Below are 57,671 nucleotides of genomic sequence, written 5' to 3' on the forward strand. Positions count from 1 at the left end.
GCCGAGACATTGACAAAGATTTCCCGAAACCGCGCCTCGCTTTCGCGCAGGGCATTTTCGGTATCACGCACCCGCAGCAAGGTGCGCAAGGTCGCGAGCAGTACATCCGGATCTATCGGGTGGATCAGGTAGGCATCGGCACCCGCGTCCAGGCCGGTAATGATGTCGCCGGTCTGGATCGAGGCCGCCGAGACGTGAATCACCGGTAGCAGGGCAGTGGCGGGTTCGGCGCGCAATTTACGCACGATGTCGAAGCCGCTCATGTCTGGCAGATTGACGTCGAGGATCAGCGCGTCGATCGTCACGCTGTCGATCAGCTCCAGGCCGTCGGTGCCGGTGCCGGCTTCGAGCACTTCATAGCCGTGGCGCTCCAGGCGTCGGCGCAGGGCGTAGCGCGTGGCGACGTTGTCGTCGACGATCAGCAAACGGATGTCACGCTTCATCGACGGGCTCCAAGGCGATGGCCAGAGGGATGATCACGAAAAAGGTCGAGCCTGTGCCCGGCGTGCTCTGAACCCCGACGTCGCCACCCAGCAGCTGCGCGAAGCGTTTGCACAAGGACAGTCCGAGCCCGGTGCCGCGAAGGCGCTTTTGCAACGGTGAGTCGACCTGAGAGAAGTCCTCGAACAATCCGTCATGTAGCTGCGGGGCGATGCCTATTCCGGTATCGCTGACGGCGAAGCGCACGTGGTCGCAGCCCTCCAGCCGGGCCGAGACCCGGACTTCCCCGCGGGTGGTGAACTTCAACGAGTTGGAAATGAAGTTGCGCAGGATCTGCGCGAGTTTCTTGTCATCGGTGTACAGCTTGGGCAGGCCCACCGGTTCTTCGAAAATCAGGTCCACGGCGCTGGCGTCGACAATCGGTCGAAACATGCCGCGCAGGGCGGCGAACAGGTCGAGCATGTCGAACCAGGCGGGTGAAATGGTGATGCGCCCGGCTTCGATTTTCGCCAGGTCCAGCAGGTCGTCGACCATGTCGCTCAACTCGCGCGCGGCAACGCTGACGAAGGCCACCTGTTTATGCTGTTCGGGGCTCAGGGGACCGTCGAGCTCATCGGTCAGCAGGCTGGTGATGCTCAGAATCGAGCCCAGTGGCGTGCGGAATTCATGGCTCATGTACGACAGAAAACGGCTTTTGAGGTCCGAGGCCTGACGCAACTGTTCGGCCTGGGTGTCGAGCTCGGCGTACAGCGCCAGAACGCCCTGGTTGGTCTCATCCAGTTCTTCGCGCAAGGCACAGGCTTCGGCCTGCAACTGCGCAACCAGCGCCGCTTGTTCGTCAATCTGACTCATGGGTGACTCAGCCATGGACGGCCTCCAGAGCAATGACCAACACCGTGACATCGTCTCGTCCACGGCAGAAATCGCGGTGCAGAATGGCGGCAATCACCGCGGGATGGCGGTGCACCAGGCCGGGGTAATCTTGCAGGTTCCAACGGGACTGCAGGCCATCGCTGTACATGATCAACAAATGTCCGTTCACTTGAGCATAGTCAAAGGGTTGCGCCTTTCGGTATTGGCCGCCGACGATGCCGGGGTGGGAGGCCAGGCCGCGGGTTTTGTCGGGTGCGATCAGGCAGGCGCCAATGTTGCCGATCCCGACGAATTTCAGATGGTCACCGTCGAACTGCGCGATCGCCAGGGCACCTCCGCGGGTGCCGGTCATGGCTTGATGAATGTCCTCAAGCAACAGCATGGGTGAGGCGAAGGGCGACAGGGCGAAAGTCTTTTCGCCGGCGCGGGCGGCACGTTCGGCTTCTTCGCCATGCCCCAGGCCATCGATCACCAAGGCGCTGATGCGTGTCCCATCGAATGCCAGGTGCCAGACATCACCGCAGGCAGGATCGTTGCGCAGCGAATGCTGGCTGACGCCGACTCGCCGGTCCGGGGCCTTGTCGCTGCGCGGATACAGCCGCGTCAGCAGCACGGCACCCCGTGAGTCGGCATAGACGTCGAACACTTCCGTCTGGCGCGACACGGCTCCAAGTCCGATGCCCTGGGTGCCGCGGGTGGAAAATCCGTCGGTCAGGCATGCGTGCAAATCAAAGCCTTGGGCGCGGTCCACGGCGAGCATTTCGATCCCCGCGCCTGACGCTCGAGGCAAGATCCGAAGGTGCAGTTCACCGCGAGCGGCGTGCTTGAGAATGTTGCTGGCCAGCTCGGTAGCCACCAGCGCCACACGTCCGGCATCGGTGGCGTCGAAGCCATGTTCTTCTGCAAGTTTCTGCGCCGTGCGCCGCGCATGGCCGACTTGGCTGCTGTCTTCGATGGGCAGCACTTGCGTCATTGAACCTGCCATATTCATGTCCATCGGGTGATCGTGATGCGAGTGCCTTTGCCGGGCGTGGTCTCGAGTTCGAACTCTTCCACCAGCCGCTTGGCGCCGGTCAGGCCCAGCCCCAAGCCGTTGCCGGAGGTCCAGCCGTCGGTCATCGCCAGTTTGACGTCGGCAATGCCCGGCCCTTCGTCGCGGAAGGTCAGGCGCAGGCCGGTACGTGTGTTTTCGTCAAGGATTTGCCAGTCCATCTCGCCACCACCGCCATAGACCATGGTGTTGCGTGCCAGCTCACTGACTGCCGTCACCAGTTTGGTCAGGTCGATCAGGCGCATGCCGCACTCGGTGGCCAACTTGCGCGCCGTCTGCCGAGCCAGCACCACGTCCTGTTCGATGTGAATCGGCTGAGTGCCGCTGCTGCGCACGGTCATTGCTCACGTACTCGTTCCTGTAGCAGTTTCATGCCGCGCTCGACATTCAGCGCAGTACTGACGCCGGGCAGGGTCAGGCCAAGCTCAACCAGGGTGATGGCAACGGCAGGTTGCATGCCGACCAGTACGGTCTGGGCATCCATGATTTTCGACAGGCCGGAGATGGTGCCGATCATCCGGCCAATGAAAGAGTCGACCATGTCCAGCGCAGAGATATCGATCAGCACGCCGTGGGCCGACGTCTTGCTGATGCGCTCCGACAGGTCGTCCTGAAGGGTCAGGGCCAACTGGTCATGCATGTCGACCTGGATGGTCACCAGCAGGAAGTCGCCCATTTGCAAAATCGGAATGCGCTCCATCGGCTCAGTCCGCCTTGCTGACAGTCAACCCCAGCCGGGTCAGGGCCAGTTTCAGGGCATCGGCCAGGTTGGCCTTGGTGACCACGCCTTGCAGGTCCAGCCCCAGGTGCACGATGGTCTGGGCGATCTGCGGACGCACGCCGCTGATGATGCAATCGGCGCCCATCAGGCGAATGGCGGTCACCGTTTTGAGCAGGTGCTGAGCCACCAACGTATCGACAGTCGGCACGCCGGTGATGTCGATAATGGCGATTTCCGAACCGGTATCGACGATCCGCTGCAACAGCGATTCCATCACCACCTGAGTCCGTTGTGAGTCGAGGGTGCCAATCATCGGCAGCGCCAGCACGCCATCCCAGAGCTTGACCACCGGGGTCGACAGTTCCAGCAGCTCTTCCTGTTGGCGCTTGATCACCGCTTCACGGGACTTCTGGAAGGTGCGGATGGTGTGCATGCCCAGGGCATCGAGCAGTTCGGAGACTTCCCAGAGTTGCTCGGCCAGCAGTGCCGGATTGTCCTGGTAGTGATTCTGCAGGAGCGCAAACAGCGGGCCTTTCAGCGCAAAGATGAAGCTGGCGGTCTGGTACGAGTCCTGGCCAAGCAGGGCGCGACTGTGGGAGAGTTTTTCGAGGAACTGGCGGATCTCGTCCCAGCCCGGTGCCGCAACATTCTGGCTGTTGCCTCGTTCAAGTCCCGAGACGATCAGTTGCAGGAACTCCGATGTCTGTTGCCGCAGATCCTGCTCTTTGAGGTTGCGCGCGGCACCGCTGGCTTCAAGGCCGTTGGTCCATTCGGCCAACAGTTGCGTCTGGTTTTTTGTCATCGCATCGAGTGTGCTGGTTTGCAATGCCGCCATGTGCCTTGTCTCCCTGGAAGTGTTTGCCGGTTCCCGAATATTGACCGGCGTAAAGTCAGTGACATTTGCCGTGCCAGATAGTTGTTCGCTCCGGCAGGTATATTTGATCTGGTGCACATGGACTCTAGTAGATCGGCGATCCGTTCGAGGGAACGTTGCTTGCCGAGGGGCTTCAAATCTTCAAGGCCCGACTGTTTCAGCCGCGCACGTGCAGTGATGAACGAGGTACTTATGAAAGGTGAAAGTGGTCTTGAGGAAAACGCGAAAACAGCGGAACCGGAAAGCGCAGACAAAGCGGTCGACCAGAAGCAACTTCACACCGATAACGACAATGAGTTCAGCCCGGGTTTCAAGCCCAATCCCGACCGGCCCAAACCCGGGGATGACACCGATGCCGACATCGACACCGATGGCGGCTAGTCAGGTCTCGTTAACGTGTGGCGGCCGACGAGCGGACAGAGGTTTTATTGCGATTGCGGCATGGCGACGAACGGGCGCCGCTGGTCTGATAGGCGGTCGACAGAACCGGCTAACCGAGGCCATTCTGATAGTTGGTGAACGCAATTGATCGCGTTTGCCTCCGATCAACAAACGGAGGTGTTCCATGCCGGTGCCACACGACCTTTATCAGGATCTCAAGCTCTCAAAGGAAGATATCCAGCAAAAACGCACCAAGGATCCGTTACTGGATTCACTGATCAACAAGTATTCGCAGGCGGACGCCGAGGTGGTCAAGGCTGAAACTGCCCAATCGGATGCGCCCAGTGATGACGCATTGAAGAAGCTCAAGGCGAAGCGCGTGGAGGTTAAGCAAAAGATCGTTGATCGACTCCAGACGCCGTCCTGACGCGCCCTGTCCGGTCACCGAAGATCGGTGACTGAAAATCTGGGACGGCGATAAATACCGGCACCTCGAATGTTCAGAGTCCGATTTTACGGCTCCATGCGAGGTGCCCCATCACCGAACTCCCCATCCCCCCGGTAAATAAAAGTTCCCCAGCGAAGAACAGGGTGGCGATGGATCCACGGTGTCTATTGCAGCGCGGTACTCAACGGCAATCGCGCCATGTTTTTCGCCTTCAACGACCCGAAATACAACCAATCCCCATATTCGCGAACGGTAGTGATCGGCGAGTAGTTGTCGCGGCTGCCGTCCTGCAAGTTGGCGATCACTTTACCGTCCAGGTCCAGCCCCAGCGCAAAGGCGCGCTTCTCCACTGGTTTGGGCAGGAAAGTCATGGCTCGCACGATCATCTTGCGCACGAAGGGATGCGGTGCGGTGGCGTCGAGCAATGCGTTGCGCGGCGCATAGAGCGCCACCCAGAAGCGGTCGCGACCATTGAACGCGAGGTTGTCCGGCAACCCTGGCAAGTTGTCGATGAATAGATCGTGGGTGCCGGCTTTCGGCCCGCTCAGCCAGTAACGACTGATGCGATAAGCGCCCGTTTCGTTGACCAACACAAAGGCATCGTCCGGACCCAGGGTCACGCCGTTGGCGAATTCCAGCTTATCCAGCAGGACCGCGGTCTTTCCGGTCTGGAAGTCATAACGCAGCAAGCGGCCATCGCCGCCGTGCTCGATGATCGCGTCGCCGTCACTGCCGTAGCCAAAACGGCTGGAGGCATCGCTGAAATAGGCGTAGTGCCCGGACTTGTCGATCGCCACGTCGTCGGTGAAACCGAAGGGCACGCCGTTGGCTTCCGTGGTCAATGGAATCAGGCGGCCCTGGGCATCTAGTGACAGCAAGCCTTTGATCCCGTCGGCAATCACCAGCAGACCGCTGGGATGACGTGCCAGGCCCAAGGGTCTGCCGCCCGTATCGGCCAGGACCTTGGTGACCTTGCCGTCGAGGCTGGTACGGATCAATCGGCCGTCATGCAAACCGGTGATGAGAGCGTCTTCCTCCAGCAGCAACGCTTCCGGGCCGTCGATATCAGCGACGCCGACGCGCTTCATGCCTTTGAGGCGCTGATTGTCGGCGTAGATGCCGCTGGTGAGGGAGGGCGCCGGTGGCGGTGTCCAGGCCACCGGTTGAACCTTGGTTGGCATCAGCAGCAGGAAGGCGCCGATGGCGACGATTACCAGCAACAGCACATGGCGAAACTTGATGGTTCGACTCACGCGCTGACTCCTGCCGGGGCTAACTGTTTTTGCGCCATCTCGCGCAATGCCAACATCGAAGCTGCCGACTCACGATCGATGCGGCGCTTGAACAGCAATCGATTGGCAATGCGCATCGCCAGGCCGCTGAACCGATACTCCAGGGTGCGGACAAAGTGTGTGCCAGCACCCTGGGCCTCGCACTCGTAAGTCACCACTAAAGACAGCCCGTGATCGTCATGGGCCCAGGCACTCCAACGGCGACCTGGCAGGTATTCGTTAACCTCCCAGTGCAAGTGCCCCTCACGCCCGCCCGCCTTGATGTCTTCCTCGAACCGCCCCCCGGCATGCAGCGGACCGCTCTGGCCATCAACCTTGAGGGACGAAGGATGCCACTCCGGCCAACGGGTCACGGTGCTGGCGTAGGCGAGCACGTCAATCGGGTTTCCAGCAATGGCGATCTGATGCTGCATGCGGGTCATGGTTGTTCTCGTCGGGTGCAGGTCAGTCGGTTCTGGTTCCCAATAGAGGGTGCCGAACAGGTAGTCCATCAGCGGAAAAACGATATTGAAATTGCGTTCCTGCATCAGCTCACGACGGTGATGCAGTTCATGCAGGCGGCGCATCTGGCGGATCCACGGCAACCGTGTGACGGGGTTCTCCGGCGGCAGGTGCTCGCAGGCATGGAACACTTCATAGGTCAGGTAGCCGAGGACCAGACAGCCGCCGAACATCCCGGCGACGTTGGCATCGAACTGCTCAAGCAGCCACCAGACGGGCAGGGTGATGACGACCGTGTGCAACACGATCAGCCAGGCTGGAAACAGAATCACCCGCCAGTCCCGGGCACTGTCGTAGGTCATGTGGCCGGGGGCGAAAAAGCTGTGATGGTCGCCGGCATGGCGTGCATAGAACATTCGCGCGAAGTTTTTTTTATGGTGCCCCAAGTGCCGATGGAGCATGTACACGCCGAAGTTGAAGAACAACAACGTCAACGGAATCGCCAGCCATTCCAGTGGTTGAACCTGGTGCACGGTGCTCCAGAATGCGCCGATGGCCAGCAACCCGAACAGCAGCACAAAAGCGCCGTGCAGCCATGGGTTGTAGAGGGGATGGATAGCAGCGCGGTAGCGGGCGCGGAATGCTTCGGTGGTCTGCCTCACTGCAATCACCTGTAGTTATTGTTATCTCCAGCAGATTAGACGATCCCGGCGTTTTGGCTGGACCAACCTTGAGGACGCAACCGCCATGCTCCGGTGCAAACCGGATTCAGGTCAGCGGGTTCCAGCGTTGCGACCAGTCATCGTCGGATTTGATCACTTCGCGCAGCAAGTCGAAGGCGCGTTGCAAGGTCGCGGAGTCGCGGTCGCGGGAGTAAACCAGATAGGTCGGGTAGCTGAATTCGGGGGCTTTGGGCACTTGTTCCAGCACACCGCTTTCCAGATAGCTCTGGACCACCCGGGTGCGGAAGTAACCACTGCCGCCGTTTTCCAGAATGTACTGCAACCCCAGTGGGCCGAGGTTGAAGCTCAGCGCGGCTTTGGCTTTTTCCGGCAGGGCCGCATCGTGCTGACGCCGGAAGTCCGGGCCCCAGTCGATATACACATAGGGATCGGGTCTTGCGGCCAGGCGGATGAGGACCAGTTTTTCTTCCAGCACCTGTTCGACTTGCAGGCGTGGCCAATACTCGGGCTGGTAAACCAGCGCCGCATCCAGAACCCCGAGTTCCAGTTGGCGCAGCAGGTTTTCACCGTCACGGATTTCCATGCGCAGGGCGTGGCTGGGGATCTTCTCGCGCAGCGCGCCGGCCCAGCTGAGCATCAGCGGGTTGCACAAACTGACCTCGCCACCGATGTGCAATACGTCGCGGTAACCCTCGGGCAACGGCAAGTCCCGTCGCGCCGCTTCCCAGGTTTCGACCAGTTGATTGGCGTAGACCACGAAGGCTTCACCGTTAGGTGTCAGGCGCGCACCGGCGCGGTTGCGCACGAACAGGGTGCTGCCCAGCTGACTCTCGAGTTTCTGCACGCGCGCGGTGATTGCGGTCTGGGTAACGTGGAGTTTTTCGGCGGCTGCGGCAAGGCTGCCGTGGCGGACGATTTCCAGAAAGGTGCGGGCGAGATCGATGTCCATGGGGCGGCCGGTGTCGGAGGTGCAGGCATTGTAAGAGCAGGGGCTGGTAACGGATACCTCGCAGGCCGGTCTTCGAGTTTGAACGACGTCATTGGTTTATAAGAAGCAGGGTGTTACTGGAAGTGATTCTGTCACGTTGAGCATAGGGGTATTCGTTGATAGGTCGATGAAGTTTCGCTGAGTTCGATACTTAATGATGTGTGTTAGGTAGTCCATTGCTGCGTGTTCTGTAGGGGGTTTTCCGGAGTTACGGTTGATGTTTTTCTGAAATATTTTGCAAGATCTTCTCGGTTGTCCGGTGTAACAAAACTGCTTTAGCTTGAGTTGTCTTTTGAATGGCTTCGACGATTGTCAATAACTTTTGCTATGTCGAAGTTCGGATTATTTAAAGGACTTATTTCAACTGAAAAGGAATTTCAGCACGTGTCGAATAAATATGCTTATACGAAGCAGGATGTAGAAAAAGTTTTCCATGAAATGGAAGAAGGGTTGTTCGCGTCCAGAACGCCAGGTGCGGACGACGAATCTGTGCCAAAGATGCTGGTGGTCGTTGGCGTGGAGGGGGCGGGTAAAACGCATTTGCTCAATGAGCTGCTCAATACTTCCCGCTATTCAAATTACGTCCCGCTGTACGAGCCTGAATATCGCACCCGTCATCCGCACTACGACGAGATCGAGAAGCAGGGCGTGGTCTATGCCTACAAGCAGACCGAAGCGTTTGTCAGGGATCTGGGGGCGATGATCTTTGAGAAGTCCCTTGAAGACAAGTACAGCATTATCATGGAGGCTGGCCTTGAAACCCATGAGTTTGCTGGTTTTCAATCGGGTGAGCATGCTTGTCTCTATGAATATGAGGTTCATGTCATCGCGAGCAAAAAAGATTTTGCGCACGTGTCGACCATCGTTCGGGCACTGGACAGTGTGAAGGAGAATAAGCTGGAACGCTTCGTTTCGCTTCGGGACATAGACGCGGGCATGGCGAATGCCAATGCGGTGTTGAATGCCTTCGAAGAAGCCTGTTCCAAGGTGCCAGGTTCGGAAATTACGTTGTATGAACGTAACTTTGGTACCGATAAAAAAAGCAGGATGATTTGCCGCAGTCAGTGCACAAAAGTCGGGGAGTTGAGGCCGCAGCCGATAAGCAACGGGAGTGTTTCGGTGCCGGTGGCCATGAATCAGGTGCGTATTGAATACGAGTCTGGTGCTGTCCTGTTCGGGGTATACAAGGCATTTTCCGATATTGCCGATGGAGCGATCTTTCACCGATATGGTCGAGAAAAGATGGTGCTTGAATGTCACGCGGCTCTGGCGGGTACTCTTCATCTGGATCGGAAGGATGCGGAGTTGGCAGTGAACAATCTTTATTCTTATATTCTTAAATACGCCATTCGTTAATAAACAGGAAAATCATCGTATAAAAATAAACGGTTCGTTTTGAGCGCCGTACTCGTTGATGATTGAACTGTCGAAGGTGATTGCCGGAACTGCAAATCAGTTCCGGCTTTTTTATGCGTTTTTTCTAAAAGGCGAAACATGAACAGCCAAACGCCCCCCAAAAACCTTGAAAGTCACTGACCGGCGTGGATGACAGTCTCGCTCTCTCGTGGCTGTGCGCATGCACCGCACAAGCCCCGACGCATTGATGAACCTGCGCCGTTAGCGGCGCCAGGGGTTTCCAATGGCCCGGTACTTTGGCGACGGGCGACCATTCAGGCACCACGGGGACGGGAGGCGGCCCGAGTTTTTCAAACTCGACGCTGCCATAGACGATCTTGCCGTCGACGATGGTCAGTACCGATTCGATCCATTTGACCGCTTCATCCTCGATGTGGAAATAGTCCGCCGACAACGCAATCAAGTCGGCCAGTTGCCCGACCTTGATCTGGCCTTTTTTGCCTTGCTCGGAGGAAAACCAGGCACTGCCGTGGGTGAAGAGTTCCAGCGCGGTGTCGCGGCTCAAGCCTTGCGGGTACAGCGCCAGACCACCGACGGTGCGGCCGCTGATCAGCCAATACAGCGAAGTCCAGGGGTTGTAGCTGGACACGCGCGTGGCATCGGTGCCGGCGCCGACCGGAATGCCTTCGGCCAGCATACGAGCAATGGGCGGCGTGGCTTCGGCAGCCTTGGCGCCGTAACGGTCGACGAAATATTCGCCCTGGAATGCCATGCGGTCCTGGATCGCGATGCCGCCACCCAAGGCTTTGACCCGTTCGATGTTCTGCGGGGTGATGGTTTCCGCATGGTCGAAGAACCACGGCAAACCGTCGAACGGAATGTCGCGATTAACCTTCTCGAACACGTCGAGCATGCGGCTGATGGATTCGTTGTACGTGGCGTGCAAACGGAACGGCCAGCGCTGTTCCACCAGATGGCGGACCACCGGTTCCAGTTCCTGCTCCATGGTTTGCGGCAGGTCGGGGCGAGGCTCGAGGAAGTCTTCGAAGTCGGCCGCCGAGAACACCAGCATTTCCCCGGCACCGTTGTGCCGGAGAAAATCGTCGCCCTGACCGTAGTGGGAGGTGCTGGTCCAGTTTTTGAAGTCGGTCAACTCTTCCTTGGGTTTTTGCGTGAACAGGTTGTAGGCAATGCGCACCGTGAGCTGCTGGTCTTTGGCCAGTTGCTGGATGACTTGATAGTCGTCCGGATAATTCTGGTAACCGCCGCCAGCATCAATGGCGCTGGTGACACCCAGGCGATTGAGTTCGCGCATGAATTGGCGGGTAGAGTTGACCTGATATTCCAGCGGCAGTTTTGGCCCCTTGGCCAGGGTCGAGTAGAGAATCATCGCGTTGGGGCGGGCGATCAGCATGCCCGTCGGGTCGCCATTGGCATCGCGCTGGATTTCGCCACCCGGCGGGTTCGGCGTGTCACGGGTATAACCGACCACTTTCAATGCCGCTCGGTTGAGCAGGGCACGGTCGTAGAGGTGCAGGACGAACACCGGTGTATCCGGCGCGGCCTTGTTCAATTCATCAATCGTCGGCAGGCGTTTTTCGGCGAACTGGAACTCGTTCCAGCCACCGACCACTCGCACCCATTGCGGCGTGGGTGTGCGGTCGGCCTGATCCTTGAGCATGCGCAGCGCATCGGCCAGCGAGGGGACGCCTTCCCAGCGCAGTTCAAGGTTGTAGTTGAGGCCACCACGGATCAGGTGCAGGTGCGAGTCGTTGAGACCGGGAATCACCGTGCGGCCGTGCAGGTCGATAATGTGTGTGCCGGGGCCTTGCAGGGCCATGGCCTGGGCATCGCTGCCGACCACCACGAAGTGTCCGTCCTTGATCGCGACGGCGCTGGCTTGAGGTTTTTTGCGATCGACGGTGTGCAGGCGTCCGTTGTACAGGATGAGGTCGGCGGGGGCGTCGGGCATGGTTTTACTCCCTGCGAGTAGCGGGCTGATCCAGGCACCGACGGCGCCTGCCGAAAGGCCTTGCAGTACACGTCGGCGGTTAAATCCGTCGTGGTCGTCAGGTGGGCTCATGGGCAGTGCTCCGCGCAAGGTTCTTCATAAAAAAGCGAGGGCAAACAGCCGATGTCTGACGCATGCGGCCAGAAGGAATATAGACGGCAAATCCACAGGTAGCCGTTTTCCGATGGCGAAAAACGACGAATCCCGCCACGAGGGGCGGGATTCGTTTGCAGCCAGGCGTGCTCCCGAAGGTCGGGAGCGGCGCGCTTAGGCCGGGAACAGCTCGGACAGTTTCATGGCCAGCATCATGTCGCCTTCGGCGCGCAGTTTGCCGCCCATGAAGGCTTGCATGCCGTCAGTTTCGCCGCTGACGATGCCTTCCAGGGTTTCGCCGTCCATGACCAGAGTCACCTGGGCGTCCGGGTTTTCGCCTTCCTGGAGCTCGCAGGTGCTGTCTTTGACGATCAGCGAGAAGTTCTTGGTGTCGTCGATGCGGAAACCGAATACCAGGTCCAGACCGGCAGCAGCGGCTGGGTTGAACTTGGCTTTCATTGCTTGTACGGCATCAGCTACGGAGGTCATGGTTCGATCCTTTCTTGGGTAATAAGAGCTGGGTGAATACAGCCAGGGTCACACTAGTCCGGACTCAGCGAAACGTGATGAGTTCCGGGGTCTTCAACAGCTGCAGGTGCGCATGACTGTTGAAAGAAGACAGAGCCACCTCGCGACCGCGAAACTTCAGCAGGTTGAGCGAGGTGTTGACGATTTGCCAGTTCAGTTCAAACGCCTGCTTTGCCGGCATTTGCGTAATGAGGTGGAGCAGGGCCGTGATGGTGCCGCCGGAGGTGAACACGGCGATTTTCTGGGTGTTGTCGGCGCTTTCGAGGATTCGCTGCAGACCGGCCTGCACCCGTTCGACAAACCCCAGCCAGCTTTCCAGCCCCGGTGTGTCATAGGTGCCGGCGAGCCAGCGTTCGATAATCAGGGCGAAGATGCGCTGGAACTCACCGCGGTTTTGCGCGGCGTTACGCAGGATGTGCAGCGCTTCGGGTTCGTCCGGTAGCATGGCCGGCAGCAGCGCGCGGATCACCGCGTCGGCGTCGAACTCATTGAAAGCGGAATCGATTTCCAGCGCGGGAACCGGCAGGCCTGCCGCAGCGAACTGTTCCAGAGCGCTGTTGGCCGTGTGTTGCTGGCGGCGCAGATCGCCCGAGAGGCAGCGATCGAAGCTGATACCCAGCTCAGCGAGGTGCTGGCCGAGGACTTCTGCCTGGCGAATACCGGTCGGCGACAGGACGTCATAGTCGTCTGCACCAAAGGAGGCCTGGCCATGTCGAATCAAATAGATACTGCCCACGTCCGCGTCATCCCGGTACGTTGAAGGTTCGGCGAGGTTATGAGGATGAAGGTGAGCTGTCAATGAAAAAACATACGCTTGTTTGAAATGCCCGTTACAGGGCTGTTGCCAGAGGTTACACGGCTGGCCGCCGGGGCGGCGCATGGGTATGCTGGAGGTATCCCGCGCCCGTTTTTGCAGCGCATCGTATTAAAGGAGTCCCTGTGGAGTTTTTTGCCGAGTACGCCGTTTTTCTGGCTAAGACCGTGACACTGGTGATCGCCATTCTGGTGGTCCTGGCCAGTTTCGCGGCGTTGCGCAGCAAAGGTCGACGCAAGTCGGTCGGCCAGTTGCAAGTCAGCAAACTCAACGATTTCTACAAAGGGCTGCGCGAACGCCTGGAGCAAACCCTGCTCGACAAGGACCAGCTCAAGGCCTTGCGCAAGGTCGAAGCTAAAACCGAGAAAAAGCAAAAGAAAAAACCGGAGACAGCCAAATCTCGGGTGTTCGTGCTGGATTTCGACGGCGACATCAAGGCGTCGGCCACCGAAAGCCTGCGCCATGAAATCACCGCGCTGCTGACCCTCGCCACGCCCAAGGATGAAGTGGTGCTGCGTCTGGAAAGCGGCGGCGGCATGGTTCACAGCTACGGCCTGGCGTCCTCGCAACTGGCGCGTATCCGTGATGCCGGTGTGCCGTTGACCGTGTGCATCGACAAGGTCGCGGCCAGCGGCGGCTACATGATGGCGTGCATCGGCGAGAAGATCATCAGTGCGCCGTTCGCGATTCTCGGCTCGATCGGCGTCGTGGCCCAGTTGCCTAACGTCAACCGCCTGCTGAAAAAGCACGACATCGACTTCGAAGTGCTGACCGCGGGCGAGTACAAGCGCACCCTGACGGTGTTTGGCGAAAACACCGAGAAGGGCCGCGAGAAGTTCCAGGAAGACCTGGACGTCACTCACCAGTTGTTCAAGAACTTCGTTTCCCGCTATCGCCCGCAACTGGCTATCGATGAAGTGGCCACCGGTGAAATCTGGCTCGGCGTCGCGGCGCTGGACAAGCAACTGGTGGACGAACTCAAGACCAGCGATGAATACCTCGCCGAACGGGCGAAGAAGTCCGAGCTGTACCACTTGCACTACGCCGAACGTAAAAGTCTGCAGGAACGCATCGGCATGGCGGCCAGCGGCTCAGTCGATCGTGTGCTGCTGAGCTGGTGGAGCCGGTTGACCCAGCAACGCTTCTGGTAATACTCAAAAAGCATCGTCGTTCAAAAATGAAACCGTGGATACTTCCCCGGTTTCATTTTTTTTTGCGGGTTTTAAGCCCAAACGTTTTCCTTCCGGCGATTGCGAATTTTCCTGAGGTCATTGTCGATCGTTCCCGCTTCCGGTTGATCCGTGGTCAGTTAGGGTGGTGTTCCTGAAATGCTTGCAATGGAATGCACCATGCCTGACCACCCTCATAAAGACGACAATGCACCGACCTTGCCCGGCATGCGCGAGGCGCTGAAGTCCGTCGTGGATGCTGCGCTGCCGCAGACTCCCGGCCAATTTGGCGAACACCTGATCAAAGAAAAGTGGGGGCATGAAATAGCCCCGACAACCGCACAGCTGGTGACACTCGATTACGACTACGCCGGGCGTTCTGCGCAGAACGGCATCCATCAGGGGCGGGTGGCGAGTGCCATGTCCCTGGTACAGGTGCTGATTTCCAACTATCAAACTGTGGGTGACGGGCGCTTCGGCGAAACCGCGTTTGGCTTGTACACGCCACCCGATGTCGGACCGTCCATCGTTGTTACGGAGCGCGCCGATGAGTTGGCCGACCCCGGTAACGACTTTCACTACACCTACGAAGGAATTTATCGCCGAACCGTTCCGCAGCGCTACGGACCGCTGACCCAGATCGCCGTGAGGCCCGCTGACTTCAAGAAGTGGGTCTGGGAACTGGACCTCCAGGACCGATATCAGGCTTACCTCGATCAAACCTGGCCATCGGACGAAGTGATCGTCGCACCCAGCCCCCACGCACTGAAAACCTCGGCCAAATCCGCCTTTGTCATGGCTGCTTTTCTGCAGCGCTATGAGAACAGTCTGACCCCAAAGGGGTTCGAACTGGTCATGCAGGCGGCAGGGTTGCCAGCGGATCAGGCATGGTCAACGCTGACGATCGAACAATTGCAGGTGCCCACCAGGGTGCCCGCGATGCTCAAGATGGGGCGTTTGAAGCTCTATCGCTACACCGCGCAAGATATCTGGGGCTACCGTGATCCTGGCGGCAGGATTGTGGTGTACATCCCTGGTAATTCTTCGCCTCTGCACGCATTTGACGATTCCGGGCAATTGCACCAATGGGTTGTGAATCAGGGTAGGGATGACGATACGAAACGGGCCTTGGCCGCCCATTTTTCCGAGGATGATCGCAAGGACGGTACTTTCCATGCCGGTGTATTGACGGCGCTGGAAGGCATGGCGGTCTATCCGAAGGAACACCGGCTGACCAAAGAGGCGGGGTTCTTCAACGATGACGGCTTATGGGAACCAGCCCGATACATCGGTTTCGATGACTCGCCATCAGGCACCGATCTGTTTGCCCAGCTGGTACTGAGCATGAAAGAAGCCTCCCGGGCCAGTGTCAAAACCATTCGTGACGATGCGCAGGTCAACCGGGATAACTTGAGTGCGGTCGTTGAACCGGTCGTGCAGTGGATCAATCGATTTGGGCCTTTGGCGTTATTTGTGCCCGGTGGTGAAGGGTTACTGGTGCTGGCAGGCATCATCGACGCCGGGTATGGCCTTGATCAGGCCGTCAACGGTGAAAGCTCAAGTGATCGATCGGCGGGTGTGACGCGCACGGTGTTTGGCTTGCTCAATGCGCTGCCGCTGGCAGGCGCAGGGGCGGCCCTCAGGAGTGAAACTGCCGAGGCCCGCGTCATTGCCGAAAGAGTGCGTGAACCTGGCGCAGCACCGGGGGAGGAGGTTGCCAGTCCGGCACCGGATCAGATTGTTGCCCCGACTTCCGGACCACCGAACCTGGCGCTGCCGAGTCGCGTGGAGCATATCCGCGGAATCGGCCCGTCGGTGGCGTCTTTCAGCGATGAAGTGCTGGCGCAAATCGGCAAGGTCAGTGCAGTCGATGACGACATGCTGCGACTGTTGCAGGTCAGGCGCCCGCCGACACCTTTGCTGGCCGATACCATCAGCCGCTTCAGGATTGATCAGGAGCTCGGGCAAGCCACCGTGTCGCAGGGCGAGCGAGTCGTACTGTTCAACAGCCGTTACGAAGCGCTTCAGCACTCGGAACATGAATGGGGCCGGCTGTTTCAGCGCCAATACCCAGGCCTCCCCAAAAGCGCCATTGAGCAGATGCTCGACCGCTATGGCGTGGACATCCAGAGTCCACCCGACCCGGTTCAGGTCCGGCAAGTGTTCAACCGTCTCGACAGCAAGGCCCGCCAGTATCAACAACATGTGCGGCTCAATCGTGCCTATGAAGGCTTGTACCTTCGGTCGGTGGTTAGCCCGGAGTCGGACATACTGGCCCTGCATTCCCTCAAAAATCTCCCCGGATGGCCAAAAAGCCTTCGAGTTGAGGTGCACGACAGTTCCCTCGCAGGCCGGGTTCTGGACCGTAGCGGTGCGTTTGACGCCGCCAGTGTTCGACGGCTGATAAAGGTGGGAAACCGTTACCAGAGTCGCGATGTGCCAACGGACTTTTATGAAGCGGTCCTTGAAATCCTGTCCGGGGACGAACGTGAGGCGCTGCAACTTTCATCGCTTGATCCGGCCCGCGAGTTGCAGCTGAAAGTCGGCGACCGGGCAATGCCTCGCTCCGAACTCGTGCTCGGTCTGGACAGGATGGATTCCGGTCTGCCCTTCGAGGCGCAAGGGCTACGCGGCGGCTTCCCCGGTGCGCCACAGGGCGAAGGGTTGACGCACGAGATAATGAGGTTGCAGCTCAAGGAGCTTTATCCGGACTTCTCGAATGCTGAGGCCGATGAACTGCTACAGCGTGCGGGCGGCGGCGCTCAGGCACACATCGATCAGTTGAGACAACAATTTCAACAACTCCACATCGACTTGAGTAGCTGGATCGATCAGGTGACGGAAGACATTCAGGACATGGACATTCCCTTCCTGAACGAAGCTGACAACGAGGCACAGGGGCTGACTGATGAGCAGATTGAAGAACATAACGCTGACATGGTTCAGAACGCCATGCACTACGAGCGTGAAACCAGGATCGAGCTGGCTGAGGAGCTGATCGCTCTCTGGCAAAAGCGGGCATCGCAAGATCAACGCGTCTATTCAGGCGAACAGCTTGTGGGGTTCAAAGTCGACCTGGCGGGCGAGGACTATCATCGATTGCCGGTCATGAACATCCGGTTCAACGAGATCATCGAGTTGTCGATGCCACACTTCCATGTGACCGAGCGTGAAACCTTGAATGGGTTCCTCGAGTGTTTTCCGAATCTGCAGACCTTGAATCTTGAGAGTGCCGAGCTGACTCAATTCGACGCCCAGGGCAGGGCGCAGACCGTTCTGCCGACGGCCATGTTCAGCCTGACTCATCTCACGTCGCTGAATCTTAGGGCCACGGGCCTGGTGTTCACCGAAGAGACGGCGTCGCAGTTGGCCGGGTTGGTCAGGCTTCACACGCTGGACCTGAGTGAAAACCCATTGAGCGTCCCCCCCGTGCTGCTCGGGATGAATGACTTGCGTCAGCTGAACCTGAGCGACACTCAGATTACCCGATGCCCGATCGGCATCAGGGATGAGCCCTACATGATCTCACTGGATTTGCGTGATAACCGCATTACCCGGGTTCCACCCGCGGTGATGAATCAGGCCGTCTCGGTGGATCGTGTGCTGCTGTGGGGTAATCCACTGACGGACGAGGACACGCTACACCGACTGATCAGTCATCGTGAGCAAACGGGAATCAATTTATGGCTGAGCGCGCCAGGCGCTGACTATGGACAGCCGACTGTGTGGCTACGAGATTGCGACGAACCGCTGCAACAGTCCCGACAAGCCCTTTGGCAGCGGCTGGCAGGCAACCCCTCGGGTACGCGGTTTTTAAGCGCAATCGACAGGCTGAGTCTGACCGCCGACTTTCAGGTCAGCTATCAGTCGCTTCAGGCACGGGTCTGGCGACTCTTGGAAGAGGCAGATGTTTCAAACGAAGTATGGAGTCGATTGAGCGCGGTGCGTGGGCGGTTTGAAAACCCATTGGTGGCTTTCAGGGCGCTGGAGCAGCGCGCAGGTCTTTAAATGGATTTATCCGTGGGTTGTACAAGGAGGAAGCCTTGAACCCCGCGAAGGGGTTCAAGGTTTGACGATCAGCGGCGACGGAACAGCGGCAGCGGTTCGTCAGTAGCAGCCTGATAGGTCACCGAGAAGTCCTTGAGACCTTCCAGGGCTTCGTACGGGTCTTTATCGGCACGGATCGCAAAGGCGTCGAAACCGCAGCGGTGCAGGTAGAACAGCTGGTCGCGCAGAATATCGCCAATCGCCCGCAATTCGCCTTTGAAACCATAACGGTCACGCAGCAGGCGGGCGTTGGAGTAGTTGCGGCCGTCGGTGAAGGCAGGGAAGTTCAAGGCGATGACCTGGAAATTTTCCACGTCGTCACCGATTTCTTCCGCTTCTTCATCGGCATCCAGCCATACGCCCAGGCCGCCATCGCGGGCCTTGAGCATGCGGCTGTGTTCGCGCCACAGCTGCAACGGGACGATCAGGTCGTCGCAGTTGCTGATCTCGTCGATGTTGAAATCTTTCGGCAGCAAGTGCCAGGTTTCGTCGACGACTTCGTTGTTCTTAATTATTCGCTGCATAGACGCGCTCCTTGAAGAGGTCGATGCCAATACGCTGATAGGTGTCGATGAAACGCTCGTCTTCGGTACGTTGTTCGATGTACACGTCGATCAGCTTTTCGATCACGTCAGGCATGGCTTCCTGGGCGAAAGACGGGCCGAGGATCTTGCCCAGGCTGGCGTCACGGCTGGCGCTGCCACCCAGGGAGACCTGGTAGAACTCTTCGCCTTTCTTGTCCACCCCGAGGATGCCGATGTGGCCGACGTGGTGGTGACCACAGGCGTTCATGCAGCCGGAGATGTTCAGGTCCAGTTCGCCGATATCGAACAGGTAATCCAGGTCTTCGAAACGACGCTGGATCGACTCGGCGATCGGGATCGACTTGGCGTTGGCCAGGGAGCAGAAGTCGCCGCCCGGGCAGCAGATGATGTCGGTCAGCAAACCGATGTTCGGCGTGGCGAAGCCCTGCTCACGCAACTCGCCCCACATCGCGAACAACTGACTTTGTTCAACGTCGGCCAGAATGATGTTCTGCTCGTGGGAGGTGCGCAGCTGACCGAAGCTGTAGCGATCGGCCAGGTCGGCAACGGCATCGAGCTGCTTGTCGGTGATGTCGCCCGGTGCAACACCGGTCGGCTTCAGGGACAGGGTCACGGCCACATAACCTGGCTTTTTGTGGGCCAGGGTATTGCGGGTGCGCCAGCGCGCGAAGCCCGGGTGTTCTTTATCGAGTTCGGCAAGCGCCAAGGTCTGGTTGTCCAGCGCCTTGTACTCCGGGTCAACGAAGTGTTTGGCCACGCGATGCACTTCGGCATCGGTCAGCGTGGTCTGGCCACCGCGAAGGTGTTCCATTTCCGCATCGACTTTTTGCGCGAAGACTTCAGGGGTCAAGGCCTTGACCAGAATCTTGATCCGCGCCTTGTACTTGTTGTCACGACGGCCGTAGCGGTTGTAGACCCGCAGGATGGCGTCGAGGTAGCTCAACAGGTCTTGCCACGGCAGGAATTCATTGATGAACGCGCCGACCACCGGGGTACGGCCGAGACCGCCACCCACCAGCACACGGAAGCCCAGCTCGCCTGCGGCGTTGTGCACCGGCTCAAGGCCGATGTCATGGACTTCGATGGCCGCACGGTCGGAAGTCGAACCGTTGATGGCGATCTTGAACTTGCGCGGCAAGTAAGCGAATTCAGGGTGGAACGTAGTCCATTGGCGGACGATCTCGCACCACGGGCGCGGATCGATCAGCTCGTCGGCAGCGACACCGGCGAACTGGTCGGTGGTGACGTTGCGCAAGCAGTTGCCGCTGGTCTGGATCGCGTGCATCTGCACGGTCGCCAGTTCGGCAAGGATGTCCGGGATGTCTTCCAGCGCCGGCCAGTTGAACTGTACGTTCTGCCGGGTGCTGATGTGGGCATAGCCCTTGTCATAGTCGCGGGCAATCTTCGCCATCATTCGCGTCTGGCGCGAAGTCAGTTGGCCGTAAGGCACCGCCACCCGCAACATCGGCGCGAAGCGCTGGATGTAAAGGCCATTTTGCAGGCGCAGGGGGCGGAATTCTTCTTCGCTCAGCTCGCCTGCCAGATAGCGTCGGGTCTGATCACGGAACTGCTTGACGCGGTCCTCGATGATCCGCTGATCGTACTCGTCGTATACGTACATATAAGTCCTGTTCTCAGGCTTGGGCCGGTCGGATCCAGTTGCGTTTTTCGCTTGGAAGTCTCCGATACTGCCTCGGCAATTCTGCGCGCACGGCCGCGCACTCCCAACGGAGCCGGGGCAAGATACCAGTTTGCAGTTATGCGCAAAAGTGATGTTTGAGTATATGTAAAGAACCAAAACGACTAATGAGATCCAATGAGGCAAAACCCACATTTGTGGTGCGGGCAATCATCGTCTTAACTGTGCTCGAGTCTTTATGCAATCACCGATAAAACCGACAAGAGGCGATGCAATGAGCAACCCTACCAAAACGTCAAAACCCGATAGCACGGTCGATGCTTGGGCCATTCTGTTCCTGATCATCCTGGTCGTGGGCACCGCGGTATTTTGGGTCAGCCATCAATAACCGACCCCGTCCGGGTCCCATTCCGACGATTGTCGGACAATAACCGGAATAAACGCCGTTTTCCGGGACTTCGCTGGCTATAATGCGCGGCGAATTGCCGGGGGGCTCGGACGATCAATGTTGAAGTTTTTCTACTCATTCCTGCTCATGTGCGGCGCGGTTTACGGACCCGGTGCGCGCGCGGAATCAGTACTGTTCCTGAGTCCCGGGAAAACTGACGAAGCCTTCTGGATCAGCTATTCGCAATTCATGCAGGCGGCAGCCACGGATCTGGGCATTGATCTGCGAATTCTCTATTCCCGACGCATGCCGGAGCTCACGCTGGCGCAGGCCCGTCAGGCGCTGCAAGGCCCTGATCGTCCGGACTATCTGATGTTCGCCAACGAACAGTACGTCGCCCCGCAGATCATTCGCCTGGCCCAGGACAGTGGGGTAAAGCTGTTTATGGTCAATGCGTCCCTGACGGCCAATCAAATGAGCCTGCTGGGTGAGCGCCCCGAGCGCTTGGGCAGCCTGGTGCCCAACGACGAGGAGGGTGGCTACCTGATGATCAAGGAACTGATTCGCCAGCATCCGCCCGTGGCGCCCGGTCAGGTCATCGAGTTGCTGGCGTTTTCCGGTCTGAAGATCACCCCTTCGGCGCAACTGCGCGAGCAAGGCATGATGCGGGCCTTGGCCGAACACCCTGAAGTACGTTTGCGCCAACTGGTTTATAGCGGCTGGACCCGGGAGCGGGCGTATGAACAGGCCAAACTGCTGTTCAAGCGTTACCCGAAGGTCTCGCTGGTGTGGTCAGCCAATGACGAAATGGCGTTTGGCGCCATGCAGGCGTTTTCGGAGACGGGTGGGATACCCGGCAAGGATGCGTTGTTCAGCGCGGTCAACACCTCGCCGGCGGCGTTACAGGCGACGGTCGACGGACGCATCAACGTGCTGTTGGGCGGGCACTTCACGTTGGGCGGCTGGGCGCTGGTGGAGTTGCATGATCTTGAGCTGGGCGTGGATCTCACCCATTACGGCGGCCGAGACCGGCGAATCCCGTTGCTGCAACTGATCGACAAGGCACAGGCCAGGCGATTGCTGGCCATGGGGGAATCACCGGATTACGGTGTGAACTTCCGCCGTCTTTCAGCCAAGGGCCGGCCCACGTCGTATCGCTATCCGTTCAGCCTGCAAACCTTGATGCGCTAAACCCCGGCCAGATGCACCACCAGTTGCACGATGCCATACAGCGTCAATGCGAACACCGCGGTGAACAAAATCCCCAAAATCACGAAATGACTGGGCTTGCCGTGAGTGAAGTCCCGCGCCCGGTTCTTCCCGCTCTGCACCCCGAACGCCGCCGCCACGACGCTGTGCAGCATCTGCCAGAAAGTGGGCGGCTTGTTGTCGCCTGGATCGTCCATAAACCCCTCGTCTCCCGTTTGAGTAAGACAAGCATAGACAACCCACGCAAAGAAGATCGCCCCCAGCGCTGCCCGGTATAAATATGTACCGCCCTGGACGACAAGCCGACTGATTGACTGGTGCTTCATTTAACCGCATCAGGTATTGCCACATGAGTGGAATCCCACCGGCCCGGGAAAAGGGCCTTCACAACCATTTCATCAAAAAAAAGCTGCACGATCGGATACGCCACCTGACCCCGGCAAACATCCGGGCTCTGGATCGGGCGAGAACCCCGGGAAACCTGGCCGAAAATGTCATGCCGGACTGGTTTCAGAACGCCTCCAGCGACCTACGACAAACTGTACGGGACGACCAGAAGCGCAGTCGAACCTCCAACGAAACCTTGGCAAAAACACTCGCCGGGCTCAAAGGGGTCACCGGATTCGCGCAACCGTTGCTCGAAGCGGCGCTGCAAAAAAAGTTCGGATTGAAAGTTGATGTTGCGCAGACCTGGCTCTATGAGCCCTTTGCAGGCTCGCTGATCACTCACCAGACACTGCTGCAACTGGCACTGCGCAATTTTGAACAAGACCAGGTGTTTGATGAGCGTGACGTCATTGCTGAACGAGGTATACGGGCTGCCAATCTGGAAACCCAAGGAGGACCTTACGGTTGGGACTATCCGGAAAAGGGCCCTTCAACGCGCTACAGGATCAAGAAGGTACCGATAAAACCCGCCGATTTCGCCTTGCTATGCCGTGAACTGGATATCGGCAAGCAGTATCAGGAACACCTGACGGCGATGTTTGACGCCGCGGACAGGGCGGCCACCGTGCGCACCCAAACGGTCGACGCGTGGAAGGACAGCCTGCGGGTGCATGCCCATATCGCCCACCTCAAATCGCTGATCACGCCATCGGCCTATCGCACATTGCTCGCGGTACTCAACGGCGACAAATCGCCAACACTGGACGGTGAGCGCGTCACTTGCAGTCAGTTGCATGTGCTCGGGTCGCCTGTCAGTGAGCTGTTTGTCATTGGCGCAAGCCGGCGCAAAAGTAAAAAGGTCGACTTCAGCTGGACCCATCCCGGTGTAAACCTGTTTGACGTACTGGGTTACCGGGACTCGCGGATCATCGTCTGTATTCCAGGTGATCCGGTGGCGCCGGTCATGGAATATGCCTCGCTCAAGTCCTTTGAAAATGACCTGAGCTTCCGGCTGCGCGACGTGAATTACCAGCGCTCTTTCCTCAGGCTCATCCCCCACGGTGATGCGGGCAAGTTCCTCGGCAAGACCAGGACTGCTCTGCAAACACTCAAATGGAACCCGGATTTCCCTTACCGTAAACAGACCCTCTTGGGGCACATAGACGGTATTTACGAAAATGTTTACCGGGACGCGCCGACTCTCGATATCAGCGAAGAATTTTTTGACACGCCGCTGTTCGGCGAGCTGTACATTCGGCACCAGACGCGCCTCAAGGAGACTGCCGAGCAACTGGCGGTGCCGACGGCCAAGGTCGATCATGACGCCTGGTATGAACGACTCGCCCACTATGCCGAGTGGGGACTGAGCATACTCAACGTGGCCGCATTTTTTGTGCCCGGCCTGGGCGAGGTAATGATGGCCGTGATGGCTGTGCAACTGACCACAGACATTTATCACGGGGTTGAAGCCTGGAGCATCGGGGACACGGATCAGGCCTGGAGTTATTTGAAGTCAGTGGCCGTGAACGTCGCATTCATGGCGGCTGTAGGCGCGGTTGCCAGTAAAGCGCCGAAGATGCTGTCCACACCCATTATCGATGGCCTGGTCAAGGTCAAATTGCCGTTTGGCAGCGAACAGTTGTGGCGGCCTGGCCTGAGGCCCTACCTGAGCGACAGGGTCTTGCCGGCGGGGCTCAAGCCCAACACGCTTGGGCAGTATGAAGTGGGCGGCAAGACCTGTATCAGGCTCGACGGTAACGTCTACGAACAAACCTTCGACCCCACGCTGAACAAATGGCGTCTCAAACACCCGACGGACTCGAACGCTTACTCCCCCGTTCTTGAGCACAATGGAGAGGGCGCGTGGCGTCATCGTTTCGAGCGCCCGCTGGAGTGGGATCGTGCCACCTTGTTACGACGTCTTGGCCCGGTCACCGACGGTATTGACGCGGCGACGCTGGAGAAAATCGCCGATATCAGCGGTGTTGACGATGGCGTGCTGCGCAAGATCCATACGGATAACCTGCGCATGCCATCAGCGTTAGCCGACACGTTGCGGCAGTTTCAAATCGACCGTCAGCTCAATGAAATGATTGAACAGATTCGTCTCGGTCAGCCGGTGCCGGACAGCCGCTACAACGACGTCTTGCCGCAAGTCATCAATATGCCGCGTTGGCCGCAGGGGCGGGTGATCGACGTGTTCGACAACGCGAGCCTGAGCGGTGCTTCATCCCGCTACGGTAAGGCGTCGACGCTCGTGAAGCCGAGCATCAGGATTTCCCGTGAGGAGGTGTCTGCCGGGAAATTGCCCGAACGCGTGCTTGCGACACTGGATGAGGAAGAAATCGTTCGCTTGCTGGGGGGCGAAGGTGCGCGGGTCGATGCGGAGCGTGAATCGGTTTTTCGACAACAGCTTGGCGATCAGCTTTCGGCCAACAAAACTTCGTTGTTCGACAAACTCAGTCAGGACTCCACGGCAACAACGCGTGAAATTCAGGCGCTGCAACGTATTTTCCCCAGTCTATCGACGGACGCGGCGCAAGAAGTCCTGGCCAATGCCACCGCCAAGGAACGGCTGCACATCAAACACGCCGGGCGACTTCCCACCAGTCTGTTGCTCAAGGGGCGTGCGCGCGCCCGGGTGACTCGGCTGAACAAGGCCCTGGCCGGATTGCAGCTGGAGAGCATGGCGTCATCCGACAGCCAGCGCCTGGCGCTGCACAGCCTGGAAAAACTCCCCGGCTGGTCGAAAAACCTGCGCCTGGAAGTTCGTCAGGGCGATTGCGATGGAAAACTGCTCGACAGCATCGGTAGCGAGACGGCCGAGCACGTCAAATACCTGGTCAAGGACGGCTATCAACATCATCAAGCCAACCAGTTCCAGGCCTTCGACCAGCAAAAAAACGCGTTGAACAGCGTGCCGAAAGCAGGCGACAACTTTTTCTCTTCTGTCATGCATGCGTTGCCGGACAACGTCCGCGCGCAGTTGGGCATGCCCAATGTGGCGCAGGGTGCCAAGTTACAAAAGACATTGGCCACCTATGCCATGGGCCACCGTGACCAGATGATGGCAACCCTCGTGCCCAATGCCGCCACGCCACGATTCCGTCCGCCGGTGCGACTGGTCGACGGCAGGGTCGGCTACCCGTTGAGCGGGCGAGGTGCCGGCGCAACGGTGAATCCCTCGTTGGTCTCCAGGTTGCGGGATGTTTATCCGAACTTCTCCGATGAGTTGGCGGAATCGATGGTCATCCAGCTTGCGCTGGATGGCATGACCGAAACGCAGATCGCCCATTTTCTGAGCATGCGGGGCCGGGAATACGAGGCACTGACGGCGCAGCTCGAACAATGGGTGCACAGCGGTGGCCAGAATACTGTCCGCCATCAAGTCGCACAGAACATTAAGAGCGTCTGGCAGCAGCGGGGTATTTACGATGGCGATGCCAGTGTTTCTCTGGACGTGGGTGCTGCAGACAGCCTGCCGGAACTGGCTGGCAATTTTCCTCACGTCAGTCGTCTGAACATGAGCGTTGGTGGCGTATTGAGTCAGACACCGGAAGCCTTTGTGCGCCAGTTCCCCAACGCCCGGTCGCTAACGTTGGGGATCCCGGATGGCGCCGATAGGGTTCAACTGGCCGAGAGGCTAAAGGCACTGCTGAGTATTCGTGAACTGCGGATGGCAGGGCCGCTGGGTCCGCAATTCACCGAAGCTGCCCAATCGGTGATAGACGCCATGCCACACCTGCAACGATTGGACGTGATCGGCATGGCGGACGAGCTGGATGTCAGTCGCCTGACTCAACTGCATTCGTTGAGTGTGAACGGGACGACAGAGGCCTGGCCGAAGGGCGCTCTGCAATTGCCACAGCTCAGGTCGCTGGATCTCACTCGCTCAAGCGTCAAGACACTTCCCCCGGAATGGCTCTCCGGGCATGAATCACTGTGGCCTGGCATGAAACTCAACTGGGCCGGGCTGGGCCCTGAGGACTTCGTGAGGGCTTACGAGTATGTGCACGACAATCCTGCGCATTTGCTGGATACCGGGCAAATGCTGGATCGTTATTGCCAAGGCACGCTACAGAAGGCTTTGGACACAAGTGACGAACTTTCGAAGATTGCCCTTGGGCGAATGAAGGCTGAGGGCTTGGCAGGGCGGGCGTTGCTGGCACGGGTCAATGCACTGCGCCAGGATGGACAGGCCTTGCGACAGCAACTGGAGGCGTGGCAGCAGCGAACAACAATAGCCAATGGCCGGCAAGTCAATATTCGGGAACGAGAATCCGTTGCCCGGCGAATCCGTGAGTGCTGGCGTGATGGTCTGCGTAAACGCTATGGCGGTACGCAGGAGGCACAGTCTTCGCAACCGCAGGCCGGGTCTTCAACGGTGCGGCCACGGCCTGTCATGCCGCGACAAATCATTTCATCGACGCTTGATTTGTCCGGCTGGGCGCTAGGCGATCTGCCTGAACTGCCGGCGTTGTCAGCAACGAATTTTGCTCATGTGCACACCCTGAAAATGTCGGGTGTGGTGGTCTCATCCGAGGATTTCAGTCGATTTTTGAGCGGTTTCACGGACATTCGCGAGTTGGATCTGAGTAGCAATCAACTGCAGGATCTTCCGTCGGCATTGGGCAACTTCGCGAAACTCACTGATCTGGAGCTGAGCCGAAATCACCTGACCATTACCCCGAGTGTGCAGCGACGCTTGAACCGGTTGTCAGCCCTTGAAAGCCTGGACTTGCGCTATAACCGGCTCGATTCGCTGGATGTCAGCGCCATGACCCGCTTGAAGACCTTGCGTGTGGGTCATACCGCTATTAAAGACTGGCCCGAAGGTGCGCTGGACTTGTCCGGCCTCGGCAAGCTCGAGTTGAACAACAGCGCGATCACGACGATTCCCGAGGCTGCCCTGACCGGCCATGACGCTTTATGGATTGATATGACTGGCTGTCGGTTGACGGCCAAGGCCCGCTCCGATTTGCTGGCGAGTACACCTTCCGAAACACCCATGGGTATTCCCAGAACCGCCTTGCAGGTGGGCTTTACCATGGGTGAACCCGAGTATTTTCCGGTTCTGGTCGCGCAAAATCCGGACTTGTTATTGTCGCTGCCCGTTGTACCGGGCAATGACCTGACACGCTTGACCCCGCAAGCCCGCTTGCAAAGGCTTGACCCGGATCTGCCAGGCGCCGAGGCGATACAGGTGATTGATGAGTTGACGTTACGTCATGGCGGCGCTGGCCCCCTGTATGAGCAATTGGCGAAATGGGACAGCCAGCATCAGGCATTGACGAAGGTCCTGAACACATGGATCGAAACCCCACCCCAGCGGATGGGCGAATCCTCGCCTCCTGTGTGGATCGCAGCCACCGCGCGTCGTCAGGCAGCTGACCGGATAATGGCGTGCTGGAGGCAGAACCTTCGCGGGGCGCAGGCCGTGGAGAACGCATCGGGAGGTTATCCCCTTGATCTGTCCGAAAGCCCCTTGGGCACTCTCCCGGCGCTACCCGCCGATTTCGCTCATGTCGGTGCATTGAACCTGAACAACGTGTATCTGAGAGAGGAGGGGCTAAGCGATTTCCTCGGTGCGTTTACCCATGTTCATACCCTGGCGCTGAATGCCAACGCGCTGTATGCCTTGCCGGAGTCAGTGACCTCGTTGAACAGCCTCAAGCGACTTTCGGCAGTCAATAACCGTTTTTCCAATGCGCTTCAGCTCCAGCGTCAGCTTGCAGGATTGAGCCACCTGGAGTCATTGAATCTGGCGGAAAACTGGCTTGAGTCGCTGGATGTCAGCCCTCTTGCCCGTTTGCAGGCCCTCGATTTGAGTGGCAATCGCCTGATCCTTTGGCCGCAGGGAGCGCTTCAGCTCCCTTCGCTCAGCGCACTGGATTTGCGCGACAACATGATCGAGTCCATTCCGCCGGTCCTGATGGCTGACGAGCACAGGGTATTGCGTGCAGGCACGAATCTGGCGAGCAACGAAACTCTGGATGATGCGAGCCTGCTAATGCTGCGTAATGAGGTGCAGGCGGGCGAGCAGATAGTGGGATGGACGCCAGAAGAGATTGACGAGGCGTTGGAGCAGTTTAACCGCAGCAGCGACGGTGGCAGCTCTAGCGACAGCGTTAGCGATGACTCGATCGCAAGTGACGTAGACGTGGATATGGATGAGGTGACAGGTACTGACGCCCGTGAGCGTTGGATCGCTCCGTCAGCAGCCGACTCAGAGGAATTGACACAGATATGGAACAACTTCGAGCAAGCGCACAACAGTAAGTTCTTCTTCAATCTGCTGACCAAAATGGAAGGTACGAATGACTTCCTCACGGGACGTGCTGATCTTGTGCGGCGGGTCCATACCGTATTGAGGGTGGCCCATAGCGACGCAGGTCTGAGGGATACGATATTCGAAATGGCGAGGTCTGGCGCCACCTGCGTTGATGGTCAAATCCTGTTGTTCAGCGATATAGAAGTGAAGGCTTTCGAATTTGAGACCGCGAAGTCAGTTTCCCCGGGCCAACAAGGCAGCGTCTTGTTCAGGCTTGGCAGGAGCCTGTTTCGCCTTGGCGAAGTCGAGAAAATCGCTAACCGCGACATTGTCCAGCGCCAGGCACAGCGCCGTTCAACTGATCCGGCGGAAGTGCGGCTGGCCTATCGTATCGGCCTTGCCGAGCGACTTGAGTTGCCGGGGCAACCAAGAGGCATGCGCTACAGCGGCAACGTTTCGTCTGCCATGCTGGATGCGGCCCATGCTGAAGTGATCGCCGCAGAAGAATCGTCGGCATTTATTGATGATTTGGTCGGCCACAAGTACTGGAGCGACTATTTGAAGGGAAAATACCCTGAACGGTTTGTCCAGGTGCGAGAGGGTTTCGCAGGCAGAGAGGATGAGGTAGACGAGGCGTATCCAAACTACGGCGAAGGCGCGCCGGAGCAGTACAAAACCGCCATGCGGGCGATAGAAGCAGACCTTCTTTTCGAGCAAGGAAAGTTGGTGCGCGAATTGTCTGAAAAAGAACGGACGCTGGTGGGGCTTTAACGTTTACTTGCAGCTTTGATAAGAACCCCGGGAGTCGCACCAGTCGACTCCCGGGACCACCATCAGTTGTCGTAACCCAGGTTCGGCGCCAACCAGCGCTCGGTCACGCTCAATTCCTGACCCTTGCGCGACGTGTAGCTCTGGACCTGATCCTTGTCGATCTTGCCCACGGCAAAATACTGCGCCTGCGGGTGAGCGAAGTACCAACCGCTGACCGCTGCCGCCGGGAACATGGCGTAGTGCTCGGTGAGGAACACGCCGCTGCGGCCGGCTTTCATTTCCGAGGCCTCAGGGTCCAGCAACTTGAACAGCGTGGATTTCTCGGTGTGATCCGGGCAGGCCGGGTAGCCCGGGGCAGGGCGGATACCGGTGTATAGCTCTTTGATCAGCGCCTCGTTGTCGAGCGTCTCGTCCTTGGCATAACCCCAGTAGTCTTTACGGACCTGCTGGTGCAGCCACTCGGCGCACGCCTCGGCCAAACGGTCGGCCAGTGCCTTGACCATGATCGAGTTGTAGTCGTCGCCGGCATCCTGATAGGCCTTGGCCACTTCTTCGGCACCGATACCGGCGGTAGTGATGAAACCACCCACGTAGTCGGTCACTTCGCTGTCCTTCGGTGCAACGAAGTCAGCCAGGGAGAAGTTCGGTTTGCCGTCGGTCTTGATGATCTGCTGACGCAGGTGATGCAGCTTGGCAATCGGCTTGCCGTCATCGCCGTAGACTTCAATGTCATCCTCACGCACCTGGTTGGCCGGCCAGAAGCCGAACACCGCACGGGCGCTGATGAGTTTCTCGTCGATCAGCTTGGCGAGCATTTCCTGAGCATCGGCGAACAGCGCGGTGGCGGCTTCACCGACCACTTCATCCGTGAGGATGCGCGGGTACTTGCCGGCCAGGTCCCAGGAGATAAAGAACGGCGTCCAGTCGATGTATTCGGCCAGGACTTTCAGGTCGATGTTGTCCAGCACCTTGGCACCGGTGAACGTCGGTTTGACCGGCTCATAAGTGCTCCAGTCGAACTGCGGCTTCTTGGCGATGGCCGCCGGATAGCTCAGGCGTTCGGTACGGGCGCTGCGGTTGGCGGTGCGCTCGCGGACTTCGATGTATTCCAGGCGAGTCTTCTCGATGAACGCCGGCTTCAATTCCTTGGACAGCAACTGCGTCGCCACGCCCACGGCGCGGGAAGCGTCGGTGACGTAGATCACTGCGTCGTTGCTGTATTTCGGCTCGATCTTCACCGCCGTGTGCGCTTTCGAGGTGGTCGCGCCACCGATCATCAGCGGCAGGTGGAAGTCCTGACGCTGCATCTCGCGGGCGACGTGGACCATTTCATCCAGCGAAGGCGTGATCAGGCCGGAGAGGCCGATGATGTCGCACTTCTGCTCCTTGGCCACCTGCAGGATTTTCTCCGCCGGCACCATCACGCCGAGGTCGACGATGTCATAGCCGTTACAGCCCAGCACCACGCCAACGATGTTCTTGCCGATGTCGTGCACGTCGCCTTTTACCGTGGCCATGAGGATCTTGCCCTTGGCTTCCGGTTTGTCGCCTTTTTCCAGTTCGATGAACGGGATCAAGTGAGCCACGGCCTGCTTCATTACGCGGGCGGATTTCACCACTTGTGGCAGGAACATTTTGCCGGCGCCGAACAGGTCGCCGACGATGTTCATGCCGGACATCAGCGGGCCTTCGATCACTTCGATCGGGCGAGCGAACGACTGACGGGATTCTTCGGTGTCTTCAACGATGTGCGTGGTGATGCCTTTGACCAGCGCATGTTCCAGACGCTTGTTGACGTCCCAGCCGCGCCATTCTTCGGTCTCGGCTTCCTTGACGCTGCCGTCACCCTTGTACTTGTCGGCAATGGCGAGGAGGGCGTCGGTGCCTTCCGGGGTGCGGTTGAGCACTACGTCTTCCACGGCATCACGCAGCTCGGCCGGGATCTGGTCGTAGATCTCCAGCTGGCCAGCGTTGACGATACCCATGGTCAGGCCGTTGCGGATCGCATACAGCAGGAACACCGAGTGAATCGCCTCGCGCACCGGGTTGTTGCCGCGGAACGAGAACGACACGTTGGACACGCCACCGGAGGTCAGCGCGTACGGCAGTTCGTCACGGATGTAGGCACAGGCGTTGATGAAGTCGACAGCGTAGTTGTTGTGTTCTTCGATGCCGGTGGCGATGGCGAAGATGTTCGGGTCGAAGATGATGTCTTCCGGCGGGAAGCCGACTTCGTTGACCAGAATGTCGTAGGAGCGTTTGCAGATTTCTTTCTTGCGCGCTTCGGTGTCGGCCTGGCCGGCTTCGTCGAAGGCCATCACGACGACTGCGGCGCCGTAGCGTTTGCACAGTTTGGCGTGATGAATGAACTGCTCGACGCCTTCCTTCATGCTGATGGAGTTGACGATGCCCTTGCCCTGGATGCACTTGAGGCCGGCTTCGATCACTTCCCACTTGGAGGAGTCGATCATGATCGGTACGCGGGAAATGTCCGGCTCACCGGCAATCAGGTTGAGGAAGGTCACCATGGCCTTCTTCGAATCGAGCATCCCTTCGTCCATGTTGATGTCGATCACCTGGGCGCCGGCTTCGACCTGTTGCAGGGCGACTTCCAGGGCTTCGGTGTAGTTGTCTTCACGGATCAGGCGGGCGAACTTGGCGGAACCGGTGATGTTGGTCCGCTCGCCGACGTTGATGAACAACGAGTTGCGATCGATGGTGAACGGTTCCAGGCCCGACAGGCGGCAGGCCTTTGGAATGTCCGGGATTGCACGCGGCGCATAACCGGCCACCGCTTTGGCGATGGCTTCGATGTGACCCGGCGTGGTACCGCAGCAGCCGCCGACGATGTTGAGGAAGCCGCTTTGGGCAAACTCTTCGATGACCTTGGCCGTTTCCGCCGGCAGTTCGTCGTACTCGCCGAATTCGTTCGGCAGGCCGGCGTTCGGGTGCGCGGAAACGTGGGTGCTGGCCTTGTTCGACAGCTCTTCCAGGTACGGACGCAATTCGCTGGCGCCGAGGGCGCAGTTCAGGCCGACCGAAATCGGTTTGGCGTGGGCCACGGAGTTCCAGAACGCTTCGGTGGTCTGGCCCGAAAGCGTGCGGCCGGAGGCATCGGTGATGGTGCCGGAAATCATGATCGGCAGTTCGACGCCGAGTTCTTCGTACACACCTTGCACGGCGAAGATCGCCGCTTTGGCGTTCAGGGTGTCGAAAATGGTTTCGATCAGGATCAGGTCGGCGCCGCCTTCGATCAGGCCTTTGGTGGCCTCGGTGTAGTTTTCCACCAGTTCATCGAAGGTCACGTTGCGGTAGCCGGGGTTGTTCACGTCAGGCGACAGCGAGCAAGTGCGACTTGTCGGACCGAGCACGCCAGCGACGAAGCGCGGCTTGTCCGGGGTTTCCAGGGTCTTGGCGTCTGCAACCTTGCGCGCCAGACGTGCGCCTTCTACGTTTAGCTCATACGCCAGGCCCTGCATGCCGTAGTCAGCCTGGGACACCTGGGTGGCATTGAAGGTGTTGGTTTCCAGAATGTCGGCGCCGGCATCCAGGTAGGCTTTCTCGATGGCGCCAATCACGTCCGGGCGCGTCAGGATCAACAGGTCGTTGTTACCCTTGACGTCACTTGGCCAGTCGGCGAAGCGTTTGCCGCGGTAATCCTGCTCCTCGAGCTTGTAGCTCTGGATCATCGTGCCCATGCCGCCATCGAGAATCAGGATGCGCTCTTTGAGGGCGTGCTTGAGAGCTTGAAGGCGAACACTGCGATCGGACATTTGGACTACTCGGAAAGACCATGACGAAGGGGCGGGATAATAGCAAACCTGTGCGGTTTTAGAGCATGTCCCGGTTTTGCATGAATATCGCTCATGTTGGAGTGGGGTGCAGATCGGTAGAATCGCGGCGTTTTTTCATGATCGGGACCAGGGATATGTCTTATCGCGTCATCAGCATGGTGTTGCTGTTTTTAAGCTGGGGCGCTGCCGCGCAGGATCCGGCGATTTCCTCTGCCATTTCCTACAGCCGCGATATACAACCGATCTTCACCGAAAAGTGTGTGGCCTGCCATGCCTGCTACGACGCCGCCTGTCAGCTCAATCTGGGCAGTGGCGAAGGGGCTGCTCGTGGCGCCACCAAGATCCCGGTCTACGACGGCGATCGCCGCCAGGCTGCCGCGCCAACCCGGCTGTTTTATGACGCCTTCGGTAAACGCGCCTGGCAGCAAAAGGACTTCTATTCGGTGCTCGACACTCAGGGCAGTCAGGCCGCGTTGATGGCGCGGATGCTTGAGTTGGGCCACAAAACTCCCTTGCAACCCAACGCCAGGTTGCCGGAGGACATCGTCCTTGGTCTGAACCGGGAAAACATGTGCGCCTTGCCGGCCGAATTCGACGGTTACGCCAAATCACATCCCCAAGAGGGCATGCCGCTGGCGGTCACCGGCCTGACCGACCAGCAGTACCAGACGCTGCAACGCTGGCTGGCGTCCGGCGCGCCGATTGACGAGCAAGGTCTGGTGCCGAGCGCCAAGGAAGCGATGCAGGTGGTGCAGTGGGAGAACCTGCTCAATGCACCGGGCGCACGGCAAAGCCTGGTGGGACGCTGGTTATTCGAGCATTGGTTTCTCGCTCATCTCTATTTCAAGGACGGCGAGCCGGGGCATTTCTTTCAGTGGGTGCGTTCGCGCACGCCGACCGGTCAGCCTATCGATCTGATCAACACACGCCGCCCGAATGACGACCCGGGCACTCAGGTGTATTACCGCTTGTGGCCGGTGCAAGGCGTGATTGTGCAGAAGACCCACATCACCTACCCGCTGAGCGCGGCGAAGATGGCACGGATCAAAAGCCTCTTCTATAACGGCAACTGGCAGGTTCACGCCTTGCCGGGCTACGGGCCGGAGCGTCGGGCCAATCCGTTCACTACGTTCGAGGCGATCCCGGCCCAGGCGCGTTATCAATTCATGCTCGATAACGCCGAATACTTCGTTCGTACGTTTATTCGCGGCCCGGTGTGCCGCGGTCAGATCGCCACCGACGTGATCCGCGATAACTTCTGGGCAATGTTCCAGGCGCCTGAGCACGACCTCTACATCATCGATCCGAAGTACCGCGGCCAGGCCACGCCGTTGCTGGCGATGCCGGGGCAGAACGACGATGTCGGCAGCATCCTGAGCCTGTGGCATGACTACCGCGACAAGCGTAACGAGTACGAGGTGTTGCGCCGTGACAGTTACGCCGATGCGCCAGCGCCGAGCTGGTCGACCTTATGGGCTGGCAACGATAACGCCTTGCTGACGATCTTCCGGCATTTCGACAGCGCCTCGGTGAGCAAAGGCCTGATCGGTGACGTGCCGCAAACGATGTGGCTGTTCGACTTCCCGCTGCTGGAGCGCACTTATTATCAGTTGGCAGTCAATTTTGACGTGTTCGGCAACGTCTCCCATCAGGCGCAAACCCGGCTGTATTTCGACCTGATCCGCAATGGCGCCGAGCAGAACTTCCTGCGCTTGATGCCCGCCGACTCGCGGGACGACTACCTCGACGACTGGTACCAGAGCGGCGGCAAATTCAAGATGTGGCTGAACTACGAGGCCATCGATAACGACAAAGAGACGGCGCTGGTACTGGACGAAAAAGACCCGAAACGCGATTTCGCCCTGCAGCTGCTCACCCGTTACGGCGACCTCAACGCCAAGCCTGATCCGATCAACCGTTGTGACGGCGCTTACTGCTCGCGGCCGAACATCGATCTGGCCTTGCAGAGCGCCGAGCAGGCCTTGAGTCGCCTGACTTCGCGTCCGGCGGCCGGGCTGAAGGTTATCGATCAGTTGCCGGAAGCGACCCTGCTGCGCATCGAAACCGCGAGCGGCAAGCGCGAGGTTTACAGCCTGCTGCGCAACCGCGCGCACAGTAACGTCGCGTTCCTGCTCGGTGAATCCCTGCGTTATCAACCGGGGCTCGACACGATTACCATTTTTCCGGGCGTGCTCAGCAGCTATCCGAACTTCATGTTCAATATTCCGGCCGAGCAAGTGCCTGAGTTCGTGGACGAGATGGAAAACGCCAAGGACGCCAATCGCTTCGAAAAAATCATCGAGCGCTGGGGCATTCGCCGCAGCCATCCGCAGTTCTGGTTCTACTTCCATGACCTGAGCCGGTACGTCCACGAGACCGATCCGGTGGAAGAGGGCGTGCTGGACATGAACCGGTACGAGAATCTTTGATCGACCTTTGACTGTTGGCCGGTGTCGGATTTATCAGGCACCGCAGATTCCAAGGGATCTGCGGTGGTTTAACTCCGGGATCGGGAGGGCCGTCGATGTTGATTTCAGTACAGGCACTGCGCGCGCTCGCGGCCTGGACGGTGGTCTGCCACCATTTCATGCAGATATTTTTCGACTTCCAGGCCCGTGGGCCGGTAGGACAAATGTTCATCGACAAGGGGGCGGTGGGGGTCGACATCTTCTTCGTCATCAGTGGGCTGGTGATTTTCCTGTCCACCGAGGGCAAATCACTGCCGCCGGGGCGCTTTCTGCTGTATCGGCTGTTCCGCATCGTTCCGGCGTACTGGCTGTATACGGTGTTGATGGCGCTGTTGGTGGTATTCGCTCAACCGATTCTGCCGGATCAGACCGTCGACTGGTCGCATTTCCTGCTATCGCTGTTGTTCATTCCCACGGAAAACCCTGGCGGCTACGGGATTTATCCGACGCTCAACGTCGGCTGGACCCTCAACTACGAAATGCTCTTCTATGTGCTGTTTGCCTGGGCGCTGCTGTTCCGCATGCAGGTTCGGCTGCTGATCGTCGCGGCGCTGCTGTTTGCGGTGTGTCAGGCCTGGACCGGCTACGGCTGGATCAGCGAGTTCTACCGCTCGGACATTGTTTATGAATTCTTGCTGGGGATGGCCATCGGCATGATTTACCGTCGCGGCTGGATCAAGCCCGGGTTCTGGCTCCCGTTGCTGGGCATTGGCGGCGCGTTGCTGGCGATTTATCACCTGGCGCCGCAGCCACGGTTGCTGGCCTGGGGCCTGCCGAGCGCGGTGCTGGTGATGGCGTGCATGGCGCTGGAGCGCTATTTCGAGCATGGCCGGGTGCTCAAACTGCTGGGCGACTGCTCCTACTCGGTGTACCTGATGCACGTGTTGGTGCTGTCCGCCGGTGGTTTTGTCGCACAGCGTTATGGCATCAATCCCTACGTGATGTTCGCCGTTTGCGTCGCGACAATCGGTCTGGGCTCGTGGGCAAGTTACGAATGGGTGGAAAAATGCAGCTATCGGTGGCTTAAAGGCCGAATCGACGGCGAATTGGCTGTCGAGGCAGTTCCGGCTCTTTCCCGACAAAAATACTAGGACTTTGTACGGCGCGATGATTGGCGTAAACTGCGCCCAAGCCTGCGAGGAGTTTCCATGACCGCTATTACCATTACCGACGCCGCCCACGATTATCTGGCTGATCTGCTCTCCAAGCAGAACACCCCAGGCATCGGCATCCGCGTCTTTATCACCCAGCCTGGCACCCAGTACGCCGAAACCTGCATTGCTTATTGCAAGCCGGGCGAAGAAAAACCTGAAGACACGGCGCTGGGGCTCAAAAGCTTCACCGCTTACATCGACTCGTTCAGCGAAGCCTTCCTGGACGATGCGGTAGTCGATTACGCCACCGATCGTATGGGCGGCCAGCTCACCATCAAGGCGCCAAACGCCAAAGTGCCGATGGTCAACGCCGACAGCCCGATCAACGAGCGTATCAACTATTACCTGCAAACCGAGATCAACCCGGGGCTGGCCAGCCACGGCGGTCAGGTCAGCCTGATCGATGTGGTCGATGACGGCATCGCCGTGCTGAAGTTCGGCGGCGGTTGCCAGGGCTGCGGCCAGGCAGACGTCACCTTGCGCGAAGGCATCGAGCGCACCTTGCTCGAGCGCATTCCCGAGCTCAAGGGCGTTCGTGACGTCACCGACCACACGCAGAAAGAAAACGCCTACTACTAAGGTGTTCGCTGCAGAAACGAAAAAACGGCACCCGTGAGTGCCGTTTTTTTATGGGCAATAATAAGCTGTGAGTGCTTCAGGGTCTGTAGAGATGCGCATGCCCGGCACGGTACAGCGACGACTCACTAAAGTGATCACTGCCCAACACCCGGCCCACCAAAATCAACGCCGTGCGCCGAAACCCCTTGGCTTCAACCTTCGCGGCAATGTCTTCCAGCGTCCCCACCACCCAATCCTGATCCGGCCAGGTCGCCCGGTGAATCACCGCGATCGGGCAGTCCGCGCCGTAATGCGGCAGCAACTCGGCCAGGATTTTCTCCAGATGATTGACCCCCAGATGGATCGCCATGGTCGCCCCGTGCTGCGCCAGGCTGCCGAGCTCTTCGCCGGCGGGCATCGCAGTCTTGTCGGCGTAGCGGGTCAGGATCACGCTTTGCGACACGTCCGGTAACGTCAATTCCGCACCCAGAAGCGCGGCGCAGGCCGCCGTGGCCGTGACGCCGGGAATGATTTCAAACGGGATGTCGAGTTCGCGCAGGTAGCGGATCTGCTCGCCAATCGCACCGTAAAGACTCGGGTCGCCGGAGTGCACCCGGGCCACGTCCTGGCCCTTGGCATGGGCGGATTTGATCAGCTCGATGATCTGTTCCAGGTGCAGTTCGGCGCTGTTGACCACCTGCTCGGCGCGATGGCCATCCAGCACGGCGGTGGGCACCAGGGAGCCGGCATAGATGATCACCGGGCAGCTGCGAATCAGCCGTTGGCCTTTGACCGTGATCAGTTCCGGGTCGCCGGGACCTGCGCCAATGAAGTAGACGGTCATCGTCGGTTCCTGTGAGAAAAAGAGGCTGGGCAAGGCTTCAGATGAAGATTGCTCATGATCGAAGGCGGGGATTATCGAGGATTTCAGGCGGCGCCGGCCAATGCCAAGGTGGCCTGGGCATATTTTTGTCGTGGAATCAGCAACTTTGCCGGTGCCTGGGCCAGCTGTTCGGCCAGGGCCAGGGCGGCACTTTCCGCGACGCCGTAGCAGCCGGTGCGTTCGAACGCGATGTCCGAGCGGTGGCTGAGTTGCGGTTGATAGCCGGCCAGTTGTTCGCTGCTGAAGTACATCAGTGGGAGTGCGAGTTGTTCGGCCAGTTCGATCAAGCCAGGTTCTTCGCGCTTCAGGTCGATGCTGGCCAGGGCCTTGATCTGGTGAAGTCCGATTTTATGAGCCTGTAACGCCTGATCGAGCAGCGCCCGCAGCGTGCTGACGGGGCAGCCGCGCTGGCAGCCCAGGCCGACCACTAACGTCGGCGCTGTGCTGATCTCAGTCATGCGTGGTATTGACCATCGCTTTTGCGGCGGAACAACCAGGCACTGATCAGGCCCAGGGCCAGCCAGAATGCCACGTTGGTCAGCTGCGAAGCGATTTTGAACTGAGCTTCCAGGGCTTCCGGTGCCATCATCGAGTGGACTTCCGGTTGTGGTGCGCCGATCACATGAGGAACAGCCAGAATGGCCACGCCGAGCACTTTCATCAGCCAGTGACGGCTGAACACGATCAATGCGATGCCGACCGCGGTGGAGGCTGCCGTGCCGATCCACCAGATCTGCCGTTGCGCCAAATCAGCCGCGGCAGTGCCCGGCAGCTCGGGCGGCAGACCAAGGGTCGGTGCCAGCACGAACGTGGCGTAACCGGCCAGGCCCCAAAGCAGGCCTTGGGAGGTTTTGGTCGGTGCGCGCAAGGTGTAAAGACCGGCCAGCATCAGGGCGAAACCGACCGCTACCACCAGGTTGCCGCCGGTGGTGGACAGCACGCGCTGCCAACCGTCTTCCGGTTCCCAGGCTTCGGCATCGTGAGTGTGAGCGGCGACAGCACCTGCGGCGTGTTCGTGAACTTCAACAGCAGCCGGCTCGGATTTTTCGTAAGTCTCGGCCTGCAGAATCAGCGGAGCCACCCAGAAGCTTTGCAGCAGGGTCAGCAACAGGGCGGCCAGAAGCCCGGTGAACCCTGCGGTTTGCGCAATACGCTTGATCATGTCATCAGGTCTCAATGGCACGGGAATGCAGAGCTGTGGCGGGTATCGTGAGCGGCGTTGTGCACTGCTTCGATGTGCGAGAAACCGGCGAAATACACAAGGCACGCACCCAGGATCGACGCGCATGCGGCGGCGGTCAGGCGTTGAGTCAGGGTAATGGTGGTGCTGGCGGTGCTCTTATCGGTGTTGCTGCCGGTACTGCTGATGATCGACATGGCGCTTCCCTCTGGTCTGTCAGCGGGTGATATAGAGCGCATGGAAGACCCCTGCGAGTCGGGCACGCAGAGGTTCAAACAGCGCCCGCCCACCGCGGGTTTGTTGTTCAGTGATCGTAATGCTCACTTTGTGTTGCGGGCCGGTCTCCGGGCTCACGAGGGGCACTGGCTTTCGCCTTGACCTGCAAGCATCACCTTCCCATGCCGAACTGCTGGCACAGTGGATCTGACGCTTCGCTCGCTTACCGTTGCGGGGGCAGCACCGGACTGACATGACTTTAGAGTAAAGCACATGATTCACCGGTTTCCCGTTTCACCCTGTGAAGGGCACCCGTAACAAGGCGTGTAGGAGAGCATGGGCGGGGGTTGGGCGTCAATTGGCAAGGGTTCTCAACTCGGTACCCAGGTGGATACCTGTGGTGAGGGGATCGCAATCAACTTGCGGACATTGACCCGCCCCGACACGATGCGTAGCCTTGCGCTTTCGAGGTTCTTCGGCGTCTGCCGAAGCTAAGAAGGGAACGCGGTCGATGCCGCGGCTGCCCCCGCAACTGTGAACGGTGATGTTCGCTGCCACGCCACTGCAAACCCTGTGCAACGGGTTCGCGGGAAGGCGCAGCGAATGCCAGGCCCACAAGCCCGGCAAACCGTCAGCCAGGAGACCTGCCTCGACACAGATTCTCACTACAACCGGGCGGGGTGATCCGGTGGCGAACTCTTCCGCGCGCGCATCCGTCGCAGCGATTGTCGTCCCGTATGCCCGCCACCTTGCCAAAGGGCATCCGATGAAAACACTGGCCAAACTCCCCGTCACCATCGTTACCGGCTTCCTCGGCTCGGGCAAAACCACCTTGCTGCGGCACATGCTCGACAACGCTCAGGGCCGTCGTATTGCGGTGATCGTCAACGAGTTCGGCGAGCTGGGCATCGACGGCGAGATCCTCAAGCAGTGCTCCATCGGCTGCACTGAAGAAGAAGCCAACGGCCGCGTCTACGAATTGGCCAACGGCTGCCTGTGCTGCACCGTTCAGGAAGAATTCTTCCCGGTGATGCGCGAATTGGTCGCCCGTCGCGGTGACCTCGACCACATCCTCATCGAAACCTCGGGCCTGGCCCTGCCAAAACCGCTGGTACAAGCCTTCCAGTGGCCGGAAATCCGCAGCGCCTGCACCGTTGACGCGGTCATCACCGTGGTCGACAGCCCGGCGGTCGCCGCTGGCACCTTCGCGGCGTTCCCGGACCAGGTCGATGCCCAGCGCAAACTCGACCCGAACCTGGACCACGAATCGCCGCTGCACGAGCTGTTCGCCGATCAACTGGCCAGCGCCGACCTGGTGATCCTCAACAAGGCCGACCTGATCAGCCCTGAAGACCTGGCCCGTGTACGCCTGGAAGTCGCTGAAGAACTGCCGCCTGCAGTAAAAGTCATCGAAGCCAGCAGCGGTCGCGTGCCACTGGACGTACTGATCGGCCTCGGCGCCGGCTCCGAAGAACACATCGACAGCCGTCACAGCCATCATGATCATCACCATGAAGGTGAAGACGATCACGACCACGACGCGTTCGACTCCATCTCCATCGAACTGCCTCAAGCCGACGAAAGCCTGCTGCTGGACGCGCTGACCCAATTGGTGGTCCAGCACGGCATTCTGCGCGTGAAAGGCTTCGCGGCGATCCCGAACAAGCCGATGCGCCTGCTGATCCAGGGCGTGGGCACCCGTTTCGACAAGCACTTCGACCGTCAGTGGGGCGCCGCTGAAGCGCGCACCACGCGTCTGGTGTTGATCGGCCAGGAACTGGACGCCGCGCTGCTCGAATCGCAATTGCGCGCTGCGCTCAGCGTTTAAGCCATGCACCTGCTCAGGACCCAGCCCGGCGGTTTCGTGTCGGATGACAACATTGCCGACCTTGGACAAACCCCCGCCGAGCTGGTGATCCTGTGCAGCGGCGACTCCAGCCTCGCGCTGCTCGCCGAAGCCGCGCAGCAGTTGCCCGACGATTACCCGAGTGTGCGCCTGGCCAACCCGATGCAGGTGCAGAACCACGCGTCGGTCGACCTGTATGTCGACGAAGTGCTGCGCCACGCCAAGGTGATTCTGATTTCGCTGCACGGCGGCATCGCCTATTGGCGTTACGGCGTGGAGCAACTGGTGCAACTGTCGGAGCGCGGCGTGCAGCTGATTCTGGTGCCCGGCGATGACCGCCCGGACCCGGAACTCAGCGACCTAAGCACGGTGGGCGCGGAAGACCGCGACCGCCTCTGGCAGTTTCTGCGTCAGGGCGGCATGAGCAATGCCCTGGATTTTTTCCGCTGCCTCGCCAATCGTTGGCTGGATCGCGATTACGCCTGGGCCGAGCCGCAAACCCTGCCGCGCACGGCGATTTACCACCCGCACAAAAGCCCCGCTGAACTGAAGGATTGGCAAGCCGATTGGCAAGCCGATCAACCGGTCGCGGCGGTGCTGTTCTACCGCTCGCATTTGCAGGCGGCGAACACCGGTTTCATCGATGTTTTCTGCCAGCGTTTGCAGGCGGCAGGGTTGAACCCGTTGCCAATTGCCCTGGCCAGTTTGAAAGAGCCCGGCTGCCTGACGGTGGTCGAGGACCTGTTGGACGAAGTCGAGGCGGGGGTGATTCTCAACACCACCGGTTTCGCGCAATCCAGCCCTGAAGCGCCGCATTTGCGACCGTTTCGCCGCAACATTCCGGTGATCCAGGCGATCTGCGCTCAGGACAACGAACCCGGTTGGCGCGCCAGCGAACAAGGCCTCGGTCCGCGTGATCTGGCGATGCACATTGCGCTGCCGGAACTGGACGGGCGGATCATCAGCCGACCGATCAGCTTCAAAGACCTGGCCTGGCGCAGCGAGCGCAGCCAATCCGATGTGGTCTGCTATCGACCACAACCGGAACGCATGGATTTTGTCGCCGAACTGGCGCGGCGCTGGATTGATCTGGCGCGAGTGCCCAATGCTGAAAAACGCATCGCCTTGATCCTCGCCAATTATCCGACCCGCGACGGTCGCATCGGCAATGGTGTCGGCCTCGACACTCCGGCCGCGGCGCTGAACATCCTGCGTGCGCTGCATAAAGAAGGTTATCCGCTGCCCGCCGAATTGCCCGACACGGGCACCGCGTTGATCCAGCAATTGCTCGGCGGCGTCAGCAATGACCTCGACACCCTCGACCAGCGTCCGTGTCAGCAAAGTCTGTCGATGGACGACTACCTGCTGATGTTCAACGCCTTGCCCGAGTCCAATCGCCAAGCCGTGCTGGAACGTTGGGGCGCGCCGCAAAGCGATCCGATGTGCCGTGGCGGGCGAATGATGATCGCCGGGCTGCGTTTTGGCCTGACCTTCGTCGGCATTCAACCGGCGCGGGGTTATCAGGTGGACCCGAGTGCGGTGTATCACGACCCGGACCTGGTGCCGCCTCACGGTTATCTGGCGTTCTATTTCTGGTTGCGCAACACCTACGGCGCCCACGGCGTGATCCACGTCGGCAAGCACGGCAACCTCGAATGGCTGCCGGGCAAAGGCGTCGGGCTGTCCGAGCATTGCTGGCCGGATGCGCTGCTCGGTCCGCTGCCGAACATCTATCCCTTTATCGTCAACGATCCGGGCGAGGGCGCCCAGGCCAAGCGCCGTACGCAGGCGGTGATCATCGATCACCTGATGCCGCCGCTGACCCGCGCTGAAACGTACGGCCCGTTACGCAACCTCGAATTACTTGCCGACGAGTATTACGAAGCGCAATTGCTCGATCCGCGCCGTGCCCGGGAATTGCAGCGCGACATCCTGCAATTGGTGCGCGAGACGCACATCGACCGCGAACTGCAACTGGACGAAAAACTCGACAGCGATGCCGATGCGGCGATCTGGCTGCCGCGTCTGGACACCTATTTGTGCGACTTGAAAGAGTCGCAGATTCGCGACGGCCTGCATGTGTTTGGCGAGTCACCGACCGGGCGATTGCGCATCGATACCTTGTTGGCGTTGTTGCGCATTCCGCGTGGCGATGGGCGTGGTGCGCAATCGAGTCTGCTGCGGGCCTTGGCCAAGGCGTTCACGTTGGGCTTCGATCCGCTGGATTGTGCGCTGGCCGAACCTTGGACCGGACCGCAGCCGATGGAACTGCAATCCCTCAGTGATGAAGTCTGGCGCACGGCGGGCGATACCCGCGAGCGTCTGGAGCTGTTCGCCGCGCAACTCATCACGCAAACCCTGAATACCAACGCCGAACCCTTTGGAAACGAGCCTTTGTGGCGAGGGAGCTTGCTCCCGTTGGTTCGCGAAGCGGACCCAAAAGATGGGACTGCTGCGCAGTCCAGCGGGAGCAAGCTCCCTCGCCACAAAGGCCTGCTCCCACAGGAGGCGAGTTGGGATGAGGTCAGCGCCATCATCGACAGCCTGCGCGAAGTCGTCGCGCCTAGGCTGGACGCCTGCGGCCCGGCGGAAATGCGCGGTCTGCTCGACGCCCTGAACGGCCGCTTCGTGCCGGCCGGCCCCAGCGGTGCGCCGAGTCGCGGTCGGCTCGATGTGCTGCCGACCGGGCGCAACTTCTATTCGGTGGACGTGCGTAACCTGCCGACCACCACCGCGTGGCGCATCGGTTTCCAGTCGGCCAACCTGATTCTTGAACGACACCTGCAAGACCATGGCGATCACCTGCGTCAGCTCGGTCTGTCGGTGTGGGGCACCGCGACCATGCGCACCGGTGGCGACGACATCGCCCAGGCCATGGCGTTGATGGGCGTGCGCCCGGTCTGGGCGACGGGCAGTCAGCGGGTCGACGACTTCGAAATTCTGCCGCTGAGTCTGCTGGACCGTCCGCGCGTGGACGTGACGTTGCGCGTCTCCGGATTCTTCCGCGATGCCTTTGCCAATCTGATCCGCCTGTTCGACGCCGCCGTGCAAGCGGTCGCCGCCCTCGACGAACCGGACGACCTCAACCCCTTGGCCGCCAAGGTGCGTGCCGAGCGCGAAGCGTTGATGCAATCGGGGCTGGATGAAGACGCGGCGAAGCGTCAGGCCGGTTGGCGCATCTTTGGCGCCAAGCCCGGTGCTTACGGTGCGGGCGTGCAGGGCGCCATCGATGGTCGTCTGTGGCAGAGTCGCGACGACCTGGCCGAGGTTTATCTGAACTGGGGTGGCTACGCTTACGGCGGCTCTGACGAAGGCACCGCGGCGCGAGAACAGTTCGCTCAGCGCCTGAGCCAGGTGCAAGCCGTGCTGCAAAACCAGGACAACCGTGAACACGACTTGCTCGATTCCAACGACTATTACCAATTCCAGGGCGGCATGCTCGCGGCCGTGGAGAGCCTCAGTGGTGAAGCGGCGGCCAGTTACCATGGCGACCACAGCCAGCCGGACTTGCCGAAGATCCGCACGTTGAAGGAAGAGCTGAACCGGGTGATTCGCTCCCGGGCAGCCAATCCGAAGTGGATCGACGGCGTGAAGCGCCACGGCTATAAGGGCGCGTTTGAACTGGCGGCGACGGTCGATAACCTGTTTGCTTTCGACGCTACAACGCAGCTGATCGACGATCACCAGTATGCGTTGCTGGCAGATGCGTACTTGCTGGATCCGGCGACCCGGGACTTTGTCCGCGAACATAATCCGCATGCGTTGCGCGACATGACTGAGCGAATGCTGGAGGCGCAGCAGCGGGGGATGTGGAAGGAGCCGGGTGAGTATCGAGAGGCGCTGGAGAATTTGTTGTTGGATATTGAGGAGGAGGGGTAGTGGTTGTTTCGGTATTTTTTACGGCCTGAAATCCACCCCTCACCCCAACCCTCTCCCCAGAGGGGAGAGGGGGCTGATCTACATCGTTTCCAAAACTTGAGTTCAACCTGAAGGCCCAGGTCGCAGAATTTCGTTTAAACAACCCGATCAGTCCCCTCGCCCCTCTGGGGAGAGGGTTAGGGTGAGGGGGCGATCCCCCTGACACCCCACCACCAAATCAACGACCACGGACCCAGACAAACCATGACCGACACCCCCCATTTCCCGCTTTCCGCCGTGGTCGGCGCCGACGATCTCAAGCTCGCCCTCTACCTGACCGCCATCGACCCGAAAATTGGCGGCGTGCTGATCGAAGGCCCGCGCGGCATGGCCAAATCGACCCTGGCCCGAGGCCTGGCGGATCTACTGGCCAGCGGCCAATTCGTCACCTTGCCGCTCGGCGCCACCGAAGAACGGCTGGTGGGCACCCTCGACCTGGACGCCGCCCTGAGCGAGGGTCGCGCACAGTTTTCCCCCGGTGTACTGGCCAAGGCTGACGGCGGCGTGCTCTACGTGGATGAGGTCAATTTATTGCCCGATCACCTGGTGGACCTGCTGCTGGATGTGGCCGCCAGCGGCACCAACCTGATCGAACGCGACGGCATTTCCCATCGGCATTCGGCGAAGTTCGTGCTGATCGGCACCATGAACCCGGAAGAGGGTGAGCTGCGTCCGCAATTGCTCGACCGCTTTGGCCTGAACGTCGCCCTCAGTGGCCATACAGCACCGACTGAGCGCGGCCAGATCATCCGCCGACGGCTGGATTTTGACAGCGATCCCCACAGCTTCTGCGCCGAATGGGAAAGCCAACAGCAGTCTCTGCGCGAACGTTGCCAGAAGGCGCGCAGCGCGCTGGCAAGCATCCCGCTCGACGATCATGCACTGGCGCAGATTACCGAGCGCTGCTTTGCCGCCGGTGTCGATGGCTTGCGGGCCGACCTGGTCTGGTTGCGCGCGGCGCGTGCCCACGCGGCGTGGCGTGGGGCGAGCAGCATCGCCGAGGAAGATATCGACGCCGTCGCCGAATTTGCCTTGCGCCATCGTCGCCGCGAGCAGTCGCCTCCGACACGGCAACAAAGCCAGCCGCCTTCCACCCAGCATTCCACCCCAAGCGAAGGCCAGGGCCAATGGGGGGAAATGCCCGCTCAGGCGCTCCCGGTCGGCGTACGACGTGACGTGCCGAGCTGGCCAAAAAAGCCCTAGGCATTCGCCCTCGATCTGACGCGGGGGCGAATGCCAGACCCCGCGCCGGACGACTGGACAATGGCAAGCAGGGTAAGCGTCACGCGGCGCGCAGCGGCTCGATCAACTGGCCGGGCACATTGCTGAACGGCCGCCCGCGTCAACGCGACGATGTCTTGTTTCACCTGCGCACCCGTTCGCCCCACGAACTGTGGTTGGTGATCGTCGACGCCTCGGCTTCGACTCGTCGCCATCAGGCGTTGAGCGATGCCAAGGGCTTGCTCGCGCAACTGTTCGACGATGCCTATCGCCAACGTGCGCGTCTGGCGTTGCTGACTGCCAGTGGTCATGTGCCGAAGTGGCAGGTGCAAGGGTTGAAAGCCTCCGCGGGTTTGCGCAACTGGCTTGATGGGCTGGGAGCTGGCGGTGGTACGCCGTTACTGGCGGCGCTGGGTGAGGCAGGGCGCTGGCTGGCGGCACGACAAAAACGTTTTCCGGCGGAACATCAGCGCTTGTTGCTGGTGACCGATGGCCGATTGAAGGACTGGTCGATGTTGCCGGCGCTTGATTGTCCGGGGCTGCTGATCGACATCGAACGTGGGCCGATTCGGCTTGGACGGTCTAAAATCCTGGCTGCCGACTTGCAGGCCGAGTACCGGCATATCGATGACATGTAGAGGTCGCAGCAGTCTTTCACAGGAGTGAACCATGCGCGTTCTAGCCGCCAACCATCAGGATGATTTTCGCGTCAAGGCCTACGCCGGTACCAATGGCGTGCTGTTGGCCATGGACCTGGCCGAACCCCGCCGCAAAGGCCTCTTGGGTTTCGCCATCGAAAAACAGCAAGGTCCCAAGCCTTGGCTATTCCTGTTCAACAGCCTGACCTTCCCCGGCAAGGTGCATACCTTTCCCCAGTTTCACGCGACCCCCAGCGATATCGCACCGTTGCAGAAATTTCGCTGGGCCGATTACGCGGTCAATCCGGGGATGACGATCCATTACCGAATCCACCTGGCCTACGGCAGCGTTGATGCGCCGCAACTGGGTGAATTCCTGGAAGTGACGGTCACCTCCGACAATGGTCAGCCGAATCACCAAAGCGTGATCTTCAATCGCGCAGTGGCTGCCAGCCAGGCGTTCCAGCGCAAGTTTCCCGAGCTCGACGCGCTGATCAGCGCCAACAAGAACCTGCCCATCGAAGCCTGGCCGGATGCCCCGCGGCAATGGCTGGAAAACGGTTTGCTCGGGCGTTTGCTGGGGTTTATCGAGCGTGCGGTGGATGGCCAGTGGGCGCTGGACATTGCCATCTACGAGTATGAATTGCAGGCCATCGTCGATGCGGTCAATGCCGCGTTCGAGCGTGGGGTCAACATTCGAGTCCTGTATCACGCTCAACCGGGTGATGAAGACACCACCCTGAACGAAACCAGCCTGGAAAAAATCCCGGCAGAGAACAAGCGCGGGCGGGTCACCCACAATATCTTCCACAACAAATTCATGGTGCTGAGCCGGCTCGACGCGGCGGGGCAGCATCAACCCGAAGCGGTGCTGTGCGGCAGCACCAATTTCACGCCCAACGGCGTTTACCGCCAGGCCAACGTGGTGCATGTGCTGGACGACACACGCGTCAGCGCCAGCTATCTGCACACCTTCGAGCAGGTCTGGGCAAACCCGGCGGATGTCGGCGCCAGCCGAAACTGGATCACCCAAAACAACCCGATGGATCCGCTGCAACCGACGTTCGCCGGGTTCTCTCCACGCTCGGGCGGAGGGGATCTGGATGAGTTTGTCGAAATCATCAACGCCGCGAAAAAGGACGTGCTGTTCGTCACTGCGTTCGCCTTGCCCGACGACATCCTGAACGGTTTGCTCGGCCAGCCCCACGACGACATCTTGCGTTACGGCCTGCAAAACACCGCCAGTCGTATCACCGGTTTCCACGCCGACCGCACCGCCGAATTCGCCGCCACCGCGCTGCTCAACACCGGGCTGGAAGGGTGGCTGCGAGAGAACATGAAGGGTCAGAAGGGCAACCTGCTGGTGCACACCAAAGCCGTCGTGACGGATTTCACCAGCGATGCGCCGACGATCATCAGCGGCAGCCATAACCTCAGTGCCGCGGCCAGCAATGGCAATGACGAGAACTACCTGATCATTCGCGGAGATACCGATCTGGCAGACCGTTATGGTCTGGAGCTGCTGCGGTTCTACGAGCATTACCGCTTTCGCTACTTCGCCAAAAAACTCGCGCTCAAGCAGGTCCAGCCGTTGGCGGCGGATGACAGCTGGACCGATGATTACTATCGCGCAGGGGATTTGCGTCAGCTATCCAGATTGCGCTTCTCGGGGCGATAAGCACTATGACCTGTTCATCGCCTGCCGGTACTGGCGAGTCCGCCGGGCGATGTACACGCGGTCGAGAATCAACGCCCATAACGCCGAAACGTCAGGACGGGTCTTGCGCCCACGGCTCAGGCGATTGAGCTGGAACTTCACGACGGCCATGCTCGCCAGTGCTGCCAGGGGTTTGCGCTTCCAGAGAATCGGCGGCAGTTGCGGGTGACTGTTCTGGCCTTCGCGCCAGCGTTTGACCAGTTGAGGTTCAATCGCCAGCGCCGTGCCGATGCCGGCCATGGCGATGCCACTGTCGAGCACCTGTTCGACGATCGCCAGGCGTCGAATCCCACCCGTCACCATCACCGGCATCTTCGCCACACTGGCCAGCTCACCGGCCATCTCCAGAAAATACGCTTCACGCGCCAGGGTCCTGCCATCCCGGGCCTCGCCTTGCATGGCGGGGGCTTCGTAGCTGCCGCCGGAGAGTTCCAGCAGATCGATCGGTTGATCGTTGAGCCACTGGATGACTTGCCGAGCATCGTCGGCATCGAAACCGCCGCGCTGGAAATCCGCCGAGTTGAGCTTCACCGCCACGCAAAATTGCGGCGACACGACCTTGCGCACGGCGCTGACCACGGCCAACAACAAGCGCGCGCGATTTTCCAGGGAACCGCCCCAGCGGTCGGTTCGGCGATTGGTCAAGGGCGAGAGGAACTGGCTGAGCAGATAACCGTGTGCGGCATGAATCTGCACCCCGGTGAAGCCGGCTTTTTCCGCCAGGGCAGCGCTGGTGGCGAAGCGTTGGATGACGTCTTCGATGCCGCGCTCGCTCATGGGTTTGGGTTCGGCAAACATCTTCGAGAACCCACCCAGGTCCAGCGCCACCGCCGAAGGCGCCAACGCTTGCTGGCCGAGGTTGGCCATGGTCTGGCGGCCAGGATGATTGAGCTGCATCCAGAACTGCGCGCCACCGGCCCGGCCAATCGTTGCCCACTGGCGAAAACGTTCAAGGTGCCGTTCATCCTCCAGCACCACACCACCGGGGCCGGTCATGGCGCGGCGGTCGATCATCACGTTACCGGTCAGCAACAGGCCGGTTTCGCCTTCGGCCCACGCCTGATACAGACGGAACAAGGCCTCAGCGGGTGCCTGCTCGGCATCGGCGAGGTTCTCTTCCATCGCGGCTTTGGCGATGCGGTTGCCGATGGTCTGGCCGTTGGGCAAATTCAACGCTTGGAAGGGCGACATACTTGACTCCTCATCAGTGATGAGTAGAGGCTAAGCTTAAAGTTAACTTTAATGTCAAGCAGGTAAATGAGGCCGTGATGAAGATTGGTGAATTGGCGCAGTTAAGCGGGTTGAACGCGTCGCGCATTCGGTTTTACGAGGCTCAGGGTTTGATTCGGCAGGTGGAGCGCCGGGCCAACGGTTACCGGCATTATCCCGACCAAGCGTTGCAAACCCTGAAGATCATCCTTTGCGCCCAGCAGGCCGGGTTCAGCCTGGAAGAGTTGAAGCAGTTGTTGCCGGACAGCGCGACCGGTGAGTTCAAGCAAGACGAATTGCTGGCGGGTCTCACGCGCAAAGTCGAACAGATCGAAGAGATGCAGCTGCACCTGGCGCAGAGCAAGGCGCAGCTGTTGGAGGTGATCGACAACATTCAGTCGCGACCCGAGGGCATGGGTTGCGAAGCGAATGCCCAGCGGGTATTGGCGAAGTTCAAGCCTTAGCACCGAGGGCCGCAGTCGACGGGGCAGGGATCGGATTGCGCATCAGCGTGCCCACCACCAGCGCACCCAGCAATGCCAGCAGGCCTGCAACCCAAAGCAGCAGGCTGAAACCACCGACGAAGGCTTGCCGGGCCAACGGCTCGACCACCGTGCGCGCGGTTTCCGGCAACAGGCCCATCGCCGCCGTCATGTCGCCGGCCACCACCCGTGAAGCAATGCTCTGTGTTTGATCGAGCCATTGCGTGCCATGTTCCGACAGACTGGTGCGCAACAACAGCTCGGTATGACTGGACAGCAACGCACCGAACACGCCGATGGCCAGCACGATGGCGCTGAAGCGCATGGTGGTGCTCATGCCTGAGGCCATGCCAGTGCGCTCCCGTGGCACGCAGGCCATGATGTTCTTTTGCGTATCGCCGTTTAGCAGCCCGGCACCGGCGCCCGTCACGGCAATCGCCAGGGCGAAGGGCAGGTAACCGCCGCTGCTGACTGCCCAGGCACTGAGCAGGTTGCCGCTGCCGACCAGGGTCAAACCGGCAGCCATCAATGTGGCAGGGGCAAATCGACTCGCCAGACGTACGCCGATGCGCGGGCAAATCAGCATGGTCAGGGCAAACGGCAACATCCCCAGCCCTGAAGCGATGGCCGAGAAACCCAGGCCGTTTTGCAGGTAGAACGGCAGCAGGGTCATCATCACCTGAGCGCAACCGGCGTAGGCAAACATGCCCAATAGCGCGCCGATGAAACGCGGATGCTTGAACAGTTGCAGGTCAACCATTGGCCGCCGCTGCAGCCGTTCAATCACTACGAACAGCCCCAGCAACAAGGCGCCGCCGATCAGCCGAGCGTAGGTCAACGGGTTGCTCCAGCCGATCCGGTTCGCCTCGATCAGGCCCCAGATCAGGCACAACAAACTCGCACTGAACGCCAGGCTGCCCCAGGGATCGAGGCGTGCGGACTGAGTGTCGCGGGACTCCGGCACGGCGCGCCAGACCATCACCATCAGGAACACTCCGACGGGCAGGTTAAGGTAGAAAATCCAGCGCCAGCCCATGTATTCGGTGATCAGCCCGCCGACCGTCGGCGCGGCGGTCATCGCCACCCCCATGCACGCGCCCCAGAACGCCCAGGCCTTGGCCCGTTCCACTTCATCGTGAAAGGTGTGGCCGATGGAGGCGAGGGCCGAGGTCAGCAGCAAGGCCGCGCCGACACCCTTGATCGCCCGGGCGATGTCGAGGAACAGCGCATTGGGCGCGGCACCGCAACCGATGGACGCAAGGATGAAAATGCCCAGCCCACAGAGCAAGGTTTTTTGCCGGCCGAAGCGGTCGGCAATGCTGCCAGCCGGCAACAAAAGAGCGGCGAAGGCCAGCATGTAAGCGCTGACGACCCATTCGATGTCGGCAAAGTTAGCGCCCAGGTCGCGGGCGATCGCTGGCAGGGTGACGGCGACAATGTTGGTGTCGAGAACGATCAGCGAGCAAACGCCTGAGGCTGTGAGTAACGTCAGTCGCGGACTTACCTTGGGTTTGACGGGCATGGCAGCGTTTCTCTACTGTAAAAGTCAGTGCAGCTTATCGCCGGCTGCTACTTTCCTTGTTAGGTACGCCTTGTCACTTCATTACCTTTGAGCTAACGCAACGATGGATATTCGGCATTTCCGCTATTTTCTGGCCGTTGCCCGGCAAGGCAACTTCACCCGCGCCGCCGAACAACTCGGTATCGCACCGCCGACCTTGACTCGACAGATCCAGGACATGGAGAACGAACTCGGCACGCGATTGTTCGTGCGCCAGACACGTGAAGTCAGCCTGACCGAGGCCGGCGCCGCGCTGCTGATCGAAGCGGAGGCGACAGTGCGGCAATTCGAATACGCTCAGTACAACGCCCAGCGTGCCGGGCGCGGGGATATTGGCCATATCGAACTGGGTTACGTGGCTTCGGCGGTGTATTCGGGCTTGCTGCAGAAACAAGTGCAAGCCTTCAGCCGCGAGTGTCCTGACGTCAGCCTGAACGTGCGGGAAAGTCCCATGGCGTCATTGCCGATGATGGTGGTCGAGGGGCGTTTCGATATTGGCTATGTCCGCTCACCCATGACTTTGCCGGAAGGCCTGGATGCCATTCGCCTGGACGCAGAAGGTTTTGTGCTGGCGGTGTCGGCCGAGTCCTGGCTGTGCCGATTGCCAGAGATTGGTCCGGAACATTTGCAGAACGAGACGTTCATCCTGCCGGAGCAAATCAGCGGCACCCTGCAAGTCGCCGCCGAGGGTGGATTTGCACCGAAACTGGGGGCGCAACCGGGTGGGCTGGTGGCGGTCATTGCATTGGTGTCGTTGGGGCAGGGCGTGGCGGTGGTGCCAGAATCGGTGGTCGGGCATGTGGGTTTGCCCGGTGTGTTGTACAGGGCAATCAAAGGGTGCGAGGCGAGTTCGTGGTTGTCGTTGATTTATCGTCGGTTCGAGAAGTCTGCGGCGGTCGCCAGGTATATCGAGCAGGTCAAAAATCGCTAAGCGCGAAAGCAATCTAACAGCACACCCGCCGATTCAACTGCCGAGTTGCGCGAGGCACAGTGCGCAACATTCGCAGGGTCTGACGCAACCACGCCAGATCGTGAGCCGGTTTACGCTTCGTCGTTGTCGGTTTCACCTTGCCAATGTGCCTGGCGAAGTCTTCCTGCAGGGTTTGCTCAGTGCCGATTCCTTTGAGCTTCTTCAGCAGCTTCCCATCCTTGTAAAACAACACGGTCGGAGTGCCGGTGACGTTCGGGTGGCGGGGTGATTCGCTGGTATTGAGCATGTAGATGTTCGCGTGATGGCGATATCGCTCGCCGATCTGACGAAAAATCGGCCCGGCTGTTTCGCAGGCGGGGCAGTGCTGACTGCCGAAGTAGAGGATGACCGGACGCCAGGTTTTCAGGGCTTTGCGGTAGACCGGGGCCAGTGCTTTGCGCGCGTTTGTTGAGCTCATTGAAATCTCCTTTTTCACAGGGCACCAAGTGTCTGCTGACGGTAAAGGAGAGGGGAGGATAGGTCTACTGTCAAAAATTACAGGTCTATTTGGTCAGCGGAGGAGCGTCTGAAACAGATCGTGCCGTTGGTCGGTTAGTTGACAGACCTGTCAAGTTTGACAGTTGTGATTATTTTTGGCCCCGCGCTGAATAGCCGGACTGTTTTCATACGGTGCCATGCACTTTATGGAGCACAGGGAGGGACTTTTTCACACTGACAGGAGTTACACCATGACCGGTAAAAATTTAGTTGGAAGTAAAGATAATCTGATAGTCGATAGTGAGTTCACACAAGGCGAGAAATACTGGCAGATCCACCTGCCTCCCTCTACCCCCGCCTGGGCCGAATTTCGTGATGGTTACTGTCACGTGAAGGGTGGCGCTAACGTCGGACAAAATTTGGAGCTGAAACTTGGCAAGTACCATTTTTCATTCGAAGGTCTTTTTACAGATGTGACCACAAGCTACGCCAACCTAGCGCTAGAACTTTCAGGTCTGCGCAAGCAAATCGATGTAAAGAGTGGGTCCGACTTCACACCGTATGAGTTCAATTTTTCCGTAGACAAAACAGTAGCTGAGGGTGACTACGATTTTTTTAGTTTAATGCTGGTAGGGAATGAGAACGGTGGAAAATTTCGCAACTTGAAATTGGTTTTGGTGGGCTGAGGTTGAGACGAACCTCCCCGCTGAATCTTTGATTGGCATTCGAATTTTCTTGATTACTCAGGCACAAAACGATTTCGCCATAGCGGTCAACGTTGTGGCGTTATCGCCACACCGTTGACAATTTTCGCGGGGAAATTCTCCTTGTACTTTGAGTACCAGGATGTTGTTACACGCGTCATTTTGTTTCATGTCGACTCATCTCTGTAGCCAACGGTAGCGCTTTTCAGCCGCCGTGTGCGGTGACGTGGTTTGACCGGTCGCTGACATCTCCTTGATTCAAAACATTTTCCATTTCCTCTAAGACACTCTTCGTCGTCTGTGGCACACTTTCTGCTGTCTATTCCGTTGTTACATACCAATATCCGGTATAGCGGAATAACCATCACCCTGGAGTGCTTGCCATGCATCGCCGACCTTCCTTGTTTAAAGCGTGTGTTTTTGTTCTCGCGGCTTCGGCTGCTGTCATGGGTGTGGCCCAGGCGGCGGACAGCAAGCTCGATAGCGTGCTGGCCCGCGGGAAACTGATTGTGGGCACGGGCAGTACCAATGCGCCGTGGCACTTCCAGGGAGCGGACGGCAAGTTGCAGGGGTTTGATATCGATATCGCGCGGATGGTGGCCAAGGGGTTGTTCAACGACCCGAGCAAGGTCGAGTTCGTGGTGCAGTCGTCCGATGCGCGGATTCCCAACCTGCTGACCGACAAGGTCGACATGAGCTGTCAGTTCATCACCGTGACTGCCAGCCGAGCGCAGCAAGTGGCGTTCACGCTGCCGTACTACCGCGAAGGTGTCGGCCTGCTGCTGCCGGCCAACAGCAAGTACAAGGAAATCGAAGACCTTAAAGCTGCCGGTGACGGCGTGACCGTGGCGGTGTTGCAGAACGTGTACGCCGAAGAACTGGTGCATCAGGCGTTGCCCAAAGCCAAGGTCGATCAGTACGACAGCGTGGACCTGATGTATCAGGCGGTGAACTCCGGTCGTGCCGACGCCGCGGCCACCGATCAGTCGTCGGTGAAATACCTGATGGTGCAGAACCCGGGCCGCTATCGCAGCCCGACCTACGCCTGGAGCCCGCAAACCTACGCCTGCGCCGTCAAACGCGGCGATCAGGATTGGCTGAACTTCGTCAACACCGTTTTGCATGAAGGCATGACTGGCGTGGAGTTCCCGACCTACGCGGCGTCGTTCAAGCAGTGGTTCGGGGTCGATCTGCCGTCGCCAGCCATCGGTTTCCCCGTCGAATTCAAATGATCCCGTGAGAGCGGGGCGGTTCCGATCGCCCCGTTCAAGGTACTGCTGACCATGAACTATCAGTTGAATTTTGCCGCCGTGTGGCGCGATTTCGACACCTTGCTGGCGGGGCTCGGTCTGGGCCTTGAGCTGGCGTTGGTGTCGATCGCCATCGGTTGCGTGATCGGCCTGATGATGGCGTTTGCTTTGCTGTCAAAGCACCGCGCGTTGCGGGTGCTGGCGTCGGTGTATGTGACGGTGATCCGTAACACGCCGATTCTGGTGTTGATTCTGTTGATCTACTTTGCCTTGCCGAGCCTGGGGATCCGTCTGGACAAGATTCCGTCGTTCATCATCACGCTGTCGCTGTATGCCGGGGCCTATCTGACTGAAGTGTTTCGCGGGGGGCTATTGAGCATTCCCAAGGGGCAACGTGAGGCCGGGTTGGCAATCGGTCTGGGCGAGTGGCAGGTCAAGGCGTACGTCACCGTGCCGGTGATGCTGCGCAATGTGCTGCCGGCCTTGTCGAACAACTTCATTTCGCTGTTCAAGGACACCTCGCTGGCCGCGGCGATTGCCGTGCCGGAGCTGACCTATTACGCGCGCAAGATCAATGTCGAGAGCTACCGGGTGATTGAAACCTGGCTGGTGACCACAGCGCTCTATGTGGCGGCCTGTTACCTCATTGCCATGATGCTGCGTTACCTCGAGCAGCGTCTGGCGATTCGCCGATAGGAGGCCACATGTACGAATCCCCTAGTTGGTTGCATGAGTTGTGGGTTGCCCGGGAAGTGCTGTGGCAGGGATTTTTGACCAGTGTGCAGGTCTCGGCCCTGGCGATTCTGTTGGGCACGATGGTCGGCATCGTCGCCGGTCTGGTGCTGACGTACGGCAAGTTCTGGATGCGCGCGCCGTTTCGGTTTTACGTCGACATCATTCGCGGCACGCCGGTGTTTGTCTTGGTACTCGCCTGCTTCTATATGGCGCCCGCGCTGGGCTGGCAGATCAGTGCCTTTCAGGCCGGTGCGTTGGGGCTGACACTGTTTTGCGGTTCTCACGTCGCCGAGATTGTGCGCGGCGCGTTGCAAGCACTGCCCAGCGGCCAGATGGAAGCGAGCAAGGCCATCGGCCTGACGTTTTATCAAGCGCTCGGTTACGTGTTGTTGCCTCAGGCGTTGCGGCAGATCTTGCCGACCTGGGTCAATTCCTCCACCGAGATCGTCAAGGCCTCGACGCTGTTGTCGGTGATCGGTGTCGCCGAGTTGCTGCTCAGTACGCAGCAGATTATCGCCCGGACGTTCATGACCCTGGAGTTTTACCTGTTCGCCGGATTTCTGTTTTTCGTCATCAACTACGCCATCGAATTACTCGGCCGGCACATTGAAAAGCGGGTGGCCTTGCCATGACTCAATCTTCGCTCTCTAACGCAAAAGATGCTCAAAACGGTCAGCCCCTGCTGGACATTCGCGGGTTGCACAAAAAGTACGGCCAGCTCGAAGTGCTCAAGGGCGTCGACCTGACTATGCAGCGCGGCAACGTCGTGACGCTGATCGGTTCCAGCGGTTCGGGCAAGACCACGCTGCTGCGTTGCGTGAACATGCTCGAAGAGTTCCAGGGCGGGCAGATCATGCTCGATGGCGAGTCCATCGGTTATGACGAGGTCAACGGCAAGCGCGTGCGGCACCCGGAAAAAGTCATCGCCCGGCATCGGGCCATGACCGGCATGGCGTTCCAGCAGTTCAACCTGTTTCCGCACCTCACGGCGTTGCAGAACGTCACCCTCGGTTTGCTCAAGGTCAAAAAGCTGCACAAGGATGAGGCGGTGGCCTTGGCAGAAAAATGGCTGGAGCGGGTCGGCTTGCTGGAAAGGCGCGATCACTTCCCCGGCCAGTTGTCCGGTGGTCAGCAGCAGCGCGTGGCGATTGCCCGGGCGATTGCGATGAACCCGAGCCTGATGCTGTTCGACGAAGTCACTTCGGCCCTTGATCCGGAACTGGTGGGCGAAGTGCTGAGCGTGATCAAAGGCCTGGCCGAGGACGGCATGACCATGCTGCTGGTGACCCACGAAATGCGCTTCGCTTT

General features: G+C 59.5%; 45 protein-coding genes and 2 riboswitches (2 of these 47 cut by a window edge). Of the genes, 22 read left to right on the top strand and 23 right to left on the bottom strand.

What is annotated here, in order from left to right:
- The 6 genes in view from QF010_RS00245 to QF010_RS00270 are tightly spaced (at most 4 nt apart) and all read right to left on the bottom strand, a layout consistent with a single transcriptional unit that may run on beyond the window.
- Window positions 1–443, bottom strand: the start of a protein-coding gene (locus QF010_RS00245; RefSeq protein ID WP_429509386.1) for a response regulator. 1,501 nt of this gene lie to the left of the window's left edge; the window shows 443 of its 1,944 coding nt (coding positions 1–443); the start codon lies at window positions 441–443; the stop codon falls past the left edge of the window.
- Window positions 433–1,308, bottom strand: a complete 876-nt coding sequence (locus QF010_RS00250) for a sensor histidine kinase (protein ID WP_033061625.1) — start codon at window positions 1,306–1,308, stop codon at window positions 433–435. The genes QF010_RS00245 and QF010_RS00250 overlap by 11 nt, the downstream gene beginning before the upstream one ends.
- The gene (locus tag QF010_RS00255; RefSeq protein ID WP_429512991.1) at window positions 1,301–2,305 is read right to left on the bottom strand and encodes an ATP-binding protein; all 1,005 of its coding nucleotides are present in this window, start codon (window positions 2,303–2,305) and stop codon (window positions 1,301–1,303) included. The genes QF010_RS00250 and QF010_RS00255 overlap by 8 nt, the downstream gene beginning before the upstream one ends.
- Window positions 2,302–2,706, bottom strand: a complete 405-nt coding sequence (locus QF010_RS00260) for an anti-sigma regulatory factor (RefSeq protein ID WP_033061626.1) — start codon at window positions 2,704–2,706, stop codon at window positions 2,302–2,304. The genes QF010_RS00255 and QF010_RS00260 overlap by 4 nt, the downstream gene beginning before the upstream one ends.
- Window positions 2,703–3,065, bottom strand: a complete 363-nt coding sequence (locus QF010_RS00265) for an STAS domain-containing protein (RefSeq protein WP_033061627.1) — start codon at window positions 3,063–3,065, stop codon at window positions 2,703–2,705. Before QF010_RS00265 ends, QF010_RS00260 begins: the two co-directional genes overlap by 4 nt.
- A 4-nt stretch (window positions 3,066–3,069) precedes the next feature.
- Window positions 3,070–3,921: an STAS domain-containing protein gene (locus QF010_RS00270; RefSeq protein WP_033061628.1), complete on the bottom strand. Its 852-nt coding sequence runs from the start codon at window positions 3,919–3,921 to the stop codon at window positions 3,070–3,072.
- A 231-nt stretch (window positions 3,922–4,152) separates the two neighbouring features.
- On the opposite strand from QF010_RS00270, the gene QF010_RS00275 reads away from it, so the two are divergent.
- Window positions 4,153–4,341, top strand: coding sequence for a hypothetical protein (locus tag QF010_RS00275; protein ID WP_429532467.1), 189 nt, complete (start codon window positions 4,153–4,155; stop codon window positions 4,339–4,341).
- Window positions 4,342–4,525: 184 nt separating this feature from the next.
- The gene (locus QF010_RS00280) at window positions 4,526–4,768 is read left to right on the top strand and encodes a DUF465 domain-containing protein (protein ID WP_033061630.1); all 243 of its coding nucleotides are present in this window, start codon (window positions 4,526–4,528) and stop codon (window positions 4,766–4,768) included.
- 185 nt (window positions 4,769–4,953) lie between these two features.
- Here the strand turns inward: QF010_RS00280 and QF010_RS00285 are convergent, their stop codons facing one another.
- From QF010_RS00285 to QF010_RS00295, 3 genes are all read right to left on the bottom strand, one after another.
- A complete protein-coding gene (locus QF010_RS00285) occupies window positions 4,954–6,042 on the bottom strand; it encodes an SMP-30/gluconolactonase/LRE family protein (protein ID WP_429532307.1) in 1,089 nt (362 codons plus the stop codon).
- Complete coding sequence (locus tag QF010_RS00290; RefSeq protein ID WP_429532308.1) at window positions 6,039–7,184, bottom strand: sterol desaturase/SRPBCC family protein; 1,146 nt, start codon at window positions 7,182–7,184, stop codon at window positions 6,039–6,041. The genes QF010_RS00285 and QF010_RS00290 overlap by 4 nt, the downstream gene beginning before the upstream one ends.
- Window positions 7,185–7,290: 106 nt before the next feature.
- The gene (locus QF010_RS00295; RefSeq protein WP_033061633.1) at window positions 7,291–8,154 is read right to left on the bottom strand and encodes a LysR family transcriptional regulator; all 864 of its coding nucleotides are present in this window, start codon (window positions 8,152–8,154) and stop codon (window positions 7,291–7,293) included.
- Window positions 8,155–8,577: 423 nt separating this feature from the next.
- Here QF010_RS00295 and QF010_RS00300 point away from each other — a divergent pair, with 423 nt between their 5' ends.
- Window positions 8,578–9,549, top strand: a complete 972-nt coding sequence (locus tag QF010_RS00300) for a zeta toxin family protein (protein WP_429532309.1) — start codon at window positions 8,578–8,580, stop codon at window positions 9,547–9,549.
- A 124-nt stretch (window positions 9,550–9,673) separates the two neighbouring features.
- Here the strand turns inward: QF010_RS00300 and QF010_RS00305 are convergent, their stop codons facing one another.
- The 3 genes from QF010_RS00305 to QF010_RS00315 all read right to left on the bottom strand — a co-directional run bounded on the left by QF010_RS00305 (window position 9,674) and on the right by QF010_RS00315 (window position 12,917).
- Window positions 9,674–11,521 (bottom strand): amidohydrolase, encoded by a 1,848-nt coding sequence (locus QF010_RS00305; RefSeq protein WP_429512993.1) that lies wholly within the window; start codon window positions 11,519–11,521, stop codon window positions 9,674–9,676.
- A 306-nt stretch (window positions 11,522–11,827) separates the two neighbouring features.
- Window positions 11,828–12,142, bottom strand: coding sequence for an SCP2 sterol-binding domain-containing protein (locus tag QF010_RS00310; RefSeq protein ID WP_008154977.1), 315 nt, complete (start codon window positions 12,140–12,142; stop codon window positions 11,828–11,830).
- A gap of 64 nt (window positions 12,143–12,206) precedes the next feature.
- Window positions 12,207–12,917: a histidine phosphatase family protein gene (locus QF010_RS00315; protein WP_033061635.1), complete on the bottom strand. Its 711-nt coding sequence runs from the start codon at window positions 12,915–12,917 to the stop codon at window positions 12,207–12,209.
- A gap of 203 nt (window positions 12,918–13,120) precedes the next feature.
- Here QF010_RS00315 and sohB point away from each other — a divergent pair, with 203 nt between their 5' ends.
- Together sohB and QF010_RS00325 are read left to right on the top strand one after the other, a co-directional pair.
- A complete protein-coding gene (sohB, locus tag QF010_RS00320) occupies window positions 13,121–14,146 on the top strand; it encodes a protease SohB (protein ID WP_033061636.1) in 1,026 nt (341 codons plus the stop codon).
- A gap of 198 nt (window positions 14,147–14,344) precedes the next feature.
- Window positions 14,345–18,172, top strand: a complete 3,828-nt coding sequence (locus QF010_RS00325) for a dermonecrotic toxin domain-containing protein (RefSeq protein WP_429532310.1) — start codon at window positions 14,345–14,347, stop codon at window positions 18,170–18,172.
- A gap of 68 nt (window positions 18,173–18,240) precedes the next feature.
- Here QF010_RS00325 and QF010_RS00330 read toward each other — a convergent pair whose 3' ends face one another.
- Entirely contained in the window at window positions 18,241–18,735 is a 495-nt protein-coding gene (locus QF010_RS00330; protein ID WP_429532311.1) for a DUF934 domain-containing protein, read from the bottom strand.
- Entirely contained in the window at window positions 18,719–20,377 is a 1,659-nt protein-coding gene (locus QF010_RS00335) for a nitrite/sulfite reductase (RefSeq protein WP_033061639.1), read from the bottom strand. Before QF010_RS00335 ends, QF010_RS00330 begins: the two co-directional genes overlap by 17 nt.
- Window positions 20,378–20,900: 523 nt before the next feature.
- Here QF010_RS00335 and QF010_RS00340 point away from each other — a divergent pair.
- On the top strand, window positions 20,901–21,974 hold the full coding sequence (locus tag QF010_RS00340) for an ABC transporter substrate-binding protein (protein ID WP_429532312.1): 1,074 nt from the start codon (window positions 20,901–20,903) through the stop codon (window positions 21,972–21,974).
- Here the strand turns inward: QF010_RS00340 and QF010_RS00345 are convergent.
- Window positions 21,971–22,189: a DUF2970 domain-containing protein gene (locus QF010_RS00345; protein ID WP_033061641.1), complete on the bottom strand. Its 219-nt coding sequence runs from the start codon at window positions 22,187–22,189 to the stop codon at window positions 21,971–21,973. The two genes, QF010_RS00340 and QF010_RS00345, sit on opposite strands and share 4 nt — an antisense overlap.
- 152 nt (window positions 22,190–22,341) lie before the next feature.
- On the opposite strand from QF010_RS00345, the gene QF010_RS00350 reads away from it, so the two are divergent.
- Complete coding sequence (locus QF010_RS00350; RefSeq protein WP_429532313.1) at window positions 22,342–29,421, top strand: NEL-type E3 ubiquitin ligase domain-containing protein; 7,080 nt, start codon at window positions 22,342–22,344, stop codon at window positions 29,419–29,421.
- 62 nt (window positions 29,422–29,483) lie between these two features.
- Here the strand turns inward: QF010_RS00350 and metH are convergent, their stop codons facing one another.
- Window positions 29,484–33,194 (bottom strand): methionine synthase, encoded by a 3,711-nt coding sequence (metH, locus tag QF010_RS00355; RefSeq protein WP_033061643.1) that lies wholly within the window; start codon window positions 33,192–33,194, stop codon window positions 29,484–29,486.
- A gap of 155 nt (window positions 33,195–33,349) precedes the next feature.
- On the opposite strand from metH, the gene QF010_RS00360 reads away from it, so the two are divergent.
- The 3 genes from QF010_RS00360 (at window position 33,350) to nfuA (ending at window position 37,416) form a co-directional block, all read left to right on the top strand.
- Window positions 33,350–35,644 carry a fatty acid cis/trans isomerase gene (locus tag QF010_RS00360; protein WP_429532314.1) on the top strand — a complete coding sequence of 765 codons (2,295 nt, stop codon included), beginning with the start codon at window positions 33,350–33,352 and terminating at the stop codon, window positions 35,642–35,644.
- A 95-nt stretch (window positions 35,645–35,739) separates the two neighbouring features.
- Window positions 35,740–36,774 carry an acyltransferase family protein gene (locus QF010_RS00365; RefSeq protein ID WP_429532315.1) on the top strand — a complete coding sequence of 345 codons (1,035 nt, stop codon included), beginning with the start codon at window positions 35,740–35,742 and terminating at the stop codon, window positions 36,772–36,774.
- 57 nt (window positions 36,775–36,831) lie between these two features.
- Window positions 36,832–37,416: a Fe-S biogenesis protein NfuA gene (nfuA, locus tag QF010_RS00370; RefSeq protein WP_008035804.1), complete on the top strand. Its 585-nt coding sequence runs from the start codon at window positions 36,832–36,834 to the stop codon at window positions 37,414–37,416.
- Window positions 37,417–37,492: 76 nt separating this feature from the next.
- Here nfuA and cobM read toward each other — a convergent pair whose 3' ends face one another.
- From cobM to QF010_RS00390, 4 genes are all read right to left on the bottom strand, one after another.
- Window positions 37,493–38,239, bottom strand: a complete 747-nt coding sequence (cobM, locus tag QF010_RS00375; RefSeq protein ID WP_033061646.1) for a precorrin-4 C(11)-methyltransferase — start codon at window positions 38,237–38,239, stop codon at window positions 37,493–37,495.
- Window positions 38,240–38,322: 83 nt separating this feature from the next.
- Entirely contained in the window at window positions 38,323–38,736 is a 414-nt protein-coding gene (locus QF010_RS00380; protein ID WP_033061647.1) for a cobalamin biosynthesis protein, read from the bottom strand.
- Window positions 38,733–39,440, bottom strand: coding sequence for a CbtA family protein (locus QF010_RS00385; RefSeq protein WP_033061648.1), 708 nt, complete (start codon window positions 39,438–39,440; stop codon window positions 38,733–38,735). The genes QF010_RS00380 and QF010_RS00385 overlap by 4 nt, the downstream gene beginning before the upstream one ends.
- Window positions 39,441–39,451: 11 nt before the next feature.
- Complete coding sequence (locus tag QF010_RS00390) at window positions 39,452–39,655, bottom strand: CbtB domain-containing protein (RefSeq protein WP_033061649.1); 204 nt, start codon at window positions 39,653–39,655, stop codon at window positions 39,452–39,454.
- Between the two features lie 121 nt (window positions 39,656–39,776).
- Window positions 39,777–40,005, bottom strand: a riboswitch (cobalamin riboswitch).
- 120 nt (window positions 40,006–40,125) lie between these two features.
- A riboswitch (cobalamin riboswitch) is annotated at window positions 40,126–40,340 on the top strand.
- Between the two features lie 100 nt (window positions 40,341–40,440).
- On the opposite strand from QF010_RS00390, the gene cobW reads away from it, so the two are divergent.
- From cobW to QF010_RS00415, 5 genes are all read left to right on the top strand, one after another.
- The gene (gene cobW, locus QF010_RS00395; protein ID WP_429532316.1) at window positions 40,441–41,502 is read left to right on the top strand and encodes a cobalamin biosynthesis protein CobW; all 1,062 of its coding nucleotides are present in this window, start codon (window positions 40,441–40,443) and stop codon (window positions 41,500–41,502) included.
- 3 nt (window positions 41,503–41,505) lie between these two features.
- Window positions 41,506–45,399 (top strand): cobaltochelatase subunit CobN, encoded by a 3,894-nt coding sequence (gene cobN, locus QF010_RS00400; RefSeq protein WP_429532317.1) that lies wholly within the window; start codon window positions 41,506–41,508, stop codon window positions 45,397–45,399.
- Window positions 45,400–45,642: 243 nt separating this feature from the next.
- Window positions 45,643–46,641 carry a magnesium chelatase ATPase subunit I gene (locus tag QF010_RS00405; RefSeq protein ID WP_429532318.1) on the top strand — a complete coding sequence of 333 codons (999 nt, stop codon included), beginning with the start codon at window positions 45,643–45,645 and terminating at the stop codon, window positions 46,639–46,641.
- 119 nt (window positions 46,642–46,760) lie between these two features.
- Window positions 46,761–47,297, top strand: coding sequence for a vWA domain-containing protein (locus QF010_RS00410; protein ID WP_429509397.1), 537 nt, complete (start codon window positions 46,761–46,763; stop codon window positions 47,295–47,297).
- Window positions 47,298–47,328: 31 nt separating this feature from the next.
- Window positions 47,329–48,975 (top strand): phospholipase D-like domain-containing protein, encoded by a 1,647-nt coding sequence (locus tag QF010_RS00415; RefSeq protein WP_429532319.1) that lies wholly within the window; start codon window positions 47,329–47,331, stop codon window positions 48,973–48,975.
- 3 nt (window positions 48,976–48,978) lie between these two features.
- On the opposite strand, the gene QF010_RS00420 is transcribed toward QF010_RS00415, so the two are convergent.
- Complete coding sequence (locus QF010_RS00420) at window positions 48,979–50,205, bottom strand: NADH:flavin oxidoreductase/NADH oxidase family protein (RefSeq protein WP_033061655.1); 1,227 nt, start codon at window positions 50,203–50,205, stop codon at window positions 48,979–48,981.
- 77 nt (window positions 50,206–50,282) lie between these two features.
- On the opposite strand from QF010_RS00420, the gene QF010_RS00425 reads away from it, so the two are divergent.
- Window positions 50,283–50,687 carry a MerR family transcriptional regulator gene (locus tag QF010_RS00425; protein WP_033061656.1) on the top strand — a complete coding sequence of 135 codons (405 nt, stop codon included), beginning with the start codon at window positions 50,283–50,285 and terminating at the stop codon, window positions 50,685–50,687.
- Here QF010_RS00425 and QF010_RS00430 read toward each other — a convergent pair.
- The gene (locus QF010_RS00430) at window positions 50,677–52,227 is read right to left on the bottom strand and encodes an MFS transporter (protein ID WP_429532320.1); all 1,551 of its coding nucleotides are present in this window, start codon (window positions 52,225–52,227) and stop codon (window positions 50,677–50,679) included. The two genes, QF010_RS00425 and QF010_RS00430, sit on opposite strands and share 11 nt — an antisense overlap.
- A gap of 103 nt (window positions 52,228–52,330) precedes the next feature.
- Here QF010_RS00430 and QF010_RS00435 point away from each other — a divergent pair, with 103 nt between their 5' ends.
- The gene (locus QF010_RS00435) at window positions 52,331–53,197 is read left to right on the top strand and encodes a LysR family transcriptional regulator (RefSeq protein WP_429509399.1); all 867 of its coding nucleotides are present in this window, start codon (window positions 52,331–52,333) and stop codon (window positions 53,195–53,197) included.
- A 13-nt stretch (window positions 53,198–53,210) separates the two neighbouring features.
- Here QF010_RS00435 and QF010_RS00440 read toward each other — a convergent pair whose 3' ends face one another.
- Window positions 53,211–53,654 (bottom strand): thioredoxin family protein, encoded by a 444-nt coding sequence (locus QF010_RS00440; protein ID WP_429509400.1) that lies wholly within the window; start codon window positions 53,652–53,654, stop codon window positions 53,211–53,213.
- A 271-nt stretch (window positions 53,655–53,925) separates the two neighbouring features.
- Between QF010_RS00440 and QF010_RS00445 the strand changes: the two genes are divergently transcribed.
- From QF010_RS00445 to QF010_RS00465, 5 genes are all read left to right on the top strand, one after another.
- Window positions 53,926–54,360, top strand: coding sequence for a hypothetical protein (locus QF010_RS00445; RefSeq protein ID WP_429509401.1), 435 nt, complete (start codon window positions 53,926–53,928; stop codon window positions 54,358–54,360).
- A 401-nt stretch (window positions 54,361–54,761) separates the two neighbouring features.
- Window positions 54,762–55,610 (top strand): transporter substrate-binding protein, encoded by an 849-nt coding sequence (locus QF010_RS00450; protein ID WP_033061661.1) that lies wholly within the window; start codon window positions 54,762–54,764, stop codon window positions 55,608–55,610.
- Window positions 55,611–55,661: 51 nt separating this feature from the next.
- Window positions 55,662–56,324 carry an amino acid ABC transporter permease gene (locus QF010_RS00455; protein WP_008015908.1) on the top strand — a complete coding sequence of 221 codons (663 nt, stop codon included), beginning with the start codon at window positions 55,662–55,664 and terminating at the stop codon, window positions 56,322–56,324.
- A gap of 8 nt (window positions 56,325–56,332) precedes the next feature.
- Window positions 56,333–56,995, top strand: coding sequence for an amino acid ABC transporter permease (locus QF010_RS00460; protein ID WP_008033040.1), 663 nt, complete (start codon window positions 56,333–56,335; stop codon window positions 56,993–56,995).
- Window positions 56,992–57,671, top strand: partial view of an amino acid ABC transporter ATP-binding protein gene (locus tag QF010_RS00465; RefSeq protein WP_033061662.1) — the 5' portion only. 127 nt of this gene lie beyond the right edge of the window; only the first 680 of its 807 coding nucleotides appear in the window; the start codon lies at window positions 56,992–56,994; the stop codon falls past the right edge of the window. Before QF010_RS00460 ends, QF010_RS00465 begins: the two co-directional genes overlap by 4 nt.

Origin of the sequence: Pseudomonas silensiensis (assembly GCF_050434865.1) — a bacterium.
Lineage (GTDB): Bacteria > Pseudomonadota > Gammaproteobacteria > Pseudomonadales > Pseudomonadaceae > Aquipseudomonas > Aquipseudomonas fluorescens_W.

What these genes read in the sequence shown, in the direction of transcription:
- QF010_RS00250 (WP_033061625.1), bottom strand. Translation starts at nt 1,308, where the DNA reads ATGGCTGAGTCACCCATGAGTCAGATTGACGAACAAGCGGCGCTGGTT.
- QF010_RS00255 (WP_429512991.1), bottom strand. Translation starts at nt 2,305, where the DNA reads ATGAATATGGCAGGTTCAATGACGCAAGTGCTGCCCATCGAAGACAGC.
- QF010_RS00260 (WP_033061626.1), bottom strand. Translation starts at nt 2,706, where the DNA reads ATGACCGTGCGCAGCAGCGGCACTCAGCCGATTCACATCGAACAGGAC.
- QF010_RS00265 (WP_033061627.1), bottom strand. Translation starts at nt 3,065, where the DNA reads ATGGAGCGCATTCCGATTTTGCAAATGGGCGACTTCCTGCTGGTGACC.
- QF010_RS00270 (WP_033061628.1), bottom strand. Translation starts at nt 3,921, where the DNA reads ATGGCGGCATTGCAAACCAGCACACTCGATGCGATGACAAAAAACCAG.
- QF010_RS00275 (WP_429532467.1), top strand. Translation starts at nt 4,153, where the DNA reads ATGAAAGGTGAAAGTGGTCTTGAGGAAAACGCGAAAACAGCGGAACCG.
- QF010_RS00280 (WP_033061630.1), top strand. Translation starts at nt 4,526, where the DNA reads ATGCCGGTGCCACACGACCTTTATCAGGATCTCAAGCTCTCAAAGGAA.
- QF010_RS00295 (WP_033061633.1), bottom strand. Translation starts at nt 8,154, where the DNA reads ATGGACATCGATCTCGCCCGCACCTTTCTGGAAATCGTCCGCCACGGC.
- QF010_RS00305 (WP_429512993.1), bottom strand. Translation starts at nt 11,521, where the DNA reads ATGCCCGACGCCCCCGCCGACCTCATCCTGTACAACGGACGCCTGCAC.
- QF010_RS00310 (WP_008154977.1), bottom strand. Translation starts at nt 12,142, where the DNA reads ATGACCTCCGTAGCTGATGCCGTACAAGCAATGAAAGCCAAGTTCAAC.
- QF010_RS00325 (WP_429532310.1), top strand. Translation starts at nt 14,345, where the DNA reads ATGCCTGACCACCCTCATAAAGACGACAATGCACCGACCTTGCCCGGC.
- QF010_RS00330 (WP_429532311.1), bottom strand. Translation starts at nt 18,735, where the DNA reads ATGCAGCGAATAATTAAGAACAACGAAGTCGTCGACGAAACCTGGCAC.
- QF010_RS00335 (WP_033061639.1), bottom strand. Translation starts at nt 20,377, where the DNA reads ATGTACGTATACGACGAGTACGATCAGCGGATCATCGAGGACCGCGTC.
- QF010_RS00340 (WP_429532312.1), top strand. Translation starts at nt 20,901, where the DNA reads ATGTTGAAGTTTTTCTACTCATTCCTGCTCATGTGCGGCGCGGTTTAC.
- QF010_RS00345 (WP_033061641.1), bottom strand. Translation starts at nt 22,189, where the DNA reads ATGGACGATCCAGGCGACAACAAGCCGCCCACTTTCTGGCAGATGCTG.
- QF010_RS00350 (WP_429532313.1), top strand. Translation starts at nt 22,342, where the DNA reads ATGAGTGGAATCCCACCGGCCCGGGAAAAGGGCCTTCACAACCATTTC.
- metH (WP_033061643.1), bottom strand. Translation starts at nt 33,194, where the DNA reads ATGTCCGATCGCAGTGTTCGCCTTCAAGCTCTCAAGCACGCCCTCAAA.
- QF010_RS00360 (WP_429532314.1), top strand. Translation starts at nt 33,350, where the DNA reads ATGTCTTATCGCGTCATCAGCATGGTGTTGCTGTTTTTAAGCTGGGGC.
- QF010_RS00365 (WP_429532315.1), top strand. Translation starts at nt 35,740, where the DNA reads ATGTTGATTTCAGTACAGGCACTGCGCGCGCTCGCGGCCTGGACGGTG.
- nfuA (WP_008035804.1), top strand. Translation starts at nt 36,832, where the DNA reads ATGACCGCTATTACCATTACCGACGCCGCCCACGATTATCTGGCTGAT.
- cobM (WP_033061646.1), bottom strand. Translation starts at nt 38,239, where the DNA reads ATGACCGTCTACTTCATTGGCGCAGGTCCCGGCGACCCGGAACTGATC.
- QF010_RS00380 (WP_033061647.1), bottom strand. Translation starts at nt 38,736, where the DNA reads ATGACTGAGATCAGCACAGCGCCGACGTTAGTGGTCGGCCTGGGCTGC.
- QF010_RS00385 (WP_033061648.1), bottom strand. Translation starts at nt 39,440, where the DNA reads ATGATCAAGCGTATTGCGCAAACCGCAGGGTTCACCGGGCTTCTGGCC.
- QF010_RS00390 (WP_033061649.1), bottom strand. Translation starts at nt 39,655, where the DNA reads ATGTCGATCATCAGCAGTACCGGCAGCAACACCGATAAGAGCACCGCC.
- cobW (WP_429532316.1), top strand. Translation starts at nt 40,441, where the DNA reads ATGAAAACACTGGCCAAACTCCCCGTCACCATCGTTACCGGCTTCCTC.
- cobN (WP_429532317.1), top strand. Translation starts at nt 41,506, where the DNA reads ATGCACCTGCTCAGGACCCAGCCCGGCGGTTTCGTGTCGGATGACAAC.
- QF010_RS00405 (WP_429532318.1), top strand. Translation starts at nt 45,643, where the DNA reads ATGACCGACACCCCCCATTTCCCGCTTTCCGCCGTGGTCGGCGCCGAC.
- QF010_RS00415 (WP_429532319.1), top strand. Translation starts at nt 47,329, where the DNA reads ATGCGCGTTCTAGCCGCCAACCATCAGGATGATTTTCGCGTCAAGGCC.
- QF010_RS00420 (WP_033061655.1), bottom strand. Translation starts at nt 50,205, where the DNA reads ATGTCGCCCTTCCAAGCGTTGAATTTGCCCAACGGCCAGACCATCGGC.
- QF010_RS00425 (WP_033061656.1), top strand. Translation starts at nt 50,283, where the DNA reads ATGAAGATTGGTGAATTGGCGCAGTTAAGCGGGTTGAACGCGTCGCGC.
- QF010_RS00430 (WP_429532320.1), bottom strand. Translation starts at nt 52,227, where the DNA reads ATGCCCGTCAAACCCAAGGTAAGTCCGCGACTGACGTTACTCACAGCC.
- QF010_RS00435 (WP_429509399.1), top strand. Translation starts at nt 52,331, where the DNA reads ATGGATATTCGGCATTTCCGCTATTTTCTGGCCGTTGCCCGGCAAGGC.
- QF010_RS00440 (WP_429509400.1), bottom strand. Translation starts at nt 53,654, where the DNA reads ATGAGCTCAACAAACGCGCGCAAAGCACTGGCCCCGGTCTACCGCAAA.
- QF010_RS00445 (WP_429509401.1), top strand. Translation starts at nt 53,926, where the DNA reads ATGACCGGTAAAAATTTAGTTGGAAGTAAAGATAATCTGATAGTCGAT.
- QF010_RS00450 (WP_033061661.1), top strand. Translation starts at nt 54,762, where the DNA reads ATGCATCGCCGACCTTCCTTGTTTAAAGCGTGTGTTTTTGTTCTCGCG.
- QF010_RS00455 (WP_008015908.1), top strand. Translation starts at nt 55,662, where the DNA reads ATGAACTATCAGTTGAATTTTGCCGCCGTGTGGCGCGATTTCGACACC.
- QF010_RS00460 (WP_008033040.1), top strand. Translation starts at nt 56,333, where the DNA reads ATGTACGAATCCCCTAGTTGGTTGCATGAGTTGTGGGTTGCCCGGGAA.